The organism is Hymenobacter cellulosivorans, assembly GCF_022919135.1.
In the GTDB taxonomy this organism is placed as follows: domain Bacteria; phylum Bacteroidota; class Bacteroidia; order Cytophagales; family Hymenobacteraceae; genus Hymenobacter; species Hymenobacter cellulosivorans.
In genome coordinates this window covers 1435457-1492304 of the sequence record NZ_CP095049.1, presented here as the reverse complement: position 1 = coordinate 1492304, position 56848 = coordinate 1435457, and the positions used below count along the sequence as shown (strand labels likewise).

At 59.6% G+C, this 56848-nt stretch carries 51 protein-coding genes and 1 pseudogene (2 of these 52 cut by a window edge); 32 read left to right on the top strand and 20 right to left on the bottom strand.

Annotation, left to right across the window (positions count from 1 at the left end):
* Both MUN80_RS06425 and MUN80_RS06420 read right to left on the bottom strand, forming a co-directional pair.
* A protein-coding gene (locus MUN80_RS06425; protein WP_244721189.1) for a T9SS type A sorting domain-containing protein crosses the window boundary here: on the bottom strand, positions 1 to 395 show its 5' end (the start). The gene continues 1714 nt to the left of window position 1, outside the view; only the first 395 of its 2109 coding nucleotides appear in the window; it begins with the start codon at positions 393 to 395; its stop codon lies beyond the left edge, outside the window.
* Positions 396 to 507: 112 nt separating this feature from the next.
* Complete coding sequence (locus MUN80_RS06420; RefSeq protein ID WP_244721169.1) at positions 508 to 1422, bottom strand: DUF72 domain-containing protein; 915 nt, start codon at positions 1420 to 1422, stop codon at positions 508 to 510.
* A gap of 386 nt (positions 1423 to 1808) precedes the next feature.
* Between MUN80_RS06420 and MUN80_RS06415 the strand changes: the two genes are divergently transcribed.
* The 4 genes from MUN80_RS06415 (at position 1809) to MUN80_RS06400 (ending at position 6247) form a co-directional block, all read left to right on the top strand.
* Positions 1809 to 2591 carry a septal ring lytic transglycosylase RlpA family protein gene (locus MUN80_RS06415; RefSeq protein ID WP_244721167.1) on the top strand — a complete coding sequence of 261 codons (783 nt, stop codon included), beginning with the start codon at positions 1809 to 1811 and terminating at the stop codon, positions 2589 to 2591.
* A gap of 121 nt (positions 2592 to 2712) precedes the next feature.
* Complete coding sequence (locus tag MUN80_RS06410; protein WP_244721165.1) at positions 2713 to 3315, top strand: outer membrane beta-barrel protein; 603 nt, start codon at positions 2713 to 2715, stop codon at positions 3313 to 3315.
* A gap of 86 nt (positions 3316 to 3401) precedes the next feature.
* A complete protein-coding gene (locus MUN80_RS06405) occupies positions 3402 to 5840 on the top strand; it encodes a penicillin acylase family protein (RefSeq protein ID WP_244721163.1) in 2439 nt (812 codons plus the stop codon).
* A gap of 53 nt (positions 5841 to 5893) precedes the next feature.
* Positions 5894 to 6247 carry a hypothetical protein gene (locus MUN80_RS06400; protein WP_244721161.1) on the top strand — a complete coding sequence of 118 codons (354 nt, stop codon included), beginning with the start codon at positions 5894 to 5896 and terminating at the stop codon, positions 6245 to 6247.
* Positions 6248 to 6351: 104 nt separating this feature from the next.
* On the opposite strand, the gene MUN80_RS06395 is transcribed toward MUN80_RS06400, so the two are convergent.
* The gene (locus tag MUN80_RS06395) at positions 6352 to 7575 is read right to left on the bottom strand and encodes an alpha/beta hydrolase family protein (RefSeq protein ID WP_244721159.1); all 1224 of its coding nucleotides are present in this window, start codon (positions 7573 to 7575) and stop codon (positions 6352 to 6354) included.
* 290 nt (positions 7576 to 7865) lie between these two features.
* Here MUN80_RS06395 and MUN80_RS06390 point away from each other — a divergent pair, with 290 nt between their 5' ends.
* Positions 7866 to 8900, top strand: coding sequence for a hypothetical protein (locus tag MUN80_RS06390; protein WP_375373977.1), 1035 nt, complete (start codon positions 7866 to 7868; stop codon positions 8898 to 8900).
* Between the two features lie 425 nt (positions 8901 to 9325).
* Here the strand turns inward: MUN80_RS06390 and MUN80_RS06385 are convergent, their stop codons facing one another.
* On the bottom strand, positions 9326 to 10897 hold the full coding sequence (locus MUN80_RS06385) for a DHA2 family efflux MFS transporter permease subunit (protein ID WP_244721153.1): 1572 nt from the start codon (positions 10895 to 10897) through the stop codon (positions 9326 to 9328).
* A 118-nt stretch (positions 10898 to 11015) separates the two neighbouring features.
* Here MUN80_RS06385 and MUN80_RS06380 point away from each other — a divergent pair, with 118 nt between their 5' ends.
* Positions 11016 to 11399, top strand: coding sequence for a four helix bundle protein (locus MUN80_RS06380; RefSeq protein ID WP_244721151.1), 384 nt, complete (start codon positions 11016 to 11018; stop codon positions 11397 to 11399).
* A gap of 65 nt (positions 11400 to 11464) precedes the next feature.
* Here the strand turns inward: MUN80_RS06380 and MUN80_RS06375 are convergent, their stop codons facing one another.
* The 3 genes from MUN80_RS06375 to MUN80_RS06365 all read right to left on the bottom strand — a co-directional run bounded on the left by MUN80_RS06375 (position 11465) and on the right by MUN80_RS06365 (position 14512).
* Entirely contained in the window at positions 11465 to 12577 is a 1113-nt protein-coding gene (locus tag MUN80_RS06375; protein ID WP_244721149.1) for an HlyD family secretion protein, read from the bottom strand.
* Between the two features lie 72 nt (positions 12578 to 12649).
* Positions 12650 to 13081 (bottom strand): universal stress protein, encoded by a 432-nt coding sequence (locus MUN80_RS06370; protein ID WP_244721147.1) that lies wholly within the window; start codon positions 13079 to 13081, stop codon positions 12650 to 12652.
* Positions 13082 to 13186: 105 nt separating this feature from the next.
* Complete coding sequence (locus tag MUN80_RS06365) at positions 13187 to 14512, bottom strand: TolC family protein (RefSeq protein ID WP_244721146.1); 1326 nt, start codon at positions 14510 to 14512, stop codon at positions 13187 to 13189.
* A gap of 215 nt (positions 14513 to 14727) precedes the next feature.
* Here MUN80_RS06365 and MUN80_RS06360 point away from each other — a divergent pair, with 215 nt between their 5' ends.
* The 8 genes and pseudogenes from MUN80_RS06360 to MUN80_RS06330 all read left to right on the top strand — a co-directional run bounded on the left by MUN80_RS06360 (position 14728) and on the right by MUN80_RS06330 (position 23967).
* On the top strand, positions 14728 to 16818 hold the full coding sequence (locus tag MUN80_RS06360; protein WP_244721144.1) for a sigma-54-dependent Fis family transcriptional regulator: 2091 nt from the start codon (positions 14728 to 14730) through the stop codon (positions 16816 to 16818).
* A gap of 127 nt (positions 16819 to 16945) precedes the next feature.
* A pseudogene (locus tag MUN80_RS06355) lies at positions 16946 to 17929 on the top strand (McrB family protein); the annotation flags it as partial.
* Positions 17930 to 18058: 129 nt separating this feature from the next.
* A complete protein-coding gene (locus tag MUN80_RS26280; protein WP_511181485.1) occupies positions 18059 to 18256 on the top strand; it encodes a hypothetical protein in 198 nt (65 codons plus the stop codon).
* A gap of 15 nt (positions 18257 to 18271) precedes the next feature.
* Complete coding sequence (locus MUN80_RS06350) at positions 18272 to 19303, top strand: 5-methylcytosine restriction system specificity protein McrC (protein WP_244721140.1); 1032 nt, start codon at positions 18272 to 18274, stop codon at positions 19301 to 19303.
* 357 nt (positions 19304 to 19660) lie between these two features.
* Positions 19661 to 21310, top strand: a complete 1650-nt coding sequence (locus tag MUN80_RS06345; protein ID WP_244721137.1) for a TldD/PmbA family protein — start codon at positions 19661 to 19663, stop codon at positions 21308 to 21310.
* An 18-nt stretch (positions 21311 to 21328) separates the two neighbouring features.
* On the top strand, positions 21329 to 22663 hold the full coding sequence (locus MUN80_RS06340; RefSeq protein ID WP_244721134.1) for a TldD/PmbA family protein: 1335 nt from the start codon (positions 21329 to 21331) through the stop codon (positions 22661 to 22663).
* A gap of 81 nt (positions 22664 to 22744) precedes the next feature.
* Positions 22745 to 23437, top strand: a complete 693-nt coding sequence (locus MUN80_RS06335) for a hypothetical protein (protein WP_244721131.1) — start codon at positions 22745 to 22747, stop codon at positions 23435 to 23437.
* A 143-nt stretch (positions 23438 to 23580) separates the two neighbouring features.
* Positions 23581 to 23967 carry a hypothetical protein gene (locus MUN80_RS06330; protein ID WP_244721129.1) on the top strand — a complete coding sequence of 129 codons (387 nt, stop codon included), beginning with the start codon at positions 23581 to 23583 and terminating at the stop codon, positions 23965 to 23967.
* A 78-nt stretch (positions 23968 to 24045) separates the two neighbouring features.
* On the opposite strand, the gene MUN80_RS06325 is transcribed toward MUN80_RS06330, so the two are convergent.
* On the bottom strand, positions 24046 to 24648 hold the full coding sequence (locus MUN80_RS06325; protein ID WP_244721126.1) for a porin family protein: 603 nt from the start codon (positions 24646 to 24648) through the stop codon (positions 24046 to 24048).
* Between the two features lie 66 nt (positions 24649 to 24714).
* Positions 24715 to 25347, bottom strand: a complete 633-nt coding sequence (locus tag MUN80_RS06320) for a porin family protein (RefSeq protein WP_244721123.1) — start codon at positions 25345 to 25347, stop codon at positions 24715 to 24717.
* Between the two features lie 336 nt (positions 25348 to 25683).
* Between MUN80_RS06320 and MUN80_RS06315 the strand changes: the two genes are divergently transcribed.
* The 7 genes from MUN80_RS06315 (at position 25684) to MUN80_RS06285 (ending at position 34809) form a co-directional block, all read left to right on the top strand.
* Complete coding sequence (locus tag MUN80_RS06315) at positions 25684 to 26307, top strand: DUF4159 domain-containing protein (RefSeq protein WP_244721115.1); 624 nt, start codon at positions 25684 to 25686, stop codon at positions 26305 to 26307.
* Between the two features lie 19 nt (positions 26308 to 26326).
* Entirely contained in the window at positions 26327 to 27118 is a 792-nt protein-coding gene (locus MUN80_RS06310) for a hypothetical protein (protein WP_244721112.1), read from the top strand.
* Between the two features lie 64 nt (positions 27119 to 27182).
* Positions 27183 to 28160: an AAA family ATPase gene (locus MUN80_RS06305; RefSeq protein WP_244721106.1), complete on the top strand. Its 978-nt coding sequence runs from the start codon at positions 27183 to 27185 to the stop codon at positions 28158 to 28160.
* A 90-nt stretch (positions 28161 to 28250) separates the two neighbouring features.
* Positions 28251 to 29132 (top strand): DUF58 domain-containing protein, encoded by an 882-nt coding sequence (locus MUN80_RS06300; RefSeq protein ID WP_244721103.1) that lies wholly within the window; start codon positions 28251 to 28253, stop codon positions 29130 to 29132.
* A 69-nt stretch (positions 29133 to 29201) separates the two neighbouring features.
* Positions 29202 to 30752: a BatA domain-containing protein gene (locus tag MUN80_RS06295; protein ID WP_244721100.1), complete on the top strand. Its 1551-nt coding sequence runs from the start codon at positions 29202 to 29204 to the stop codon at positions 30750 to 30752.
* Entirely contained in the window at positions 30749 to 32983 is a 2235-nt protein-coding gene (locus MUN80_RS06290; protein WP_244721098.1) for a DUF4175 domain-containing protein, read from the top strand. The genes MUN80_RS06295 and MUN80_RS06290 overlap by 4 nt, the downstream gene beginning before the upstream one ends.
* Positions 32984 to 33003: 20 nt before the next feature.
* Positions 33004 to 34809, top strand: coding sequence for a hypothetical protein (locus MUN80_RS06285; RefSeq protein WP_244721096.1), 1806 nt, complete (start codon positions 33004 to 33006; stop codon positions 34807 to 34809).
* A gap of 6 nt (positions 34810 to 34815) precedes the next feature.
* Here the strand turns inward: MUN80_RS06285 and MUN80_RS06280 are convergent, their stop codons facing one another.
* Both MUN80_RS06280 and MUN80_RS06275 read right to left on the bottom strand, forming a co-directional pair.
* Positions 34816 to 35067, bottom strand: coding sequence for a hypothetical protein (locus tag MUN80_RS06280; RefSeq protein WP_244721093.1), 252 nt, complete (start codon positions 35065 to 35067; stop codon positions 34816 to 34818).
* A 133-nt stretch (positions 35068 to 35200) separates the two neighbouring features.
* On the bottom strand, positions 35201 to 35446 hold the full coding sequence (locus tag MUN80_RS06275; protein ID WP_244721090.1) for a hypothetical protein: 246 nt from the start codon (positions 35444 to 35446) through the stop codon (positions 35201 to 35203).
* Between the two features lie 135 nt (positions 35447 to 35581).
* On the opposite strand from MUN80_RS06275, the gene MUN80_RS06270 reads away from it, so the two are divergent.
* The 4 genes from MUN80_RS06270 to MUN80_RS06255 all read left to right on the top strand — a co-directional run bounded on the left by MUN80_RS06270 (position 35582) and on the right by MUN80_RS06255 (position 38454).
* Entirely contained in the window at positions 35582 to 36169 is a 588-nt protein-coding gene (locus tag MUN80_RS06270) for an RNA polymerase sigma factor (protein ID WP_244676930.1), read from the top strand.
* A gap of 43 nt (positions 36170 to 36212) precedes the next feature.
* Positions 36213 to 37373 carry a S1C family serine protease gene (locus tag MUN80_RS06265; RefSeq protein WP_244721087.1) on the top strand — a complete coding sequence of 387 codons (1161 nt, stop codon included), beginning with the start codon at positions 36213 to 36215 and terminating at the stop codon, positions 37371 to 37373.
* 341 nt (positions 37374 to 37714) lie between these two features.
* Positions 37715 to 38065 (top strand): hypothetical protein, encoded by a 351-nt coding sequence (locus MUN80_RS06260; protein WP_244721084.1) that lies wholly within the window; start codon positions 37715 to 37717, stop codon positions 38063 to 38065.
* Between the two features lie 167 nt (positions 38066 to 38232).
* Positions 38233 to 38454, top strand: a complete 222-nt coding sequence (locus MUN80_RS06255) for a hypothetical protein (RefSeq protein WP_244721081.1) — start codon at positions 38233 to 38235, stop codon at positions 38452 to 38454.
* Positions 38455 to 38850: 396 nt separating this feature from the next.
* Here MUN80_RS06255 and MUN80_RS06250 read toward each other — a convergent pair whose 3' ends face one another.
* Positions 38851 to 39528, bottom strand: coding sequence for an SOS response-associated peptidase (locus tag MUN80_RS06250; protein WP_244721078.1), 678 nt, complete (start codon positions 39526 to 39528; stop codon positions 38851 to 38853).
* Between the two features lie 235 nt (positions 39529 to 39763).
* On the bottom strand, positions 39764 to 41938 hold the full coding sequence (locus tag MUN80_RS06245; protein WP_244721075.1) for a T9SS type A sorting domain-containing protein: 2175 nt from the start codon (positions 41936 to 41938) through the stop codon (positions 39764 to 39766).
* Between the two features lie 432 nt (positions 41939 to 42370).
* Between MUN80_RS06245 and MUN80_RS06240 the strand changes: the two genes are divergently transcribed.
* Positions 42371 to 44182, top strand: coding sequence for a M61 family metallopeptidase (locus MUN80_RS06240; protein ID WP_244721072.1), 1812 nt, complete (start codon positions 42371 to 42373; stop codon positions 44180 to 44182).
* 132 nt (positions 44183 to 44314) lie between these two features.
* Here MUN80_RS06240 and MUN80_RS06235 read toward each other — a convergent pair whose 3' ends face one another.
* Entirely contained in the window at positions 44315 to 46549 is a 2235-nt protein-coding gene (locus tag MUN80_RS06235) for a pectate lyase family protein (RefSeq protein WP_244721070.1), read from the bottom strand.
* A 374-nt stretch (positions 46550 to 46923) separates the two neighbouring features.
* Between MUN80_RS06235 and MUN80_RS06230 the strand changes: the two genes are divergently transcribed.
* Positions 46924 to 47241: a hypothetical protein gene (locus MUN80_RS06230; RefSeq protein WP_244721067.1), complete on the top strand. Its 318-nt coding sequence runs from the start codon at positions 46924 to 46926 to the stop codon at positions 47239 to 47241.
* 63 nt (positions 47242 to 47304) lie between these two features.
* Here MUN80_RS06230 and MUN80_RS06225 read toward each other — a convergent pair whose 3' ends face one another.
* The 3 genes from MUN80_RS06225 to MUN80_RS06215 form a co-directional block, all read right to left on the bottom strand.
* Complete coding sequence (locus MUN80_RS06225) at positions 47305 to 47847, bottom strand: DUF2911 domain-containing protein (protein WP_244721064.1); 543 nt, start codon at positions 47845 to 47847, stop codon at positions 47305 to 47307.
* 134 nt (positions 47848 to 47981) lie between these two features.
* The gene (locus tag MUN80_RS06220) at positions 47982 to 48971 is read right to left on the bottom strand and encodes a glycoside hydrolase family 43 protein (RefSeq protein ID WP_244721062.1); all 990 of its coding nucleotides are present in this window, start codon (positions 48969 to 48971) and stop codon (positions 47982 to 47984) included.
* A 95-nt stretch (positions 48972 to 49066) separates the two neighbouring features.
* Positions 49067 to 49474, bottom strand: a complete 408-nt coding sequence (locus MUN80_RS06215) for a hypothetical protein (RefSeq protein WP_244721059.1) — start codon at positions 49472 to 49474, stop codon at positions 49067 to 49069.
* Positions 49475 to 49733: 259 nt separating this feature from the next.
* Here MUN80_RS06215 and MUN80_RS06210 point away from each other — a divergent pair, with 259 nt between their 5' ends.
* Complete coding sequence (locus MUN80_RS06210) at positions 49734 to 50171, top strand: DUF2141 domain-containing protein (RefSeq protein ID WP_244721056.1); 438 nt, start codon at positions 49734 to 49736, stop codon at positions 50169 to 50171.
* Between the two features lie 18 nt (positions 50172 to 50189).
* On the opposite strand, the gene MUN80_RS06205 is transcribed toward MUN80_RS06210, so the two are convergent.
* Entirely contained in the window at positions 50190 to 51194 is a 1005-nt protein-coding gene (locus MUN80_RS06205; protein WP_244721053.1) for a cation diffusion facilitator family transporter, read from the bottom strand.
* 145 nt (positions 51195 to 51339) lie between these two features.
* On the opposite strand from MUN80_RS06205, the gene MUN80_RS06200 reads away from it, so the two are divergent.
* Both MUN80_RS06200 and MUN80_RS06195 read left to right on the top strand, forming a co-directional pair.
* Positions 51340 to 52251 (top strand): SMP-30/gluconolactonase/LRE family protein, encoded by a 912-nt coding sequence (locus tag MUN80_RS06200; protein WP_244721050.1) that lies wholly within the window; start codon positions 51340 to 51342, stop codon positions 52249 to 52251.
* A gap of 278 nt (positions 52252 to 52529) precedes the next feature.
* Positions 52530 to 53159: a helix-turn-helix transcriptional regulator gene (locus MUN80_RS06195; protein WP_244721048.1), complete on the top strand. Its 630-nt coding sequence runs from the start codon at positions 52530 to 52532 to the stop codon at positions 53157 to 53159.
* 168 nt (positions 53160 to 53327) lie between these two features.
* On the opposite strand, the gene MUN80_RS06190 is transcribed toward MUN80_RS06195, so the two are convergent.
* The gene (locus tag MUN80_RS06190; protein ID WP_244721045.1) at positions 53328 to 53738 is read right to left on the bottom strand and encodes a carboxypeptidase-like regulatory domain-containing protein; all 411 of its coding nucleotides are present in this window, start codon (positions 53736 to 53738) and stop codon (positions 53328 to 53330) included.
* A 282-nt stretch (positions 53739 to 54020) separates the two neighbouring features.
* Positions 54021 to 54734 (bottom strand): head GIN domain-containing protein, encoded by a 714-nt coding sequence (locus MUN80_RS06185; protein ID WP_244721042.1) that lies wholly within the window; start codon positions 54732 to 54734, stop codon positions 54021 to 54023.
* 319 nt (positions 54735 to 55053) lie between these two features.
* Here MUN80_RS06185 and MUN80_RS06180 point away from each other — a divergent pair, with 319 nt between their 5' ends.
* Both MUN80_RS06180 and MUN80_RS06175 read left to right on the top strand, forming a co-directional pair.
* Entirely contained in the window at positions 55054 to 56418 is a 1365-nt protein-coding gene (locus tag MUN80_RS06180) for a hypothetical protein (protein ID WP_244721040.1), read from the top strand.
* A 23-nt stretch (positions 56419 to 56441) separates the two neighbouring features.
* Positions 56442 to 56848: the start of an amidohydrolase family protein gene (locus MUN80_RS06175; RefSeq protein WP_244721037.1), read on the top strand. Its footprint extends 1051 nt past the window's final position; only the first 407 of its 1458 coding nucleotides appear in the window; the start codon lies at positions 56442 to 56444; its stop codon lies beyond the right edge, outside the window.

Below are 56848 nucleotides of genomic sequence, written 5' to 3'. Positions count from 1 at the left end.
GTACCGGCGAAAGTGGCGGGGCGCAGAAAAAACACACCCTGCTCGCCGGGCTGCAGTTGGAGCGTATTGGTTAGGCGCTGCTCGTCTAGTTCTACCTGGCCTCCTTCGGTCAGGAGGGTAAGCGTGGTAGGGGCCGTTCCTTTGAGCACACTATACACCCGAATCTGGTGGGCGGTGAAGATGCGCCGGTGACTGGCATCCCAGAAGCTGCGGGCATCCAACACCTCGCCCTCCACCACCAGCCTCGACTGCCGGGCCCGCTCGGCGGGCTCCACGGGCAGCATCAGGCAGTGCCCTTCTGATTCCTCTACTTGCGCCCGCGCCGGGACGGCGGGCAGACACGACAATACCAGCAGGCCGGCAGCCCACCGGCGAAGAGTACTCCAAAGCTTCATAAACCAGCGTAAAGGCAGCAGAACAGACGTCTTATGCCAAGGTACGTTAATTCACGAAGTCCGGACGGCGGCCTCTCCCAGGAATTCTAGCGCGACTCCGGCCAACGGCGGCTCAGAATAAGCTGCCCTGCACAGGCTGCGGAATAATGCGGGGTGGTGCCACCTCCAGGCCGGTCAGGGCATGCAGCTTCTCAATGAAAAACTGCGCCCAGAGCGGGGAGTGCATGATGTCTTTCTGGTGAATAAAGAAATACACCGTATGCAGCCCGGCCTGCAGCCAGCCCGCAATCCGCTCGGCCCAGGCCGTGGCCCGCTCGTAGTCGCTGCCAATCAGGCCATGGCCGTTGAAGCGAATAAACGCCGTGGGCGTCGTCAGGCGCTGGTGCAGCACGTCGCGGCGGCCGGCCACGTCGGTCAGCACCAGGGTTTTGCCCAGCGCTTCAAGCATGGCAAACACGGAGTCGCGCACGGTGGCATTGGTGTACCAGGCCGGATGGCGCAGCTCTACGGCCAGAGGTACGTAGTCGGGGAAATCGAGCAGGTAACGCTCCAGCCGCGGCAGGTGCTCGGGGCCAAACGTGGGCGGCAGCTGCAAAAACGCCATACCCAGGCGTTCATCCAGCCCGCTGATAGAGCGGCAGAAAGTGGTCGTTAGCTCGTCGGCGTTGTATAGTTCCCGGTCGTGACTAATGCTCTGGGGCAGCTTGGGGCAGAAGCGGAAGCTACTAGGCACCGCGTCGCGCCACTTGCGCACGGTGGGCGCGTCCGGAATCCGGTAGTGAGTCGTGTTCAACTCAATACTGTTGAACTGCCGGGCGTAGTGGTGCAGGTAGTCCGAGTCCTTGATACCAGCCGGAAAATAGGAGCCTAGCCAGGCCTTATTCGTCCAGATAGGACACCCTATATATATACGAGGCGAAACCGGGCCGGCGGCCTGGGCCCGGGCAAGCACGGCGGCCGTTTCGGGGTGGTCGGGCGGGAGGCGAAAATCAACGTAGCGCAGGTCGGAAAGACGGCCAAAATCCATAGGGCAAAGTACGGCAAAACCGGCCAGCCGGGCGGGTTATAGCCTTAGTAAAATTCCACGACATCTGCAACCTGGCTCCGAAGATAGCTCGGCAGTGAATGCCAAAATTTTTTTACCGGCGCATAGTCTTATTTCCAACGGTATTCGCCAAGCCTCCATTAATAGTGCAAAATCCAGCTTAATGAAACACAATCGGCTATTTTCACTCTTTCACAACAATTAATTAAATGCAAATTTTGTAGAAAAAAGACAATTTACTAGCTTACAGCTTGGCTAATACCATTGGAATCAGCTAGGCAGTTTGGAAACCTCTTCTAGATTTGTTCTGCTCACCAACCAGTAAACGAATGAAGTTGATACCGACACGACTGCATGTTTCCGGCTTGATGATGGCCCTGCTTTTTGCATTGTTCACGGCCCTCCCTCAAGCAGCTCGGGCTACGCGCTTTGAAGAAGAAAAACCGGCTTCGGCCTCGGCTTCCCGCTCCGTAGTGATGCGCGGCCGGGCCTCGTGGTACGGACGCGAGCATCAGGGTCACCGGACCAGCAACGGCGAACGGTTTGACCGCTTTAAGTATACCTGCGCACACAAGACTTTGCCTTTCGGCACCAAGCTCCGCGTAACCAACCCTACCAACGGTAAATCGGTAGTAGTACGCGTATCGGACCGGGGCCCCTTCCGCCACGAGCGGATTCTGGACTTGTCGGAGGTAGCAGCCCGCCCGCTCGACATCGTGCGCCGCGGCGCCGTATCGGTCGTGGCTGAGGTAGTACCCAGCGACACGCCCCTGGGGCCGACGGACGCTCCCGAAAACCTGGCTGCCCTGGCTACCGACTCCGTTGCCACCATGGAAGCTTCCACCCTGACCGACATCATTGCCGGTGCCACTGAAGCGGCCGACGTAGTCGTAGTGCCCGCTCCGGCTCCCACCTTCGTGGTACAGGCCGGTACCTTCGGCGACCCACGCAACGCCCAGAACGTGCAGGCCAAGATTCAGGCCCTGGACGAGAAACTGACCGTGACTATTGCTGAAAGCACCCAGAATGGTAAGCCCTACAACCGGGTTATCGTGGGCCAGTTTGCCGACAAGGCCGAGGCGGAAGCTGTGAAGCTGCGCCTCAAAGAGCTAGGCATTGCGGGCTTAGTTCGGCAGGCCGAAAACCTCTAGTACCGGCTCGGCTATTCGTCGGGCAGTACGATTCTCTTGGAACACACAAAAGGGCCACAATATGTGGCCCTTTTGTGTGTTGTTTGTATCGAACTTTATCTGTTTCACTCTACTTTTTTTCATGAAAACCCTATTTGCTACTGGTTTCATAGTACTAGCCGCAGCAGCCGGAGCCTCTGCTCAAACTGAGAAAGGCAGCCTGATGGTGGGAACTAGCCTTTCCCAACTTTCCTACAGCACCTCCCGAGGCGGATACTCCAAGCAATTTTCCATTGGCATTACTCCCACCGTCGGCTTTTTCGTCGTGGACCGCTTAGCCTTAGGAGCGGAGGTGAATCTGGCGTATTCTACGTTCCGCTACGGTGGCTTCCCCAGTTCGAAAGCCAGAGCATTTGAGTACCGGGTTGCGCCTTTTGCCCGCTACTACGTCGTGGAGGCTGATAAGCACAAATTTTTTGGCCAGGCTTCGTACGGCATTACTGGTTTTTCGACGCGCACAACTGATGAATTACAGAACAGCTTTGAGCGAAAAAGCAAAGGCAGTTACAGTACCCTGGCCGTGAGCGTGGGCTACGACTATTTCATCTCGCCCATGGTGGCCTTGGAAGTACAGCCCTATTACCTCCGCAACAGCACGCAGTTGCAAGGTGCCCGCACCAATAACTGGGGAGTATCCGTCGGCTTGCAGATTTTCTTCCCGAAAACGGCAGCTGCCGCGCAATAATCAGTTTTAACTAGTAATTATACTGGCCGCCCGGATGCTTCCGGCGGCCAGTTTTCATTTTCACCGACGCTCTGCCCACCCGGCTTATGAAGTGGACTAAAGCCTTCTTAGCTACTGCTCTTTCCCTGGCCCTGACCTGGGTGCTCAATACCAAGCACGGCGACATTCCGCCCTTCGGCAAGTTTCTGAGCCCATTTCAGGGTTTCTGGCGCAACGCCGAGCCTGCTGCCGGCTTTCCCACGGCCCAGACCTTGACGCTGCCCGGCCTGCAGCAGCCGGTGCAGGTGCGCTTCGACGACAAGCGCGTGCCTCATATTTTCGCCCAGAACGACCACGACCTGTACTTTGCCCAGGGCTACCTCACGGCCCAGGACCGGCTCTGGCAGATGGATTTCGTGACCCATGTAGCGGCCGGGCGGCTGTCGGAAATAGTGGGCCCGGCCCGGCTCGAAACCGACCGATTTTTTCGCCGCATGGGCCTCAAGTTCGGGGCCGAGAAGTCGACGGCGGCCATGCTGGCCAACCCCACTACCCGCACGGTGCTGACCTCCTACTCCGACGGTATCAATGCCTACATCCAGAGCTTGAGCCCGCGCGACTACCCGTTTGAGTACAAGCTGCTGGATTACGCGCCTGAGCCCTGGGAGCCGATAAAAAGCTCGTTGCTACTCAAGTACATGGCCTTCGACCTCAGTGGCCGCTCCGACGATATGCGCCTGTCGAATGTATTGAACAAGTACGGCCCGGCGGTGGTCAAGGACCTGTTTCCCGATTATCCGCAGCGCGAAGACCCGATCGTGCCCGTTGGTACGCCGCTGGATTTTAAGCCCCTGTCTGCCCCGGCCACTCCGCCTTCGTTTACGGCGGCCATGTCGGACAAGGTACAGCGCAACGAACCCGACCCGGAGTTGGGCTCCAACAACTTCGCCGTGGACGGCAAGAAGTCAGCTTCGGGCTTCCCGATTCTGGCCAACGACCCGCACTTGCAACTGAACCTGCCTAGCATCTGGTACCAGGTGCAGCTCTCGGCGCCGGGCGTCAACGTGTACGGCGTCACCATTCCGGGTGCGCCAACGGTGATTATCGGCTTCAACAATGAGGTGGCCTGGGGCGTGACCAACGTGGCCGCCGACGTGCTGGACTTTTACCAGCTCAAGTTCAAAGACGCCACGCAGCGCGAGTACTGGCACGATGGACGCTGGAAACCGGTGCGCCGGGTGGTGGAGCACATTGTGGTGCGCGGCCAGCCCGACCGCTACGACACGGTGCTCTACACCCACCACGGCCCCATCGTGTACGACAAGGACGAGAAGACCTTTCTGACCGAAACGCCCACCCGGCACGCCATGCGCTGGACGGCCCACGACGCCGACAACGAAGTCCTGGCCTTTTATAAGCTGAACCGGGCCCACAACTACCAGGACTACACCGCCGCCTTGACGAGCTACGGCTCCCCGGCCCAGAACTTCATCTTTGCCAGCAGCCAGAACGATATTGCCATCTGGCCCAACGGCCGGTTCCCGCTGAAGTGGCGCAACCAGGGCAAGTTCATTCTCGACGGCACCGACCCGGCCTACGACTGGCAGGGTTGGATTCCGCAGGCTCAGAACCCGCACGTGAAAAACCCCGCTCGGGGCTTCGTGAGCTCCGCCAACCAGTTTTCAGCCGGCCCCGACTATCCCTACTACCTCAACTGGCAATACGGCAGCTACGAGCGAGGCCACCGCATCAATGAGCGGCTGGCCAGCATGACCCGCGTAACGCCCGACAGCCTGCGCTTGCTCCAAAACGACAACCTCAACCTGAACGCCCAGCTCATGCTGCCCCGAATGCTGGGCTTGCTCAATGCCGGGCAGCTGCCGGCGGTTGAGCGGCGGGTGTATGACGAGCTCAGCCGTTGGAATTACTTCTACGAGGCCGATGCCATTGGGCCCAGCATTTTCGAGCTGTGGTACGCCAATCTGGTCAAGCGGCTCTGGGACGATGATTTCGGGTTGAAAGCTACTGGCTTGGAAATGCGCAACCCCAGCCGGGACCGAACCAACACCTTGATTCTGCAGGAGCCCACGTCCCGCTGGATTGACGACCGGCGCACCCCGGCCAAGGAAACTTTGGAAACCCTGGCGCTCCAGTCCCTGCAGTTTGCCACCGACTCGCTCACTCGCAAGTTTGGCGCCCTGGGCAACGACTGGCGCTGGGCCAACCAGAAAAGCACCGACATCTTGCACCTAGCTCAGCTGCCCGGCTTCGGCCGTATGGATTTGAACGTGGGTGGCGGGGCTGGCATCGTCAATGCTACTTCCCAGCGCAACGGCCCGTCGTGGCGGATGGTGGTAGCCCTGGGGCCGCAGGTGAAGGCCTACGGCGTGTACCCCGGCGGACAGTCGGGCAACCCCGGCTCGGCTTACTACGAAAACCTGATTGACACCTGGAGCGCCGGACAGCTCACCGAACTGGTCTTTCTGCGCACTCCCGACGAAAAGCACCCCCGGGTGCAGGCCAGCTGGACCCTGCAGCAGAAATAGTCCATATCTTCTATCTTACCCGCATTATTTAACCTTTTTAACCCTTACCTATTATGCGTTTATTTCTAGTAATCTTCGTTGTGTGCGCCGTAGCGCAGTATTTTCTTCCCTGGTGGATTGTCACGCCGCTGGCCTTTGCCGCGGCCTTCGTGCTGCCGGCTCCCGGCGGCCGGGCTTTTATGGCGGGCTTCAACGGGGTGGGCATGGGCTGGTTTATGCTGGCCGTGTGGTTCAACGTCAAAAATGAGGGCATCCTGGCCGACCGGGTTGGGCAGCTGCTCCCGCTCGGCGGCAACGGCTGGGCCGTGGTCATCCTGGCGGCCGTGCTCAGCGGCTTGGTCGGTGGGCTGGCAGCCCTGGCTGGCTCCTGGACGCGCCAGGCCCTAGTTCGCACGCCGGCCGTGTAATCAGGGTAAACAACCGGTTTACTCATAACAAACAGCGCCACTCCCCAGTCGGGAAGTGGCGCTGTTTCGTTGGAGTCCGTAGTGCTTAGCAGCGCACAATACTCCTAGTAGTACTGCGAGATGAAGGCAAAGGCCTGCAGAGTGTAGTTGGCAGCCGAGGAAAAGTGGTTGCCGCCTTGAATGGGCCGCAGCGTGACCTGTGTGGCACCCCGGGCCTTCATGGCGTTATAGGCATCCTGGGAGTTGAAGAACGGCACGTAGTCGTCGGCGGTGCCGTGAAACAGGGCCAGCGGGGCTTTGGGCTGCCAGTCGTAGATGTCGTTGTCGCGGAAGGCGGCCAGCATGGGCTGGTCCGTTTTTTCCAGAATGCCCTGGCGGAACTTGGCCGTAAACAGCTCCTTGGCCTGGCTGGGAACCTCCCCGTAGAGGTTGGTTTGCAGCTGGGTGGCCCAGGGCTCATTCACGTAGTAGTTGATGGGCCGGTTCAGGCTGTATGTGCGGTTATAAGTATCCAAGACCCACACGTAGGTGCTCAGGAAGTTCAGTGGCTGGTCCGACTTCAGGATGTAGTCCGCAAAGGCCGTCTTGTGGTAGGCTCCCGCCCCAGGCGCGCTGGCCGTGACGGTAAACTCGGTGGCCGCTTTTTCCTCCATCATCTTGTGCAGGGCCAGCGTGGCGTAGCCGCCTTCGGAATACCCCAGCAGGAAGTTCTTTTTGTTGAGCGCCAGCTTTTCCTTGGCGGCAAATTCACGAGCGGCCCGCAGCATGTCCAACGAAGCCGAGGCCAACGACGCAGCGTGCTCGTACGGGTGGGGCAGGTTTTTAGAAGCTCCATAACCGATGTAGTCAGGAGCCGACACGATGTAGCCCGTAGAGGCCAGCACCGACACGGCCGAATACACCTCACTGCTCGGGTTGTAGTACGACGGGGCGCGGTCCTCATCGTCGGGGCGGATGGTGCCGTGCTGGTAGCTGAGCAGCGGCAGGGCCTCCGTCGTTACGGGCACGAGCAGGGCCCCGGAAGCCGTGACGTTCTGGCCGCTGTTGTCGCGGGTGGTATAGGTGAGGCGGTACACCCGAATCGGGTAGCGCACCAGGGCGCCCACCAGCGGTATCTCTTTCACGCGGCCAGCCAGCACGGTGGGCGAGTATTCCCCGATCAGGGTGCTGCTGACCAAGTGGGTGGCAGCGACCGGGGTTGTTTCGGGAGCTTCGGTTTGCGGCGCAGCAGTGTCTTTGGTGCAGCTCAGGCCGGAAGCAGTGCTTACACCGGCCCAGAGCAGAAAGGCCAGGCGGGCTAAGCGAAAGTTAACTTTCTTAAGAATCACGCGGAGATGGATCAGTTGATTGACCCTTGCATAACACCGTGGTAAGCAAAAGATTTCCTTCTACCATCGGGAAAATAAGGCTAGTGGCAACTTCATACGCCTCCATCGAAAAATAGTGTTATGCCCGACTCCGGAAGCTTTTCTTTTGGGTTAATGCATTGTTTGTTCCGGCATTTTCCGGCTCTTCTACTTCTACTTTAGACGGGGCCAACCGTTTTTTAGAATCTGGTTCCCTGCAAAAAGCTGTAACTTGCTGACCAGTCTTGCCTTCAACATCACCTGCTTCAGTGTTGCCCATTTCTTCTGTTACCCGCTTTTCCCGCCCGTTTCTGCCAGCTTTGGGCCTCGTGTTTTCCCTTGCCTTTGCCAGCTGTGGCACCCGCTCCGACGGCGAAACAGCCGATACCAAGGCCACTGCGGAAGTACCCACCAAACCCGTCGTAATCGACAGCGCGGCCCTGAAAAAGCAGGTAATGCTGCGCGACTCGCTCAAGGCTGACTCCATTGCCAAGAAAAGCGGGCAGCTGCCGGGCGCCATTCTGCCGGGTCACCGCATTATCGCCTTTTATGGCAACATCCGTTCAAAGGGCATGGGCATTCTGGGCCGGGAGCCTAAGGAGCAGATGTTCCGCAAGTTTGAGGGCGTGCTCAAAGAGTGGCAAGCCGCCGACCCCAGCATTCCGGTGCAGCCCGCCCTGCACAACGTGACCATCACGGCCCAGGGTACCGCCGGCAAGGACGGCAAATGGCGCCTGATGAACTCCAAAGCCACCATTGAGGAAGTTATTTCCTGGGCCCGGGAGCATAAGTGCATCCTGTTCCTGGACGTGCAGCCTGGTCACAGCACCCTGGAAGCCGAACTACCCAAGCTGACTGAGTACCTCAAGCAGCCCGATATCCACCTCGGCATCGACCCCGAGTTTTCGCTGTCGACCATGCCCGGCATCCGGCCCAACCAGCGCATCGGCACCCTCGACGCCAAAGACATCAACTTCACCATCAACTTCCTGGCGCGCATCGTGAGCGAAAACAACCTGCCGCCCAAGGTGCTGACCGTGCACCGCTTCACGCGGAAGATGGTGACCAACTACAAGAACATCAAGCTCGACCCGCGCGTGCAGGTAGTCATGCACATGGACGGCCACGGCGAGCCGACCCTGAAAAAGGACTCCTACCACGACTACATCCAGACCGAGCCGGTGCAGTACACGGGTTTCAAGCTCTTCTACGAGTACGACCCCAAGCCCAAGCCTCACCACCTGATGACGCCCACCGAGGTGCTGACCCAGCTCACGCCCAAGCCCCTCTACATCCAGTATCAGTAAGTGGTGAGATGGTAAATTGGTGAGATAGTGAGTTGTCGTTTGACTGCTTGCTTCCAACAAAAAAGCCCCGTTGTGCTGCACGACGGGGCTTTTTGTTGGATGGGGCCGGCTGGTCAGAGGGCACTTCCGGGAGTGTGCGAAGCCTTCCTGACTGGTCGGAAAGCAGGACATCAAGTACAAAAACGCCTCCCGAGTAGACAGGAAAGACTTCCTTGTTTCCAAAGGCTTCCACCTCGTGTCCTTGCGAGCAACGCGAAGCCATCCGTCCTCTGAAATGGGCTGAGGCCTTTAAAATGAAAAGCCCTAACGCCTGAGCAGACGTTAGGGCTTTCTGGTAAAAGAGTGTGACTACCTGTGCAGAGGACGGATGGCTTCGCGCCTCGCAAGGACATAACTCACTATTTCACCATCTCACCATTTCACCGCTAGTGCGCGGCATTCAGGTCAATGGCTTCTCCGGTCTTGGCGCGCTTGATGAAGAATATCAGCGGCAAACACACCACGAAAAAGAGGCCAATCATGGAAAACACCTGGGAGTAGGTGATAATGGAAACCTGCTTCATCAGAATGCCTTCCAGCGCGGCGTAAGCCTGTTTCTGGGCTTGCTCAAAGGAGAAGCCGCGCGACATGAAGTTGGCCGTGAAAGCCTGAATCCGCTGCACCGTATTGGTGTCGTAGAGCGAGATGTGCGCCAGCGGGCTAACGCGGTTTTGGGCAATGCTCCGCTCCAGATACGTGCCCACAATGGCCACCCCAAACGAGCCGCCGAGCTGGCGAATCATACCGGTGAGGCCGGCAGCCTGGCCGGCGTCTTTGCCTTTCAGGCCCGCCAGACTCATGGTAGTAATAGGCAGGAAGATCAGGCCCATGCCCAGGCCGCGTACCATCAGGGGCCAGAAGAAATCATCTTCGCCGGCGGTGGGCGAAATGATTTTGGCCATCCAGAACGTGAAGACAAAGAAGATCAGGAAGCCGGCCGGAATCATGTATTTCTGCGGCACGCCGGCTTGCAGCATCTTGCCGATGACGGGCATCATAAAGCCGGAAGCCAAAGCCCCGGGCAACAGAATCAGACCGGTTTGGGCGGCGGTAAAGCCCAGGATGCGCTGGGTGAAAATCGGGAAGATGAACACCGAAGCAAACATGCCGAAGCCCAGCACAAAGGAGAGCACCGCCCCTACGGCCAAGTTGCGGCTCTTGCCCAGCACCCGCAGGTCCACAATGGGCTGCTTGGCAGTAAGCTCACGCCACACGAAGCCCACTAGGCCAATAACAGCCAGGGCCGTAAAGCTGTTGATGTAGGCACTTTCAAACCAGTCTTCGGTTTCACCCTGCTCCAGTACCAGCTGCAACGAGCCTACGCCCAGAATCAGCAGGAAAATTCCGGCCCAGTCGATTTCGCCCAGGGGCCGCGGAATGGCATTTTTGATTCGCTCGGGGTCCCGAATAAACAGGATAGTGAAAATAGAAGCCATGATGCCCACGGGCACGTTGACGTAGAAAATCCAGGGCCAGTCGTAGTTATCCACGATGTAACCGCCGAGCGTCGGGCCAATAGTCGGACCGATGATAACGCCCATGCCGAACAAAGCCTGACCTAGCGGAAGCTGCTTGGGCGGGAAGGTGTCGATGAGAATAGCCTGGGAAGTAGCCATCAAAGCGCCACCACCAATGCCCTGCACGAAGCGGAAGGCCACCAGCTCCCAGATGTTGGTGCTCTGGCCGCAGGCGATGGAAGCCAGCGTGAAGAGCACCACCGAGACGAAGTAGTAGTTGCGGCGGCCAAACTGCTCGGCCAAGAAGCCCGTCATGGGAATCACAATAACGTTGGCAATGCCATAGGAGGCAATTACCCAGGTTACTTCCTGCTGGGTTGCCGAGAGGTTACCCATCATCTGGGTCAGGGCCACGTTCACGATGCTAGTATCAATGAGCTCCAGCAAACAGCAGAGTACCACCGTAATAACGATGATCCACTTGGTAAATCCGGTTTCCATTAGGTGAATGAGTGAATGAGTAAATGAGTGAAGTGATTTGTAAGTAGCAAGCACTGAAGTACATCGTACTTAGGGCCTGCGTACTTTACACTTCTAGCTCAATCCTCTATTTTAAAATATGGTAGATACCAGCAACAAGGCCGATTTTAATCAACAAATGCGGGGTCGCACCAAAGAGGCGGCACTACGCATCATTCGCCTGTATCAGCAGCTGCCCCGAACCGGCGAAGCAGAAGTTATTGGCAAGCAACTCCTACGCTCTGCAACGTCTGTAGCCGCCAACTATCGGGCCGCCTGCCGGGGTCGTTCAGCAGCTGAGTGGTATGCTAAACTGTGTATCTGCGTGGAAGAGGCCGATGAAACACAGCTCTGGCTAGAACTGCTCGGCGACGCCCACATTATCCCCAAAGTCCGTTTACAGGAATTAGAGAAAGAGTATCTCGAAATTCTTTCAGTGCTGGCCACTGCCCAAAAATCTTACGATAAGCGAGGTAGTGAATGAGCAAAGTTTTCAGCTGGCGCGGTATTGCGCAATAAGTTACTTCACTCATTCGCCCATTCACTCATTCACTTCACCGCGACAGTCGCGGTGACGCTCATACCGGCGCGCAATGGGTGCTCAGGGTCTACTTTGTCGAGCACGATTTTCACGGGTACGCGCTGGGTTACTTTCACGAAGTTACCCGAGGCATTGTCGGGGGGCAGCAGGGCGAAGCGGGCCCCGGTAGCGGCCGACAACGACTCGATGTGGCCCTGGAACTCCTCGTTGGGATAGGCATCTACTTCGACATTCACCGGCTGACCCACTTTCATGTTTTCCAACTGGGTTTCCTTGAAGTTAGCAACAACCCAGGTCCGCTCCGAAGCTACCAGGCCTATCAGTTGCTGGCCGGGCTGTACTACCTGGCCGGGCTGCACGTTTTTGCGACTCACGACGCCGTTGGCAGGGGCCGTAATGGTAGTATAGCTCAGCTGAAGCTTGGCATTATCGAGGTCGGCCTGACGCTGCTTTACTACGGCCTGCGCTACGGCTACCTGCTGCTGGGCGGCGGCTACTTGCTGGCGAGCTACGCCTACCTGCTGCTGGGCCGTGGCGCGCTGGGCGCTGGTCGACTTCAGGTTGGCCTGCACCGCGTCGTACTCACTTTGCGGGATGATGTCTTCTTTGCGCAGGAAGGCGCTGCGCTTCAGGTCTTTTTCGAGGCGGGCGCGGTTGGCGTCGCTCACCCCGATGGTAGCCGAAGCGGCGCTAACGTTAGCCGAGGCCGTACCTACAGCGGCGCGGGCGGCTACTACGTTGGCCTGAGCGGCAGCCAAAGCCGCTTCGGCCGCATTGATGCGCTGCTGGTAATCGGCCGCATCGAGTACGACCAGGACGTCACCTTTTTTCACGGGCTGGTTGTCCTCTACTTTTACTTCCAGCACGGGGCCGCCTACGCGGGGCAGTACGGAGTAGATGTCACCTTCTACCTGGGCGTCGTCGGTTTCTTCGTGGGTTTGCCCAAACTGATAGCGCTGGTAGCCGAAGTAGCCACCCACGAGCAATACTAGGGCGAGAATAATGAAAATAATAGGGCGCTTGGAGCGGCCCTCCTGCTCTTCCACTTCCGGCTCGTAAGCGGCGGGAGCCGAAGTTTGGTGAGGTGCCGTGGCCTGATCTTGGTGAACGGGAGTTGCCATGGAAATGGGTCGGTAAGTAGTTGTTCGTTGAGTTGAGTTTGATGCGGAACGCCGGACTATAGCGGCAATTCCTTAGGCCGATTTCCGGTATTCGCCGGAGCTCTGCGTGTTGACGAGCAGCGTGGCGCACGGAGCGGTGCGCACTACGGCCTCTGCCGTGCCCCCCATCAGAAAGCGGGTCAGGCCGGTTTGGCCGTGTGCTCCTATTACGATTAAATCGGCGGCGTGGCGACGGGCAGCCGCCACGATTTCCGTGGCGGCATCGCCCCGCAACACACTGGTAGTCACCTGGGCGCCGAGCTGTTCGGCCGCCGCCCGGTGATGGGCCATTTGGGTAGCCAGGGCCAGATCAGTGTCGTTAGTGGCCAGGGCCGGCTGCGGCAGCAACACGTGCAGGAGCCGCAATTCAGCCTTCGCTCCCGCCGCCAAAGTAGCCGCGTACGCCACCAACGACGCCGTAGCCACCGAGAAGTCAATTGGGCAAAAAATGAGCGAAAGAGTCATAGGAGGTGAAATTGTGAGATAGTGAAATGGCGAGTTCGAGGTTTTGTTGGTGTGAAGGCGAGTTTGAACGACAACTCACCAGTTCACCAGTTCACCATCTCACCACTACCAAATCTGCTCGCCGGTGGCGCGCTTGAGTTGATATTGGCCGAGGGTATAATTGTAGATGGCCTGCAGGCGGGCCAGGCGGGCCTGGGCCAGGGAAGTTTCGGCGTCCAGCACATCGAGGTTAGAGCCGACCCCGTAGCGGTAGCGGGCCCGGGCCCGGGTCAGGGCGTCGGAGGCCTGCGAAATCTGGAGCTGGGAGTTTTCGTAGCGGGCAGTGCTGGCCTGCATATTGTTGGCGGCTTGCCGCACGTCGGCCCGGATCTGCTCCTGCGTGTCCTGAATGCGCGACTGAGCCCCACGAATGTTGGCCAAGGCTTCAATGCGCTGGTTTTTGTTTTTGTTGCCGTCGTAGATGGGTACGTTCAGCTGCACGACCCCCACTGTGTTGGGCCGGATTCGGTTCAGTTCGGGCTGATAACCGTTCTTGGCCCCGACCTGACCGCCAATGCCCAGCACAGGCATGTTGCTGCGCTCAATGAGCTTCAGGTTGAGGTTGGCACTTTGCTCAGCGTCGCGGGCCAGCTTCACTTCGGGGCGGTTTTCTACGGCCTGGTTCAGGGCCGCATTCACGTCCACGGCTTGGGGAGTGTAGGTAAAGGCGCCACGGACGGGTACACTCACATATTCGGGCTTGTGAAGCAGGCGGGCCAGCTGCACCTGCTGGTTCTGGAGCTGGTTTTCCAGGTCGATGCGGGTGTTCTGGGCCTGAGTGATGCGCACCTGCGTGGTCGTCACGTCAAACTTGGTACTCACGCCGCCTTCCACGCGCTTTTCCATTTCGCGCTGGTGCTGGCGCAGGGAGGCAATTTGGGCGTCCTGCACCTTAATACTCTCGCGCACGAACAGGATATTGTAGTATACCTGCGCGGCGGAATAAGCCAGGTCGCGCCGCGTCACGTTGATGTTGTCGACGGCCGTGATGCGGCGGCTTTCGGCCAGATTGTAGGTAGCATCCTTCTTGCCGAAGTCCAGCAGCCCATACTGCACCGTAATGTGAGCATCATAGTTGTTGTTGGGCTGAAACTGGAAGGCCGGCGCGTCGGGCGCGATTTGCAGCTTCACCACCGGGTCGATACGGGTGTAAGTAGCCGTACCCGTTACCTGGGGCAAAAAGCCGCCCCGGCTCTGGGTTACCCGACTGGTCGCCGCGTTTACCTCTTCTTCGAGGGTTGTAATGGCAGGGTTGGCATCCAGCACCGCGCGGATAGTACCATCTAAGGCTAGGGAATCAGAAATAATCGGCCCCTGTGCGTGGGCCGTGCCGGCCACCGAGGCTAGCCCAAGAGCTAAGAGTGGAGCGGCAAATGTTGGTCGGGAAAGCATCGGAATACAGCTTGTTGTTGCTCGCCCTTTACGAAACCTTGTGCCAACTGATTAAAAGCAAATTAATTTTCTATAGAAACGGCCTACCGAGCTTAAAAACGCAGATTATTTTTTTGGTCTACTAACGGCAAAACTATTGAAACCCAAGGCTGTTATCCTCATATATCAGGAAATCCTGAAATTAAATCCTGATATTTCAGGAAAATCACAGTGTTATGCCGAACCAGGATGAATCCTTATTGCTGTATCTGAACGAGGCTATTGCCACTACTCGGAGCAAGGAAAAGCTGTTTCAGATTGTCACGGAGAAGCTGCGGCTGATTTTTCCGTTCGACATGATTGCCGTAGTGACCTTTGATGCTGCCCACCAGTTCAAGCGTCTGTTTATGCGCAACTATCTCGGCGATGCCCCTTACGCAAAGCAAATGGAGCAAGCCTCGCCGGTAGCCGGTTCGCCAGCCGAGTTGTTTATCCGGGACCCGCGGGTGCAGGTAATAGATATCCGGGCCTTGACGCCTGACTACCCGGAATTTATGCCCTTTTTACTAATGCAGCAGCGCGGCATTCACTACACTACGTTTGTGCCTCTGCGCACCGGCGGGCAACTCATTGGCCTGCTTTCGATGGCAGCCCGGCGCCGGCCCGAGTTTACTCCGGACGACCTCACGCTGCTCGAAAAAATCGGCAGCCTGGTAGCCGTGGCCGTCAGCAATACCATGGCTTACGAGGAAGTGGCCCGGCGGGAACGGGAAAAGTCGTTGCAGCTGACGGTAAACAATGCCCTGCTCAGCCGCAAAGACCGCGCGGCGCTGTTTCTGACCGTCGCCGAGGAAATTGACCGGATTGTGGCCATTGACTACTTCGGCGTCCGGATTCGGCGGCCGGCCACGGGCACCCAGGGGTTTGTAGAGTTCTCCAAGCAGCCCGATGGCGCGTTTCTGCTCCTAGATGAAAGCCGCTGGGAAGGGGTGCCCGAGCGGGAGCAGATGCAGGCCGAAATCATCGGGGCCTTTTCTGAGCCGGTTATGTTTACCGGGCCCGAGTTTGAGCTGGCTGCCCGGCGCTACCGCATGCTACAGTACGCCATGGAAAAGAACGGCACCCGTTCGATGCTGGGCGTGCCGCTCTGGAATAAGGCTGAGCATGCCGCGGCCCTGGTGCTGGCGGCCCGCCGCCCCGATGCCTTTACCGCCGACGACTTAGCCCTGGTGATGAGCCTGGCCCCACAAATTACCCTGGCCATGCAAAACCTGTACGCCTTTGAGCAGATCGAGGCGCTGCGGGCCCAATTGGAGCGGGAGAAAACCTACCTCATCGACGAAATCAACACCACGGCCAAGTTTGAGGATTTCGTGGGCCAGAGCGCCATCATGCAGCAGGTCCAGACCCGCATCAGCCAGGTGGCGCCCACCGACACGACAGTACTGATTACGGGCGAAACTGGAACTGGCAAAGAGCTGGTAGCCCGGGCCTTGCACAACCTTTCGCCGCGCAAGGAACGGGCGCTGATTAAGCTTAACTGCGCCGCCCTGCCCGCCCAGCTAATTGAATCCGAACTCTTTGGGCACGAGAAAGGCGCCTTTACCGGGGCCCACGACCGGCGCATCGGCAAGTTTGAGCTGGCCGACGGTGGCACCATTTTCCTCGACGAAGTGGGCGAGTTGCCGCTCGATTTGCAGGCCAAGCTGCTGCGCGTGCTCCAGGAAAAAGAGTTTGAGCGGATTGGCGGACGGCGCGTCATTCATACCGACGTGCGCGTAATTGCCGCCACCAACCGGGTGCTGGAAGACGAAGTAGCCGCCGGCCGCTTCCGCGCCGACCTCTACTACCGCCTCAACGTGTTTCCCATTCGGCTGCCGGCCCTGCGGGAGCGGCCCGAGGACATTGAGCCGCTGATGCGCCATTTTCTGGAGCGGTTCACCAAGCAGATGGGCAAGCCCGTGCGCGGCCTGCGCGAGCGGGACCTGAGAGCCATGCAGCAATACGGCTGGCCGGGCAACGTGCGGGAGCTGGAACACGTGCTGGAACAGTCCGTTATTGTGAGCCAAGGGCCGTTTCTAGAGTTTGCGGGCTTCTCGGCGGCTGCGGCGCAGGCGGGGCCTTCCTTGTCGTTCTTGGAACAGAACCAGCCGCTCAAAACCCTTAAGGAACAAGAGCGGGACCATATATTGGCCGCCCTGAAGCGCACCGGCGGGCGGGTCAGCGGGCCCAACGGAGCGGCTGCTATTCTGGACATCAACGCCAAGACGCTGGAGGCCCGGATGAAGAAGCTCGGCATCCGCCGTGAGCATCAGGTGGCGGAATAGCGGCCTGTAAAAGGGAGTAACGCCAAGCCCCGACTGCGCGCCACTAGACCTCCTTGCACCGCTAATAAGCCTGCTACGGCCGAACCCGGCGTGCTTTGTTGGCGTTTTGCGTGTACTTTCCGACCTGATGCCCGACTCCGCCGCCCCGTTTACGCCTGCCCAGCTTACCCGTGACCATGTCTTGCGGGCTTTGCGCCAGATTGACCGGGAAAGCCAGCCGCTGCCGCCGAGCACCGTGTATGACTTGGTGTACAAAGGCCGGCGCTACCCGCCGCGGCCGGTGTTGCAGCTGGCTTTCCGCTTGGCCAGCGGGCAACCCGACGCTCTGCTGCCACTGTTGGCCGGCAACCCGACCAATACCCTGCTGGAGCGCCTCGACTTCACGGTCACGACCAAGCGGCCCATCCTGGCCAACTCGCCCCACGACGGCGACGTAGCCGCCCAGGAAGCCATGCAGGAGCTCTATATCGGTCCGGGGCGGGAAACGGTAACGCCGAAGCCGGCTCTGGAAACAGCTGCCACGGCCGCCGAGCCATTGGTGCCCTACGAGCTGCCGCCCGCCACGCCCTACGACCGGGACCAGGCGTTGCGGGAGCTGTTTATTTCGGCTGAAACCCTGGACCAGGCCCAGGCGGCACTGCAGCGGCGGCGCAACCTGATTCTGCAGGGCCCGCCCGGCACGGGCAAGACGTTTCTGGCCCGCCGCCTGGCTTGGCTAAGCCTGGGCAGTACCGATGTGGGCCGAATAGAGCTGGTGCAGTTTCACCCCAGCTACAGCTACGAAGACTTTATCCAGGGCTTCCGGCCCGACGCTACCGGCACGTTTCGGCTGGCTCCGGGCGTGTTGCTCGACATCTGCCGCCGGGCCGCTGCCAACCTCGCCAAGCCCTATTTTCTGCTGATTGATGAAATAAATCGGGGCAACGTGAGCCGGATTTTTGGCGAGCTGCTGCTCTTGCTCGAAGCCGATAAGCGTGGACCCGAGCACGCCGTACGCCTGCCCTACGCCCCGGCCGAAGCTGCCCGATTTTTTGTACCCGACAACCTCTTCGTCATCGGCACGATGAACACGGCCGACCGGTCGTTGGCCCCGCTGGATTATGCGTTGCGTCGCCGCTTCGCATTTTTGTCGTTGCAACCCGAGTTCGGGGCCCCGCTCCAGGAGTTTCTGACGAGCCAGCAGGTGCCACCTGCCGTTATCCGCCGCCTGGTGGCCCGGCTCACTGAGCTCAACCAAGCCATAACCGACGACCCCGAGCTAGGGCCCGATTTTCAGCTGGGCCACAGTTACTTTTGCCAGCCCCCGACGGACTCAGCTGCCGCTCCAGCCTGGCTCGACGCTATTCTAACCCAGGAAATTGCGCCCTTGCTGGATGAGTATTGGCTCGACCAGCCCGCTAAGGCAGCGGCTCACCGCAAAAAGCTGCTGCGGCCCTAGGGCTACCCGTTGGCCATGATTCCGATTCACAACCTGTATTACCTGCTGTGCTACGCCTGGAACCGCCTACCGGAGCAAGACGAGCTGCAGACCATCACCGCGGCTCCGTTTCATAAGCCGCTGGAACTGCTCACCCAGGTGCTGCTCACCGGCACGCGCCGCCTACTACGCCAGGGCCTGGAGCTAGCCTACACGGAGCAGGAAGAGGAATTGCCGGAGCTGCGGGGTCGTCTGCTGCTGGCCCCCAGCCTAAGCCGCGACTTGCTGCGGCGGGGCTGGGCTGTATGCGCCTACGACGAGCTGAGCGCCAATACCCCCTTCAACCAGCTCTTGCTCGGCGTGCTCGAACAGCTCGGCCGCACGCGTAGTCTGCCCGCCAGCCTGCGCCACGAGGTGGGGGCCGTACGGCGGCGGTTTCCGGCGGCCGTTACCCCCCTGGCCTGCACTACCCACACCCTGCGCCAGGTGCGGCGCCTACGCCTGAGTGGCCGGGAGGCTTTTTTGCTCAACATCTGCACCCTGCTTCACCACAGTGCCCTGCCTACGGCCGATGCCGCCGGAAGTGCCCGCTTCCGGGATTTCCGGCGCGACGAGCGGCTCATGGCCCAGTTGTTCGAAGCCTTCGTGCGCAACTTCTACCGCCACGAGCAGCGCCGCTTTCGGGTGTTGTCCGAAACCATTGCCTGGCAAGCCGAGGCCGAGCAAGCCACCGACATGGCCCTGCTGCCGGTGATGATAACCGACACCACGCTCGAAGCCCCGGACCGCAAAATCATCCTCGACACGAAGTACTACACGGCTGCCCTACGCCCGCGCTACGACCAGCAGAAGCTGATTTCACCTCACCTCTATCAGCTCTACGCCTACCTGCAAAACCAGCCCGCCGCGCCCGGCCAGCACCTGGAAGGCGTCCTGCTCTACCCCGCCGCCAAGCACGCGCTGGCGGCCCGCTATACCCTGGGCGGCCACCCGGTCCGCGTCGTCACCATCGACCTGAACCAGCCCTGGCCCGGCATTGCCGCCGATTTGCTGGCGCTGATTCGGTGAATGAGTGAGTTGAAAAGCGTGTCCTTTCGAGGCTGAAGGCCGAAGCTATCCGTCCTCTGAAATGTGCTGAGCCTCCTAATACGACAAGCCCTTTACTCCGGCCAGAATAAAGGGCTTGATGGTAAAGAGAGAAACTACCTTCGCCGAGGACGGATGGCTTCGGCCTTCAGCCTCGAAAGGACACATCTTGTGTATTAGCACATCAGCCGATTCTTACGCATTACACATTACCTTCCCCTGCTTCACCTTTTCTTCATTTCATGCAGCCCCGCCGCGTTGGTTTGGTCTATTGCAATTGAAATTCCCCGCTTTTCTGCTTAAACTGCCTTTCCCTTCTTCTATTTAAAACTCTACCCCTTGAAACGACGCGAATTTGTCGGGCTGACCAGCTTAGCGGCCGGCGCCCTGTTCCTGCCCAGTTTCCCCGGTTTCGGTGGCTCTCCGGTTGACCCGGAGCGGCTGCTGGAAGGCGTGGACCCCGCCCTAAAAAAGCGTCTGGCCGACGCGGCCCTGAACGCGGCCAAATCGGCGGGGGCCTCCTACGCCGACGTGCGCATCGGGCGCTACCTGAACCAGAGCATCTTCACCCGCGAAAAGCAGGTGCAGAACATTGCCAGCGGCGAGAGTTTCGGGGCCGGCGTGCGGGTGCTGGCCAACGGTACCTGGGGCTTCGCGGCCACCAATACCGTGACGGAAGCCGGCTTGGCCAAAGCCGCGCAGCTGGCCGTTTCTATTGCCAAGGCCAACTCCAAAGTACAGAAGGACAAGGTGAACCTGGCCCCGCAGAAAGGCTACGGCGAGGTAAGCTGGAAAACCCCGATTGTGCAAAACGCCTTCGAGGTGCCCATTGCCCAGAAAGTGGAGCTGATGCTGGCGGCCAACGCCAAAGCCCTCGACAATGGTGCTAGCTTCGTCAACTCGGCCCTGTTCCAGATTAACGAGCAGAAATACTTTGCCAGCACCGACGGCTCCTACATCGACCAGGACGTGCACCGCATCTGGCCCACGATTGGCGTAACGGCCGTGGACCGCAGCACCGGCAAATTCCGCACCCGGGAGGGCCTGAGCGCCCCCATGGGCCTGGGCTACGAGTACATGACGCCCAAGGCGGCTGATAAGATTGCTGGCCCCTCGGGCACGGGCCTGATTGGCTACAAAAACAGCTACGACATTCTGGAAGACGCCGCCCTGGCCGCTCAGCAGGCCAAAGGCAAGCTCACGGCCAAGTCGGTGACGCCGGGCAAATACGACATCGTACTCGACCCTAACCACCTGGGCCTGACCATCCACGAAAGCATCGGCCACGCCACCGAGCTGGACCGCGTGCTGGGCTACGAGGCCAACTACGCCGGTACCTCGTTTGCGACCCTGGAGTGGAAAAAGCAGAACAAGCCCTACGGCTCGAAGCTGGTCAACATCATTGCCGACAAAACCCAGCCCGGCTCCCTGGGCGCGGTGGGCTACGACGATGAAGGCGTAAAAACCAAGCAGTGGGACATCATCAAGGACGGCATGCTGGTAGACTACCAGAAAATCCGGGACCAGGCGGCCATTGTGGGCCAGAATGAGTCGGATGGCTGCTGCTACGCCCAGTCGTGGCAGGATGTGCAGTTCCAGCGCATGGCCAATATCAGCCTCAAGCCCGGCACCCAGAAGATGAGCGTCGACGACATGATTAAGAACGTGGACAAGGGCATCTACATTGCCGGCCGCGGCTCCTTCTCCATCGACCAGCAGCGCTACAACTTCCAGTTTGGCGGCACAGTGTACTACGCCATTGAGAAAGGCAAAATTGCCGGCATGCTCGAAGACGTGGCTTACCAGGCCAACACCCAGGAATTCTGGAACAGCTGCGCAGCCATCTGCGACGAGTCGGACTACCGCCTATTTGGCTCCTTCTTCGACGGCAAGGGCCAGCCGCCCCAGGTGTCGGCCGTGAGCCACGGCTCGGCTACCACCCGCTTCAACGGCGTCAACATCATCAACACGGCCCGCAAAATCGGCTAATCCACTGTCTATCATCTAATGGCAATACTATCCAAAGACGAAGCCCAGGCCATCCTGAAAAAGGTACTGAGCTTTAGCACGGCCAATGAGTGCGAGGCCACGCTGACGGGCGAGATAGGCGGCAACGTCCGCTCGGCCCGCAACGCCATCAGCACCGCCGGCGCCGTTGAAAACGTCCAGCTCATTGTTGAATCCCGGTTTGGCAAGCGCAGCGGTACGGCTACCTGCAACGAGTTCGACGACGCGACCCTGCGCCGTTGCGTGCAGCGGGCCGAGGAAATTGCGAAGCTGGCTCCCGAAAGCCCCGAGTACATGCCCCTGCTCGGGGCCCAGCAATACCTCGACGGCTCCAAGGCGTTTGCGCAGAACACGGCCAATATCACCCCCGACTACCGCGCCCAGCAAACGGCCGCCAGCCTGCAGCTTTGCGAGAAGCGCAAGCTTTCCTCGGCGGGCTTTCTGGTCGACAGCACCAACTTCGTAGCCAAGCGCAACAGCAAAGGCCTGGAAGCCTATCAGGCCGGCACCAACCTGGAGTACTCCGTGACGGTGCGCACCCCCGACGGCACCGGCTCGGGTTACGCCACGGCCGATTACAACGACATCAGCAAGTTCGACGCGGGCCGCCTGACCCAGATTGCGGCCGACAAAGCCTCGGGCTCGATGAACGCCAAGGCCATTGAGCCCGGCAAATACACCGTGATTCTGGAGCCCGCTGCGCTGGTAGCCAACACCGACGCCTCCCTGCTGCAGGCCCTGATGAGCGCCATGGATGCCCGTTCGGCCGACGAAGGCCGCAGCTTCCTGAGCAAGAAGGGCGGCGGCAACAAGAAAGGCGAAAAGCTGTTCGACGAGCGGGTAACCATCTACTCCGACCCCACCAACGCCGACATTCCCGACCGGATATTCGCCAACGACGGCCGGCCGCAGAAGAAGGTGACCTGGATTGAGAAAGGCGTGGTGAAGAATCTTTACACCTCCCGCTTCTGGGCTCAGAAAGCGGGTATTCCCGACATCCCACCGCCCGGCGGCTGGATTATGGAAGGGGGTACTCAGAGCGTACAGGACATGATTAAGGGCACCGCCAAGGGCATCCTGGTAACCCGCCTGTGGTACATCCGCCCCGTCGATCCGCAGACGCTGCTTTACACCGGCCTGACCCGCGACGGAACCTTCTACATCGAGAACGGCAAAATCAAGCACCCGGTGAAGAACTTCCGCTTCAACGAAAGCCCCATCATCATGCTCAACAACCTGGAAGCCATTGGCAAACCCCAGCGCGTAGGCGGCAATATGGTGCCCCCGCTGAAAATCCGGGACTTCACCTTCACCAGCCTCTCCGACGCGGTATAAGCCTAGGTTTATCTTCCGTACTTGCCGGCTTCCTCCAACTCGGGGGAAGCCGTTTTTTGTGTCTTTTCCACTTGTGCCCGCATGAAGCATTTTTTCTACGCTGCTACTTTTCTTCTGCCTTTTGGCGCTGCTGCCCAGCAGGCGCCCCCACCCGCCTCAGCCCCGACCGTTACGGCGGCCGATACGGCGGTGTACCGCTACAACCGCTATATATCCTTTATGCCTGGCACCCTGCGCCTAATGGATGGCAGCACCGTACCAGCCTACGTGCCCGTTCCCACCGTGTACCCTGGCATCGATTACACCTTTATCTACTACCTGGGATATCCCAAAAGCAAGCCTAAGCCGGCTAAAAAGGAAATGCAGGTAGCTCAATTACAAAGCATGACTGCTGGCAGCCACTACTTTGAACCTATGCGGGTGCCCGGCGAGAAGAAAATAAAGATTCTAGCTGAGCGTTTCGTCAATGGGCCGGTGGAGGTCTTTCTACAGGCCGAAGCACAGCGCGTACCGGTGCCCATTCCAGTAGCAGGAGCTATACTGCACACGGCCGTGCCTTATACTAACAGCCACTTTTTTGTCCGTCGCAACGGTCTATTAATGCAAGTAGATCGGAGTTCCTTCAAGGACGTGATGAGCCAGTATCTGCAGGATTATCCGGCACTAGCAACCAAGGTGCGGGCAGGCGAAAAAGACTATCATTACCGCAATCTGATAGCCATCATTACGGAGTTCAACGCCCACCTTAGCAGCACGCCGACGCAAGGCCAGTAAGTGCAGAGATGCGGATCCGGCGAGCCTATCCTGGTTTTGGAGCTGGGAATGCAACCATTGCGGGGGCAGCCAGCTCTTCTTTTTGCTCTGGCAGGTTGCCGGCGGGCCTATACGCCTACTTTTCTACGTGTTCCTTCTTTACCATGCGCTTAACTATTACTCAAAACTGGTTGGTTGTAAGCTTGGCAGCAAGCCTCGGTCTGCTGAGCAGCTGTACAGAAAAAAGCACAATTGCCCCCGAAGCTCAGTGCGGCACGCAAGCCACGGTGCGCCTCTGCCCTGGCAATACCCTGATCTGCCCCACCGAGCACACCACCCTGGAGCTGGCCGATGGTACCCGGCTGCGCCCTAGCGGTTCGCTCTGGACAGCTTACCTACCCAAGCAGGTGGAGGGACAGGTAATATGCATTGGGTATAAGCTCGGGGCTGCCACGCAGAAGTATGAAGTAGGAAATTTTTACGCTGAAATTACGTGCCTGCAGGATGCATCTCAATGTGGCACTACTGCGCCGGCCAACGGTGGCCGGTAGCAAAAAGAGCCTGTATGCAACCAAAAAGCCCCGTATTCCGGCCGGAATACGGGGCTTTTTTGAGCTTAGTGATTATGCTTATTTCTTGCCGAACAAGTAGCCTACCGAGCCCTGAATAACCCGGTTGTGCAGGCCACCAAAGCCGAAACGCTTCCGGAAGGAACGTTCCGCCTCATCGTTGTTGATGTCGGACAGGCCGTAGTTTAGGCGCAGGTCTACCACGAAGCCGCTGGGCGTTTCGACCCCGATACCCCCAACGACGCCGGCCTCCACCGATTTGTAAGTGCCTTTGCTGGAACCCAGCAGCAAGCCCAGCTGCGGGCCCACATTCACGTAGAACCTGCCACCGATGTACTGACGCAGCAGCACGGGCACGTTCAGATAATAGATTTTGTACGCCTCGGTAGTACCGTTGGAGCGCTCCAAGTCGGCACCCTGCCCGCTGATGAGGGCTTCGAGCTGCACGGTGAAGTGCTGCTTGGTGGGCGCTAGGCGCAGCATAGGCCCGGCCACCAAGTCGGTGCGGAATTTCGAGGTGGCGTTGAGGGCCCCGTCGAGGGTGGCTACCGATACGCCGGCTTTCAAGCCTAGCTTGGTGCCTTCCCCGGCTTGGGCAGCGGCAGGCAGAACCCTGGCGAAACTCAGCGCGCATACACTTAAAAAGAGTACGTTTTTGGTCATATAGCGAGGAATATAAACGCGGCAAAGCACGATTATTCCCCACTCTAAACCTAGCCCGCTAGAACTTTAGTTACCGTCGGGTAGCTGGAAGCTGGCGTACACCTGGAACACGCGGTTCTTGAGCTCCGGGTCGTTCACGCCCTGCACCGACTTGACATTGTTGATATCACTGAGGCCGGCGTTAAAGCGGGCACCCACGGCAAAGCCCAAGGGCAATTTCACGCCTGCCCCCACGGCAAAGCCCAGGTCAAACTTCTTGTAGTCGTTCCAGGAGCTACGGTCGTCGGTAGCAATGACAGCTCCGTTGTTACCATCCTGGCTGATGACCATCACGCCGTTTTCCCGGGCCTTGAGCAGAAAGCCCACCTGCGGGCCGGCCTCGGCGTACACCGGGCCGATTTCTACTTTGGCTAGCACCGGCAAATTGAGGTAGTGCAGCTTGGAGCGGTAGTTTACCAGGTCCGACTTGCGCTCCGTGCCCTGCAAAGAATACAGCAGCTCGGGCTGAATAGACAGAATCGGGTCCAGCACCTGCATTTCGTAAAAAATACCAGCGTGGTACGAGGTCTGGTAGGTAGCGTTGGTGCCCACTGAGCCCTGGAGCACGGCCGCGTTGATACCGCCCTTCACGCCGAGCTGGGCGTGGGCCGGAACCCAGAAAACAATGCTAAAAAGGAGTAAAGCGGCAATTCGTTTCATAGCAGTAGGAGCGAAAAAAAGTGAGTTGATAGCAGTAAGAGCCCTAACGGCTGGCTTACCCCTATTCGTACGCACATTTTTTCCGGAAAGCTGCGGCCGAGTCCGTTTTTAGAGGCTTTGTGCCGGAGCCCCGACACCTGAAGCAGCAGGCTGGCGGGCAAGCCAGCGGAAGTTGCTCGTGCGTATTTGCGTAAGGACAACTTCCACTGGGAAGCGGCGACAGATAGGTTTGGACCGGACTGCCTCGTACTTTCGGTCGGACTCCGAGCCACCTTGGGACGGAGCTGGTGTCTTTGCTCCGTTGTTCTTTCGCCGCCTCGCCTTTCTTACCGCCGCATGCCCGTTCCGTTTACCTTCGTGCGCCTCCAGTACCGCTCCGGCGACTGGGACGGCGTCGACGAAAGAATGCCCGCCAACCTGCTCCATTCCCTGATTCAGTACACCACGGTGCCCGTCAATCAGAAGGAAAAGGCCGTGGCATTGGATAGCCCCGACATATTTAACTACCCGTTTTGCTACCTCTCGGGGCACCGGCTGGTGCAGTTTTCGGCGGCCGAGAAAAAAAACTTCATTCAGTACGTGCGCAATGGCGGCTTCGTGTTCGTCGACGACTGCAACCACGACATCGATGGGCTGTTTGCGCGCTCCTTCGAGGAGCAGATGCGGCAGTGTTTCGGGGCCGGGGCCCTGAAGAAGATTGCCAAGAACCACCCCATCTACTCGCAGTTCTTCAAGTTTCCGGAAGGCCCGCCGCCCACTTCCTTCGAGCTCAATGGCTGGGGCGACGACCTGGTGCACGACTACCTCAAGGGCATCGAAATCGGGGGCAAGCTGCGGGTGCTTTACTCCAACAAAGACTACGGCTGCGAGTGGGACTACGACTTTCGCAACAAGCGTTTCCTGGCCGAAGACAATACCAAGTTCGGGGTCAATATCCTGCTCTACGCCCTGACGGCGTAACCCCTAATAGTAGCGAGTTATGCAGCCATTTCTGTTGGCGTTTGTCGATACTCCAGCCTTTGAATTCATCATGTGGCTGCTGCTGATTGGGGCAGTCATTGGGGCAATAGCGGCGCTTGTGGTCTTTTTCCTGGGTGCGCGCTTCGCCCTTCAGCGCGGGCGGCAACTACGGGCGGCCGAAACCTGGCCGCAACGCTTCCGCGCCGCCACCCCGTTGCTAGTGCTGGTTTTTGTCGTTGGTAGTTGGCTGTTATATAGCCGCATTGCCACCCATTATCAAGCCAGGCGGCTAGCCGAGCAGCGAGTTATAGCGCAGCAAAGAGTCGATTCCTTGCGCTCTGCCGTAATCGGAACCTACAGGCTGGCCGATTCTACGCACACAACCAGATTGGCAGCAACCTCCCGGCGTGGGCCGGCCCAACCGAGCGGGCATACCGTAGCCGACACTGCTGTTATTGCTGCTGAAGCAGTATTGCCTTTCGTTGAGCTGGTGGTGCGGGCCGACAGCACCTTTCACTATACCAGCAACATAGTTGGGGATGCCACTGGCGCAACCCAACAGGGCCGCTGGAAAGTAGAATGCAGCCTTTGCTATGGAACACCGGATGGTTTTACCACCCGCATCAACTTTTATGAGCCGAATTTCTACACGATAAATCCGTATATCGGCCGCTATGAAACCAGCAACACACTAGTTTCATTTTATGAAAAAAGGGACCTCCGCTTCATGGGCAGCTGCAAGCAGCGGGGGCGTTCCGCCTGGCTTCAGTTAAAAAAAGTTAGCCCTAAAGCTGCTTCTGCCGCCCTTTGAAGCAACCATTGCCCCACAACCTTTTCTTTCAGGCACACTATCTCCCTTCTCTATTCTGCTTTCCGTGACCGAACAAGACGTACGAACCCTACTGGCCAAGCTGCCGCCGCTGCGCGAGGAAATCGGCAAAATCATCGTGGGTCAGCAGCAGGTGCTGGATGAAGTGCTGGTGGCGCTGCTGGCCGGCGGCCACGCCCTGCTGGAAGGCGTGCCGGGCCTGGCCAAAACCTTGCTCGTGCGCACCCTGGCCTCGGCCACCGACCTGCCCTTCCGCCGCATCCAGTTCACGCCGGATTTGATGCCGACCGACATTTTGGGCACCGAGGTGCTGGAGGAAGACCACGGCACTGGGCACCGGTCCTTCAAGTTCAACCAGGGCCCCATCTTCGCCAGTCTGGTCTTGGCCGACGAAATCAACCGGACGCCGCCCAAAACCCAGGCCGCCCTGCTCGAAGCCATGCAAGAGGGCCACGTGACCTACGCCGGCCAGGAACATGCGCTGCCCAAGCCGTTTTTCCTGCTGGCCACCCAGAACCCTATCGAGCAAAGCGGCACCTACCCGTTGCCCGAAGCCCAACTCGACCGGTTTTTGCTTTACATCCGCATTGGTTACCCCACCGAGCAGGAAGAGTTAGCTGTGCTCAGCGGCACCACCGGCTCAGCCCGGGCCGAGGTAAAGGCCGTGCTGGGCGGTGAGGATATCCGCCAGCTCCAGCAGCTGGTGCGGCAGGTAAGCCTGAGCCCCGAGTTGCTCGACTTCGTGAACCGCCTAGTGCGCGCTACCCGGCCGGCTACCTCCACGGTGAAGTTTATTCAGGAATATGGCCGCTGGGGCGCGGGCCCAAGAGCCGGCCAAGCCCTGATTTTGTGCGCCAAAGCCCGGGCCTTGCTTCAAGGCCGCTTTGCCGCCACCCTGGACGACATCCGGACCTTGGCCCCGCCGGTACTGCGCCACCGCGTGCTGCTCAACTTCAACGCCGAAGCCGAAAACCTCACCCCCGATGATGCCGTGGCGGCTTTGCTGAAGGATGTGGCGGTTTAGTTGTCAGTAAGTAGTTGTCCGTTGTTAGGTCGTGCTGAGGCCTTTCGAACCCACAACTAACAACTGACAACTAACAACGAATAACTAAAAATGCTGACTCCCGAACTCCTCCATGCGCTGCGTAACCTGCCGCTGGCTGCCAAACAGGCAGCCGAGGGCTTTTTGGCGGGCCAGCACCTGAGTCGGCGGCGCGGGGCGGGCATGGAATTCAGCCAGTACCGCCCCTACCAGCCCGGCGACGACCTGCGCCGCCTCGACTGGCGTCTGGCAGCCCGCTCCGACCGGTACTACATCCGCGAATCGGAAGTGGATACCAGCCTGACCGTGCACCTGCTGCTCGATGCCAGCGCCTCGATGAATCACCGCGACGACAACGGCCTGACCAAGCTAGATTATGGCCGGCTGTTGCTGGCAGCGCTGGCTTATCTGGCCCAAAACCAGGGCGACGCGGTGAGTTTGAGCATTCTGCACCCCGAGGGGCTGGTGCACCTGCCGGCCCGGGCCGACGCCCGCCAGTTGCCCCGCCTCTACCAGGCCCTGCAGAATACGACCGGTGCCGGCCGCTTCCCTGAGGCGGGCCAGCTGGCCCCGTTGCTGGCCCGGCGGCAGCGTGCCCTGACCGTGTGCGTGAGTGACTTGTACGAGGAGCAAAGCGAAATAAACGCCCTCCTGACCCGCCTGCGCACGGTGGCCGGCGAAGTACTGCTACTGCACTTGATGGCCGGCAACGAGCTGGCTTTCAGCTACCGGGGCGCCGTAACGTTTGAAGACCTGGAAACCGGCCAAACCCTGCAGCTCAACGCCGAAGACCAGCGCCGTCACTACCAGGAGCAGTTGCAGCAGTGGCTGCGCACCACCGCCCACACCGCCCGCCGCCAGGGCTTCGACTACTTCCAGCTTAGCACCGCCGAGCCGCTGGATGGGGCCCTGCGGGAATTTTTGCGTCGCCGCCAAGCCACTTCCGGGCATTAAGCCGTGTCTTTGTGCCGCCGGTCTGCCCCGGGCTCTACTCTGACTTTCGATTTTTAACTATTCGCCGCGTTGCTCACCTTTCTTGCTCCTTCCGGTTTGCTGGCGTTGCTGGGCGTAGCGGTTCCCATAGCCATTCACCTGTGGAACCGTCGGCCGGGGCGCACGGTGCAGGTAGGCAGTATCCGGTGGCTCGATGCGGCTGCCAACCGCCGCCTGCGTAACCTTAGGCTAGAGCAAGTGGCCCTGCTGTTGCTGCGGCTGTTGGTAGTTGTGGTCTTGGCTTTGGCCCTGACCAACCCCGTGTGGCGGCAGCCGCCCCCACCCCGCCGCGGCCAGGTGTTTGTCAGCCCCGATCTGCTGGCGTCGGAGTCAATGGCAGCCGTGCGCCCCACGATTGACTCGCTGCGCCGCCGGGGGTTTGTGCTGCGGCAGCTTGGCCCGCGCTTCCCCCGGGTTTCGGATACGGTTTGGCAACAGCTGGCCACCCAGCCCGCGGCTGCTCCGGCCGCGGCCCGCTACTCGTTCTGGCCCCGCGTGCAGCAGGCCGCCGACTCCTTTCCCGGCCAGCCTCTCTACGTGTATACTTCCGCCGCGCTGCGGCATTTCCAGGGCCACCGTCCGGCTTTGCCCGCGGCCGTGCGTTGGCAAACCGTGCCCCTGCCTACTCCCGAAACGGCGTGGCTGCGCGGAGCCAGCTTGGCCGCTCCCGACAGTTTGCGCCTGCTCGTGAGCCGGAGTACAGAAGATGCCGTGTATACTACATCCGTTACCGTACCCCGCCCGACCCAGGCCGACGCGCCCCTGCCCCGCGTACCGGGGTTGCCGCCGCTGCGCTACACGTCGGCCGCTGGGCAGAGCTTTATCCAGCCTGAAGGACCGGACTCGGCGCGAATTCCAGTAGTCACGGAGCCGCTGCGCGTGTGGCTGTACCACGATGCCAGCCACGCCCTGGATGCCCGCTACCTGGCGGCGGCGCTGCGAGCAGCATCTTTGGGCCTCATGCCCCGGCTGGAGCTGACCGTAGCCGCCCGTCCACCCCAGACCGGCACTTCGTTGAGCTGGCTTTTTTGGCTGACCGATGCGCCGGTGCCCGAGGCCTGGCAGCAACAGATTCCGCGGGGGCTCCAGCTGTGGCAGGACGCCCGGCCGGCTAGTGTCACCCAACCGACCACCTTTACCGTAGTACCGTACCCGGCCAGCTATGTTGTAACTCGCCTCGATACTGTGGCCGGAGCGCAGGGCACGACTATGCTCTGGCAAGCTGCCAACGGCCGACCGGTGCTGAGTCGCCAGGCCTCGGGGCAGGGCGCCGCGTATCGGCTGCACACGCGCCTGCACCCTGCTTGGAGCCAGCTAGCCGACAGCCCTGAGTTACCCTTGCTCTTCCTCGACCTGCTACAGCCCACCTCCCCTACTACCCCCGCCCCGCTCGACCAACGCCAGTTGGCTGCCAGCCAGATTGCCGGCACGGTAGCAGCAATAAACAATACCAGCAACCACGCCAGCGCACCCACTGACACGGATTTACGCATCTGGCTGGTTGTGGCGGCGGCACTATTCTGGGGGCTGGAACGCATGGTGGCCGGCCGTACTTTCGCTGCTAAAGAGCCGACTGCATGAGCACCGTCACGAACCAGACTACTTCCAGCCCGGGCCTGCTCCGTCAGATTCAGCGGGCCTACCACGGGCGCCGCACGGCTACGGTAGTGCTGCCGACAGTAGCTTTTATTGGTTTGCTGGGCGGGCTGGCGGAGCGCTTCCCGAGCAGCCGGCTGCTGCTGAGTGGCCTTGGCTTAGCCATTCTAGCTTTCAGCGCTTGGCGGCTGTGGCTGATTTGGCGCCAACCCCTAGGGGCCACCGCTCAGCGGCTTGACCGGCAGTTTGCGGAGTTGGAAGACAGCACTGGCTTACTGTTGCGCCCCGATGGGGAGCTAAACCTGCTTGAGCAACTGCAGCGGCAGCATATAACTACCCGGCTAAAGCAATTGCAACAGCAGAAGCAGGCGCTGCTGCCCGTTTCCTATACGCCGGCGCTGGCAGTTACCGCTGCGGCGCTGATGGCCTTGCTGGGCCTAAAGTTCTGGCCGCAGCCGGCCGCGTCCGTAGCCAGTCCAGGCCCGAATGTGGCGTTGCATTTCCCGGCAAATCCCGGCAAAGCGGCTGCGTCTGTGCCGGCCCGCCTTACCGAAACGCACATTCAGATTGCGCCGCCGGCCTACACCCGCCGCCCCGGCTTTACTGCCGCTGAGCCCTCCTTCCGCTGCCCCCAGGGCTCCCGGGTGCAATGGACGGTGCGCGTATCGCGCGCGGCGGGCGGGGCACCGCAGCTCGAAGTTGGGGGCCAGCGCCTGCGGTTTCAGCCGGTAGTGGGTCAGCCGCTTGAGTTTACGGTGGCGCACGTCTTTACCACCTCTACGCTGTACCGCATCCGTTTTGCCGGCCAGGTCTCCGATGATTATGCCGTGGAAGTACAGCCTGACCGGGGCCCCGCTATTCAGATCCGCACGCCGAAACCCTACACGCTGGTTGAGTTTGGGCAAAAGCCGCAGGTAAATGTGCAGGTGGCGCTCAGCGACGATTATGGCCTGACCCGCGCCCGCCTGGTGGCCACCGTAGCTCAGGGTCAGGGCGAGGCAGTGAAGTTTAAGGAAGTAGCCACCGACCTAAGCAGCGGCCTGCGTAAACAGCCCAACCAGGCCAGCCTGAGCCACCTGCTCGGCCTGCCCGCCTTGGGCCTAACTTACGGCGACGAGGTGTATTTCTACGTGCAGGCCTGGGACAACAACCGCCACAGCACCCGCTCCGACACGTACCTGGTGCAGTGGGAAGATACCACCGTGGACGACTCCGGCTCCGACATGGCCATGGGCGTCAACGTGGTGCCGGCCTATTTTCGCAGCCAGCGTCAGGTTATTATTGATACTGAAAAGCTACTGGCTGAACGGAAACAGCTCGATGCCAGCTCCTTCACCACCCGCTCCAACGACCTGGGCCACGACCAGAAAGTGCTTCGCCTGCGCTACGGCAAGTTTCTGGGCGAAGAGTTTGAAGAAAGCTTCGGGCAAAGCGCCACCCGCCCGCCCGTAGCCGAACCTGACGATGACCATGCCGGTGAAGCGCCCCACGCCGAAGGCGAAGAAGTCGGTCATGAGCATGAGCACGGCACCGCCCCGGCTGCCGACGCCTCTCCCACGGCCGAGTCGGCAGCCCTGCTCGACCCCTACGTACACCACCACGACGACTCCGAAACCGCCGACTTTCTGGAACCCGCTGTAAAAGCCAAGCTCCGTGGCGTACTCAGCCAAATGTGGGAAGCCGAGCTGCGCCTGCGCACTGCCCGTCCCGCCGAAGCCCTGCCCTACGAGTACCGCGCGCTGCGTCTGCTCAAGCAAGTACAGCAGCAAACCCGCCTCTACGTGCGCAAATCTGGCTTCGAGCCACCCGTCATTCCCGAATCGACCACCCGGCTCAGCGGGGAGCTGCAGGGCGCATCTACTCCCAAGCTGCAAGCCCAGCTGCCCGCCCCCGCTACGCAGCCTACCATTCAGGCGGCACTACGGCTGCTCTCGACCCTGCGCCAAGGGACGGCCGTGAAGCCGGCCGAGGCTGTAATTCTGGAGCAAGCTAGCCCAGCCGCAGCCCAGGCAGCCCTGCGCAACCCCGGCCGCTACTTATCGGCCGTGCGCCACTTGCGGCGGCTGGCCACCGAAATTCGGGGGGAGCTGCCCCGTGCCAACCCTGCATTGCCACCGTCGAATCGGCCCTTACGGACCTGCTTTCGCCGCCGCCCGCGGCTCCCGGCCGCCCGCTCGGGCCCGACCGGCTGGCCCGGCGCTATTTCCAGGAGCTAAGCCGGTAGTTTGTCCTTCCTATGTCGCAATCCGCCCCATACTATCTGTTGTTGCTTTTCTGTCTGCTGCTGGCCTTGGGTCTGACCGTTGCCGCGCTGCGCCGGCCCAACCGTCAGCGGCTGTTTCTGCGTCTGGGCGCGGGCTGGCTGGCCGTACTAGGCTTGTGGGCTACTGCCTATCCGCCCCGGCATAGTGTGCCGGCGGCTCGCCAGGAAGCGGTGCTGCTCACACCCGGCTACCAGCCCGATAGTCTGCAGCAAGTAGTGCGCCTCCTGGGCCCGGCTACCAAAGTGTGGCGCCTGGGCTTCGTTACGGCTTCGGATACGCCCACGCTGCCCAGCTTGCAGCTCCTGCAGGAACAACATCCTGGCCTGCGTCGCCTTCACGTGCTGGGCCGAGGTATTCCGCCGGAGGAACTGTCGAATCTGGGCCCGCTGAAGCTGGTGTTGCACGGTAGCCAGCCCTTCACAGGCTTTCAGCAGGCTGTATGGAACCGCTACCTGGCGCTTGGCCAACCGCTGCGGGTAGCCGGTACATTTGCGGCCCACTTACCTGCCGCTTCGCCCGTGTGGGTTAGCCTGCACGGTGCCGGCCGCCCCACCGATTCGGTACTGCTCAAAACGGGGCAAGGTCCTTTCCAACTGCGGGTATTGCCCAAAGTCGCCGGCCCTGTGGTATACCAGCTTCGGGCTCGCCGCGCCGGCAAGCTAGTAGCTACTGAGCCCGTACCCCTGACAATAACCACTCCCCAGCCCTTGCACCTGCTGCTTCTGAGCAGCACCGCGTCGTTTGAGTTTAAGTTTTTGAAAAACTACCTCGGCACCCAGCAACACCGCGTGGCCCTCCGCACGGGTATTAGCAGGGGCCTGCTCCAAACTGAGTTTCTGAACCAGCCCGCCCACGACCTAAGCCGGCTTACCAGTCCCACCCTGGCCCGCTACGATGCCATTGTGGTCGATGCCGCCGTGCTCGGGTCCCTTTCCTCCAGTGAAACTCTATCCTTGGCGGCTGCAGTACGCACGACGGGCCTCGGCCTGCTGGTATTGGCCGATGCGGCAGCCCTTCCCCGGGCCTTGCCTGCCCGCGCCAGCTTTACCGTACTACCCCGCCCCGCCGGTAGCACCGACCGGCCCCAGCCCATCCAGTGGCCGGATGCTGCCGCGCCGGCTACTGCCCTATTGCCGGCTACGCTTCGCCTGAGTGCCACTGCCCGGACTTTAGTGACCGACCAGCAACAACGACCGGTGGTAGCTGCCCAGCGCCTGGGCTTGGGCTCGGTTACGGTATCGGTGTTGGCCCAAACGTTTCCTTGGGCCTTGCAAGGCTCTACGGCTACATACGCCAGCTTCTGGAGCGAATTGCTGCAGGCGACAACCCGCCCCCGGCCACCGCAGGCCCAGTGGCAGTTGCTAACCACCTGGCCCCGCCCCGATCAACCAACGCAGCTACGACTAACGTCCTCTTCCTTCCCGGTTACGTTCCCTGAGGTTTCTGGCCCGCCTCCAACTGCTACAACGGTATTGTCCCTAGAGCAGCAGGCAGCACTACCCGAGTGGAAAATCGGACAATTTTGGCCCCGCACGGCGGGTTGGCATGCATTGCGCCTGCCAACCCAACCAGTCTTTTCTTTCTACGTGTTTGGCCCACACGATTGGTTAGGACCAGAAATAGCATTGCGTCAGCAAGCGGCAGCCCGTTTCCGCACGACTCTACCCGTCGCGGTTGCCGACACAGGAGTCGTGGTTTGGGAGTCATACCCGGCCTTGTGGTTTTTCGTAGTGTTTGCGTTGGGCGCGGGCTTCCTATGGCTTGAAGAAAAGCTCTAACAGACTTTAGTAGCGGATATCTGGGTGCCCGTTTAGCAAGGTGTCTTCTGCATCACCTACCAAATATTCGCCCACGGCCAACACCCGGGCTGGGGAGGACGAAAGCTCAGCTTCCTGTGAGGCCAAAGCCGAAGCAGGTGCACCACTTACCTTCATTTCTTCCGGGTCGGAGAAAGAGGAGGGCGAAGGATTGGGAAGGATAGACTTGGGCAAAGCGGATAACAATAGCTTGAGAAAATGCAGCCACAAATATTGCATTAAAATAATTAAATATTTAATCTATTAAGTATTATAATTTGCGCTAACTCCCTGACAAACAGAAACGGCCCGACTCTCCAGCTGGAGAATCGGGCCGTTTGCAGAATACAAGCCAGCCAAAGCTGGCGCGTAATTACTTCTGCTCGGTCGTGGTCGTGGTGGTCGAAGCCTCGGTGGTGGTAGCAGCAGGAGCAGCAGCAGCCGTGGTGTCAGCCGACATAGTCGTGCTCGAAGCCGAATCCGTAGTAGTGGTGGTAGCTTCCGTAGCAGGAGCTTCAACAGTCGTGGTCTCGGTGGTTTCAGCAGTCTTCGACTCGCACGAAGCAAGCGTGGTAGCGAATACGAGAGCCAGGGCAGAAACCTTCAGGAGATTCTTCATTTTGGTGTTACGTTTGGAAAATTTTAGTCTGAAAAACGCCCTTCATACCGTCTTTTTAAGAAGGTAACCCGACTGTAGAAAAAATATTTTTCGCGGGTTACCAAAGGGCCCGCACTGTATTAACCGACAAAGCGAATGGGTAAGGGAATTCCTTCCTACACCGATGAAGAGTTCGTGGCGGCTATCCGCCAGGGCGACGACCGGGCGCTGGCACAGCTCTACCGTCTGCACCTGCCGATGGTCTTGCACTACGTTCTGCAAAACAGTGGAACCGAAGACGAGGCCAAGGATGTGTACCAGGAGGGCGTGATGGTATTCTATGAAAAAGTCCGCGAAGGCTCCCTGGAGCTGAGCTGCCAGATCAAGACCTACCTCTACGCCGTGTGCCGCCGCCTCTGGCTAAAGCGCCTCGCCGAGAAAACCCGCTTCGGCGGCCGCCTCGACGACCATGAGCCCTACCTCGAAACCGGTGCCGAGGCCGATTTGGTCCTGGCCGAGGAGCGTGACAAGCGCTTCGCGACGATGAGCGAGGCCCTGGAACGCGTGGGAGAGCCCTGTCGTTCGCTTTTAGAAGGCTTTTACCTGCTGGATAAGTCTATGCAGCAGCTTACGGCGGAGTTTGGCTATACCAATGCCGACAATGCCAAGAATCAAAAATACAAGTGCCTGGTACGCCTGAAAAAGTTGTTTTTCGCCCACTACAAGGAAGAAGAATCGTTTTAGCCGGCCCCGGGAAGCAAGCAGGGCACCCACTCTGCGCCAGACTATGAAAACGGAAGCTGACTATTACGCTTTATTCGAGGCCTACCAGACCGGTGGGTTATCGGCTGGGGAGCGCACCGACTTGGAGCGCCGCTTGGCCGCGGATCCAAACTTTGCCCAAAATTTCGCCGACTTCACCCAGCTAACCGGTACGCTGCACAGCTACGGTGAGCGGCTGGCTACGCGCAGGAAGCTTCACGCCATCCAGGCCGATATAGATGCGGAAGCAGCCGTTCGGCTGGAAGGGGAAACGGTGGAAACCGGCAACCCCGTTATGCCGCAGGTGTATATCTCGCCTATGGAGCGGAAACTGCGCGCATTTTGGGGAGCACACCGCGCCACAGCCATGGTAGCTGCTTCGGTAGCAGTACTGGCTGTATTCGCCACCTTGCTCGGCCTCGAGTGGTGGCGCACGGCCCAGCGCCCCTCGCTGTACGGCTACACCGTGCTGCGCCGCGAAGTGGAGCGCATCAAGCAGACCCAGAAAGCCATGAACCGGGCCATCAACCAGATTGACGGCGCGAAGCCCGAGGCCGAAGCCAACCCCGGCAAGTTCAGCGGCACGGGCTTTGCCCTCACCGCCGACGGTTATCTGGTAACCAGCTACCACGTCATTCAGGGTGCCGACTCGCTATTGATTGAAAGTCGGGACCGGCAGCGCTACCGCGCCGAGCCGGTATTTACCGATGTGGCCCACGACTTGGCTATTCTGCGTATTAAGGATCAGAAATTCAATGGCTTTGGCCGCTTGCCATATTCTTTCAAGCGTGGCACCGCCGATTTGGGTGAGAAGGTGTTCACTTTGGGCTACCCGCGCGAAGACGTAGTATTTGGCGAAGGCTCCCTGAGCGCCCGCTCGGGCTTCGAAGGTGACACAGCCTTCTACCAGATTTCGATTCCGGTGAACCCAGGCAACAGTGGTGGCCCGCTACTCGATGACCGCGGCAACCTGATTGGCATCATCAGTGGGCGGCAGGCCGATATGCAGAGCGCCGCGTTTGCCACCAAATCGTCGTATCTGATGCGGTTGGTGGATTCGCTGTCGAATGCCGGTACGGCCCAGCCATATAATGTGCCCCGCTCCAACCAGCTAGCGGGCACTTCACGCCGTCAGCAGATACGTAAGCTGCAGGATTATGTGTTCGTGGTGAAAGTGTACGAATAGGCCCTTTATCCTGCCTTCTCAACAAAAAGCTCCACTCCTGCGGTGGGGCTTTTTTTGTGCCTTCTTGCAGTCTGTACGGCATCTCGACTACTGCTAGATAGGTGGGCTAGGCAGTTCGCCTTTTTCGGCTAATGAGCAGTGCCCTAAGCAGGATATTGAAGTTGGAAGAACTGTCCGTTAATAGTCGGGCTGATGGTTGAGCTGCTACTTGGTAAATATTAATTGCTAAATGAAAAGTGTAGCCTGCCCTGGACTTTTTGCGTACAGGCTTCTCAGTGGCTTTCACGCTACTCTGTACCGACTTTTCCACCAACACCTACACCTCCGCTATGGAATCCCAAATGGAACAACAATTGGAGAAAATTATGCCCGAAGATCTGGCTCGCACCTTCGAAAGCGCCTACCACGTGCTTATTCAGGGCGACCATGACCATATTGACGACCTGCTGCGTCACGGGGGCACGCTGCTCAAAAAGGCGGCTCAACGCTTTACGCCCACTCAGCTTATCCTAGGTATTGCCGCCATTGCTGCGGTTGGGGTAGTTGTAGTCAACCGCTCCCTAAACCAGGGTGATGATGCGGCCGATGATGCAGGTACTTCTGCTGAGCCAGTAAAAGAACCTAAAGCCAAGGCTACGGCCAATAAAGGCAACCAGGAAAACAAAGGCAGCCAGGAGCACCAGGGCCACTAATCTCTTACTTCCTTCTTAAGAGCCCCGTTGGTTTGGATTCGTCCTGACCAACGGGGCTTTTTGCTTTCACATTATTATGTGATACATATTTATTGCATCTATCCCATATCATTGTCTAATATTGCATCACAAAAAGACAAAAACATCAAATCATAATACAAACCAACATGAAAACTTTTTTCGCCCTCCTTCTCACTTTGGTCGTCATTTCCTCTCCAGCTGAAGCTAGCTCGCCTACTACTAATCTACTCTCTACCAGCACTGTTGTTAACGATGACGCTACCACGGTTTCTGATTGGGGTCTGTTTAAGCGCAAAAAGTACAAGTACAAGAAGCGGCGCAAAGGTAACCGCACGCGCTACCACCGGGGTGGGCTGTTTGGCCGCTAGGCTTTCAGTTTTCACATTTTATACTCTGCCGCAGAATTTCCGCCACAACAGGAGGGATTTATTTAAACTAACCTCTTTTAATTTGTGCTTATCCATTATTATCGATATTATTACCCTCGAATACTGCTACTAATTGTTTACGCACTCCTACTCAGCTACTATGAAAACACTTTCTCTACTCTTGCTCTTCGCTTTAAGCAGTGTTGAAGCAGCGGACGCAATGACAATGGCTGCTACTTCCAACGCGGCTGCTTCAACGACAACCGTAACAGAGGGCTTAACCGATTCCAAGATTTTTAACCGCGACGCGGCCAAGCGACGGAAGCGGCGCAAGTCGCGGCCAGCGTACAAGCGGTTAGGCATTTTGCCCATGCCGGCCCCGCCTACCGCCGTAGCCTAAGCTGCCGGAGCCAGTACACTCGGGTCGTTGTTGGCGGGCGAGTTGACCAACGTGCTTACCACGTACTCCTGCATCAAATTCGCCGCATAAGGCTGCAGCAGCGTTTGGTGCTCCGTCACGGAAGAGCCATCGTCGAGCCAAGCCAACTCTGCCCGCCGGTCAGGCAAGATGACGGGCATGCGGTTGTGCAGCGAGGCCATCAGTTCGTTGGGCTCGGTGGTAATGATGGTAAACGTAGGCACCACTTCCCCCGACGAACGGTCAACCCACTCATCCCAGAGGCCGGCGAAGGCAAAGGGCTGCTCGTTGCGCAATAAAATGCGGTGGGGCGTTTTGGGTCCTTTCTTAGCCGGGGTAGTTTGCTGCCACTCGTAGAAACTATCGGCCAGCACTAGGCAGCGCCGCCGCTGTAGTAGTTGCCGAAAGGAAGGCTTTTCAGCCAGCGTTTCGGCGCGGGCGTTGATAGGCTTGGGCGCGGCTTTTACATCCTTTACCCAACCCGGCAGCAACCCCCACTGCACCAGCTGAATCCGGCCAGGCTCGGAGTTGGTAATGATGGGCAATTGCTGGGACGGGGCCGCGTTATAAGTTGGCGACATGGGCTCCAGAAAGCTGGCGTCGAAACGCTCCTCAATCACGGGAACGGGAGTGGTAAAAGTATAACGACCGCACATAGGTTAAAACTGGCTAACGCGGGCATCGGCTCCGCGGGTGATGAACGTTTGTAGGGTACGCCGCCTAGTTGACGTGAGTTTTGGCAACGCCGTCGCATACCGGCTTCGTTGCGGACCACGAGTCACTGAAAAAGCCGGTTCCACTACCCACTGTCGGCCAAGGCTGCCCCTACTTCTTAAACGCAACAAAGCCGCTGGCAGTGCCAGCGGCTTTGTTCTTTTCTAACGGGTTATTCTATTCCCGCACGAACGGAAACACCAGTTGCTTTGTCGCGCTCTGCACTTGCAGCAGGTAAGCACCCGGTGCCAGATTAGCCACTTCCAGCGGCTGCTCCTGAGCTCCGGCAGCCACGTAGCGGCGCAGTACCCGGCCGGTCAGGTCGGTGAGCTGCACCTGGCACTCCCCGGCGGGCAGGCCGGTTAGGTCGAGGGTGGCGGTGCCGGTGCTGGGGTTAGGATACACGGCAATGGCCAGCGGGCGGGCAGTAGTAAACTGCACAGTGCGTACGGGGCTAAACGAAACCTCGCCGTCGGTATCTACCTGCCGCAGCCGATAGTACACCAGCCGTCCGGAGCGGCCCACCTGGGCATCCCGATGCTGATACACCGATTCCCGCGTGGGAGTACCATGCCCGGTTACGGACGCGACACGCTGGAAATCCGTAGCGTTGAAGGAACGCTCTACCTCGAAGCGGGCATTATTTTTTTCCGAAGCGGTTTTCCAGTCGAGCACGGCATCCACTTTATCGGCAGCAGCGGTAAAGGAGGTAAGTTCCACGGGCAGCGGGGCTCCTATACTGGTCAGCATTGAGTTGGTGTTGTTACTCAGGTCTGGGTCGGGTACGGAGGAGGTGGCCGCGGCCTGGTTGGTCATGGAGGCAGGCTGGGAGTTGGTCACCCGGAAAACCGCCGTGTTGACCACTGCTGCTCCCCCATTGGTCAGAGAGCCAATGGTGTTGTAGGTTACCCAACCAGTTGCCGGGTCGTAGTTACCGTTGGGCGCCGTCACGGCCGACGTGGCCAAGCCTGCGGGCAATTGCAGACGGGGCACTACGTTGAGGGCCGTCGTGGCACCGCGGTTGGAGGTCGTTACCGAGTAAGTTACTGCGGCGCCCCGGGCAGCCGAGGACGGACCGCCGATGGCCGCTACCACGTCGGCACCCTGTACCGTAACGCGGATGTTGGCCGGGCTGGACGTATAGTTTTCTCCCAGGATGGAGCGCATGGTATAAGGCACTATCACCGTACCGGCAAACGTACCCGAGGGCGTAAAGGTCACAACACCAGCATCATCCACGGTGAAGCGGCCTTTACCCGGCACGTTCAACGTAGGCTGGATTCCGGCAGTGCTGGGGTCCAGATCAACGGAAGTAACATCGATGCTGCTGCCGGGGGCCACGTCGTTACTGAGTACGTTTAGTGTTACGGGAGCATTATAGAGCGTGGTAGCCAGGTCGGTATTGGCAAAAGGCACCTGCACGATATTCAGATTGCGAATCTCGTGGATGTTGGTGCTGCCGCCTGTGGAGCCGGCAAAGCCTAGCCGCAGGTTTGGGGGCGGCGTGGGCACCACGAAATTGTCGATGGCCGTCCGAATGGAGTTGCCATGCTGGATGCGCACCGAAATCCGGTAGGTCGTGACTGTACCGACGGTGGTAGGCACCACGTCGATGAAGGCGCGGCGGTAATCGTCGGAGCCGGCCTGAGCCCGTACGGAAGGCACGTCCAGGGAGAAGTCGAGGGCCCCGGGCGCGGTACCGGTCAGGTAAGGATAGTCGGTAGCAGCCGAGCCATCACCGGCCCCGCGAATGGCAATGGCATTGGGCACCCGGCCGTTGGCATCCAGCGTAGCGTTGCCGCCCGAGCGACCCTCAGAGCCGTTGGAATAGTTACCGAACTCGTCGAGGCCAATGCCGATGTACCCCTTGGACACCCCATCGGCCAGAGGGTTCACGGTTTTCTGGGCATACCCGAGGGAGCCGCCCGTGGCACCGATGCGGAAACCGGAGCTAGGCTGATCGGCGTCGACCAAGAAAACACTGAAGCCGTCGGCGCCGGGCGTGGTGCCACCGTAGGAAAAGAACTCGAAGGAGATGGTGAAGCCCGCCGACGAAGGAAAGCCCACGTTGTCAATGGTGTAGCCGGCCTGGTTCTCCACGGCGTCGGTCAGGCGCAGGTAGCCACTGCCCACCGGGTCGTTGGTGCCGCCGGTGCCGGTGAGGCGGGCTACGCCCCCGAAGCTGAAGTTGGAGGCAGAGTTGCCCTTGAAGGTTTCGTTACGTGGAAAAGCCGGGGGCGTAACCTGAGCCTGCAAAGATGAGGACAGCAGCAAGCCGCCAGCCACGGCCCACAAAGTTTTCTGCCAGCGCTTCGCAGCGCGGGTGAGAGAAATAGTACAAATTGCTTGCATAGCACATGGGTTGAAGGATTGGAAATGGAGCGGCGTATGCAATAGGTATACAATGAAACGAAACAAACTTTTGCCAGACAATAACCGGTGCAACAGCTATATTTTATTAGTACAAAAAAACCCGCAATCAATTAGCTTATTACTGTTATTTACAGATTAAATCCTGTTATCAAATCATCATTTTGCCTCCATCTTGCAGCCTAGAGCAACCATTCACACCTAGAGCTCATCCACAGCGCCCGGCCCAAAGCCCATAAGGGCTCCAAGCGGGTTTAGTTCAATTAGACTTTTACTCTATCACCGACGAGCTAGCAAACCTGCCCGGTGGTAGCGTGGCCCGAGCCGGCACGTGGTGCGGCGCAGCGCTGGGGTAGAAGCAACACTTGCGTACTTTTCCGCATCCCTTAGGCTATTATCCTTTTCGCTTTTCGAATGATTGCTTCGCGCATCGCAGCCCTTGCTGGCGGCCTCCTGCTGGCCACTGCTCCCCTGGTTCAGGCCCAGAAAGTCCTGACCTACACCGTCGACATTGACCCCAAAACTGACGCCAACCTGTTTCAGGTGCAGCTGGAAGTGCCTAAGTTGCGCAAGGAACAGAGCATTTACCAGTTTGCCGCCACCGCGCCAGGTACCTACCAGGTCATGGATATTGGCCGCTTCGTGCGCAAGTTCGAAGCTTTCGACGCCCAGAATAAGCCCCTGGAAGTAAAGCAGGCCTCAGTAAACCAGTGGCAGCTGCTGCAGCCCGAGAAAACCCGTTTTATCCGCTACACCATTGCCGAAACCTGGGATACGCCTGTGACCGAACACCGCGTGTACCGTATGTGCGGCACCTCGCTCGAAACTGACCACGCCTTGCTCAACGGCCAGGGTGTTTTTGGTTATCTGCAGGGCTGGCAGGCCCGGCCCCTGCGCATCAAGCTCAACTACCCCGCCGACTGGAAGGTAGGAACCCCGCTGACCACCGATAAGCAGGGCTACTACACGGCCAAGAGCTATGACCACGCCGTAGATTCGCCCTTCCTGCTGGGCCGGCTCACGGAGGCCCGCACCAAGCTCGGCGACGCGGAAGTAGCCTTGTACTGCTTTTCCAAAACCGACCAGGTCAAGGCCGAGCCCCTGCTGGGCTACATGCAGCAGATGCTGCAGGCGGCCCAGGCGTTTCTGGTGCAGTTGCCGGTGAAACGCTATACCTTCCTCTACCACTTCGACGACCAGAGCGCCGGGGCCTGGGAGCATTCCTACAGCTCGGAGTACGTGCTGCGCGAAACTCCGCTCACGCCCGAGTCGGCCAGCCAGATTACCAGTATTGCTGCCCACGAGTTTTTTCACGTCGTGACGCCGCTCAACATTCACTCCGAAATTATCGAGCAGTTCAACTTTGTGCAGCCCACCGGCTCGGAGCACCTGTGGCTGTATGAAGGCACTACTGAGTGGGCTTCGGGCATGATGAAGCTGCGCGGCGGCCTGGTCACGCTGGAGGAATACCTGCAGGAAATGTCGGGCAAAGTGGCCTACGCCCAAACCCGGACCGACACCACTTACTCGCTGAGCAAGCTGGGGCTAAACTCCTTCTCCGACGAAGGCCAGCAGCAGTACGGCAATATCTACCAGCGCGGCGCCCTCACCGCGGCCCTGCTCGACCTGCGCCTGCTGGAGCTCAGCGGCGGCAAGCGCGGGTTGCGCGAGGTGATGAACGAGCTGACCAAACGTTACGGTCCCGACAAGCCCTTCAGTGAGCAAAACTTCTTCGAGGAATTTACCAAGCTGACCTATCCCGAAATCGGGGACTTTTTTACTCGCTACGTGAAGCAGGCCGAGCCCTTGCCCCTGCAGGAGTACTACGCCAAAGTAGGCATCCGCTACACGCCGGTGCTGCATACAGGCCAGCAAGTAGTAGCCTTGGGAGCTAATAATCCGTCGTACCGCTTTGTCGGCAACACCGTGCAGCTCACTGAAGTACCCGGCACCTGGCAGAGCTGCGGGGTGGCCGTGGGCGACGAGTTGGTGGCCGCAAACGGCACCGCCATTACGCCCGCCTCTCTCAAACCCACGCTAACCGAGCTGCAAACCCGCAAGGCCGGCGACGAGTACGAGTTGACCCTGCGCCGGGCCGGTACCGAAAAGAAAGTACGCTGCCGCCTGATCCAGCGGGAGCAAATCAAGCGCTACGACTTGGCCGTGCTACCCGACGCCACCCCGGCCCAGTTAGCCCTGCGTCAAGCTTGGCTCAAGAATTTGTAAGCGGTGGCTGACTTGGGCTGAGCGGTCTGTTTGGCCCGACGTTAGTATGATTAGTCCGCTAAAAGACGCAGCCCCTACCTGGAAAGCCGGTTTCCAGGTAGGGGCTGCGTCTTTTCAACAGCTGCTTATTGGCTATTGCTTGAACAAACGGCTCGTCCGCAGGAAGCCTTCTTCGTCTCGAATCAGAATCAGATACAAGCCTGCTTTAACGTCTTTCACGTTCAAAGGCTGATTCGTGATTCCGGTTTTCACCAGACGGCCCGTGATGGTGTAGAGCGAAAATTCCCGCGTGCCCTTCCAGCCCACCAGCACTTCATCGGCCGCCGGATTTGGGTAAATCGTAATGGCCTGCAGCTGCTGCTTGCGGGTGACCAAGGGCGTCGCGTAGGCCGTACTCATGTAGTACAGGTTGGCGGTAGTGCCTTTGGCAATCTGATGGGCGCCAGCCGGCAATGTCATTGTCAGCCGGCCTGCACTTACTGTCTGGTTTACGCCGTCTACTTTTACCGTTCCGCTGAAGGCATCATTAAATACCAGCGTCAAGGTGGCGGCAGCGGTGGTCGTGAAGGCAATAGCCGTTGACGACTCCAGCTTCAGGCACTGGGTCAAGGTCAGGCCGTTATATTGTACCGTGCCCTGGGAAGTAGAAAGGTTGCCGGTGATGGTGTAAAAAGTACTGGTAGTGCCGGCCGTGGTAAAATTGTGGACCATATCGGCCGCCGTAGTACCGCCACCGCCAGTACCGCCCCCACCTCCGCCAGTTGCCGGACCGTCGCCCTGCACCGAAACCAGCCCAGTAGTATAGTTTACCAGCGCCGTTTGCAGAGGCACATTCACGGCAGAAGAGGCATCGTCGACAGCATTGTTGAAGGTCCACTGAAAATCGCCGCCTTTGACGCGCCCCGCGTACTGCATCACCTTGCCTTTGGCCGCCTCGGGGGCGTCGGGCGTATGGGTATACATGACGGCCGGGTTGGTATCGAAGTTGTTGTAGGCCGTTTTGCCGTACGCCGCAACGACGGTGCTTCCCACTACTTCGCCCCGGGTTGCTGCCACGTACGCATCGAAGTCAACCGTAGAATTTGGATAGCCGGCCGCGCCGTAGGGCACAAAGCGCTGCTGCCCTACCATGTAGTTGTCGAATGCCTTGATAGTCCCGCCGTTCTCGTTCGAGAAAATAGGCATGTTCGTGTAGTCGTTCCGCTGCGTAGCCGGATTATACACGTCCGTGCCCTGCATCGAGGTCAGCATCGGGTACTTGCAATTGCGGAAGTAATTGCCTTCCATAAATACGGAGGAGCCCAGGGTAGAGCCAGCGCCGTACTTGGCATTGCCGTCGTAGTAATTATTATAGACGTGGGCCGAATAGTAGCGCACCCGCGGATGCCGGGAGTCCGAATGGTCGTACCAGTTGTGGTGGTAAGTAATATAGAGCCCCTGGGTGGTGGCTTCGCTCAGGCCCAGCAGGTTCGACTTACCCGAATCCCAGAAATGGTTGTAGGAGAAGGTCACGTAGGTTGACTTTTTGCAATCCAGCGACCCGTCGCCCTTGGCCTGGTCGGCATCGCTGCCCGCGCGGCCGTAGAAAAAATCGACGTTGTGCACCCAGATGTAGTCGTTGTCCTGCTGCAGGCCAATGTTGTCGCCCTCGTCACTGTCGTTATTCATCGTGCCGATGTTGCGGATTTCGACGTTGGACGCATTTTTCACCCGGATTCCCCAGCCATTGGCCACGGCATCGTTGCCGACGCCTTCGAGGGTGATGTAGCTGGAAGCAAAGTTGTTGTTCTCGATAACCAAGTCGCCGCTCAATAGGTAGCTCGGGTCGGTAATGGCTCCTACCATGCGCACGAGCAGCGGCCGGGTGTCCTTGCCTTTCTTGAAACCGTCGAGGATGGTTTGCAGCCCCACGCACGGGTTAGCACTGGCCCCGTTCACGTTGAGTGAAACCGTATTCTTGGTGTTTTGGGTGATGTAGAGAATCACCGCATTACTTTTCACGGTCCCGTCGGCGTTGTAGGCTCCCGGAATCCGGCCATTGCTGAAGGCAAACCCAGTGCGGTCCTGAGCCTGCACCGATAGGGCGCTGGTCACGGTGGCAGAGCCTTCTACCCCGGAGGTGACGGGCACAATCTTAAGCGTATACGCCCCTGGGCTAAGCCCCAGCACATCGGCCCGGTAATAGGAGCCGTAGCTCCGAATCAGCTGGTTGTCTATCTTCAGGTTTACAACGCCGTTACCGCTGTAGTACACATTGTAGCTTTGCGCATTGGCCACAGGCTGCCACTTTACATACGCCGACTCCAGCCAACCGGATGATTCCAAGATGGTCAGCGCCTGAGCGCGCAGAGCAACAGGCAACAACATCAAACACAGAGTAAACAACTGCTTCATACTCGGGAACTTTGGGTGGGGGAATAGCCGACGGCAACCGGATTATCGGTCTTGCACAAACCTACCCTTAAGTTCCAGTAAATGAGAATTTAACAAGACCAAGCCCTGCCTAAAGTTATGCAAACGATGCCGGCAACGATGCCGGCATCGTTGCCGAAGAAAACAGCCTGAAAGACAGCTACCCACCACAGGCTAACCAACCCGGCTGGCAGCGCAGAAGCACCCTCGGGCAAGGGTGGGCTTTTCGCGCCGTTATAAGTCCGCCACGGGCTTGCTGCACAACAGGCGCTGGCCCATGAGATGCTCCGCGCCGTATGCCGCTTTGAGAAGTTCTAGCCACTATGCCCTTGAAAAAGCTCCTGACCATTGATTCCGGCTTTGTACTAACTGGCCTAGGCGTGCTCGTTCGCAGTCCGGCGGAGCAGGCCGCTGAACCCTTGCGCCGCTTCGCTTTGTACACGACGCTGCCTGTCGAGCTGGTTTTTGCTGATGGCCGGCACTACTCTACCACGGCCAGCGTGGAGGAAGTGGCCCGCTCCCACGCCGACGGCTCCCCGGCCCGGCCCGAACCCGCGCTGCTGCTGCACCTTACCGAGCCCCTGGACGTGCCGCCCGGCACCGAAGTATGGCTCAGCGCCGAGCCGGCTCCTACCGACTGGCTCTAAATCAAAAAAGCCCCCACCGGATACTCCGGTGGGGGCTTTTTAATAGCTCAGAAAAGTAGGGCGTTACTTGATGGCGACGGGAAGCTCCAGGTTTTCCCAGCGCAGCACGATGCCATCCTTGGTTACGTCGTAGGCCAGGCTTTCGGCCATGGTAGCGGCTTTGCGCGGGGTGGCAGTTACGCGCAGGGCATCCTGCTTTTCATCGTACTTGTAGGCGCCCCACTGCTTGGCGGTTTTGTTGAAAATAACGGTCCAGTCTTTTTCCGTCGGAATCACGAAAAAGGCGTAGGTACCGGCGGGCAGCTTTTTACCCTGCACCGTTACGTCTTTGCTGAACTCCACGGTGGTAGCCTCATTGGCCCCGGCCCGCCACACCTGGCCGTAGGGCACCAGACCGCCGTAGATTTGCCGCCCCTTCACGCTGGGGCTGCTGTACTTGATGGTCACGTTGGCCCCACCAACTTTGCCGGTGGCCGTAGCGGCCGGGCTAGCGGGAGCGGGTTTGGCGGCGGGAGCTGCGGGCGTGGTCTGGGCCTGGCTCAGGGAGGCAGACAGCAGGCTCACCAGCAACAACGTCAGGGTGAGCAGCGGGCGGAAATTTTTCATGAACGCGAAATAAGGTTGGGTGAAAAAAGGAAACCAAAGCCCGGCCGAAACCGGCATGTGCAAAGTCACCAGTTGCACTAGGCGAGTTGCGCGGCAAACATACTTACTTCGCTATAAGAAATAGCCCAGCGCGCCTATTCTGTGGCTGGGGCAAGCTGCGGCGTGCGCGACGGGGCCTCGGCAGTTGCCATGCGGGGCCAGCCGTCGTGGTACTCTATTCGGTCGAGCAGCATGACGCGGCGGGAGTAGCCCTGCGCATCGTCGATGGCATCGAAAGTAGGCTGTTGGGGGTCAATGGCGTGGTAGGCTAGCCAGTCCTGCCCGGCCGCGTCGGTCACGATGGAGTTGTGGCCGGGCGCGCGCCAGTGGCGGTTGGTTTCGAGAATGATGCTGTGCCCCTTGCCCGTAGCCTGGGCCAGGGTTTCGAAAGGGCCGGTGGCGTGGCGCGAGCGGGCCACCATCACGCCGTAGTGGGCATCATCGCCGCAGCAGTTGTTGCCCGAGTAGAAAAGAAAGTACCACCCGTCGCGCAGCACCACCCAGCTGCCTTCCAGCAGACGTTGGTAGTTGTCGGGGTCGTCATCGGGCACGGGCTGCACCAGTTCTTGGGTTTGGCTGCCTTCGGCAAACGAAATCCGGTCGGGGGCCAGCTCGTGCACCAGCAGTGGCCCGAAGCCCGAGCCCCAGTAGAGCAGGCACTTGCCAGTGGCCGGGTCGTCGAACACCATCGGGTCGATGTTCACAAAGCCCGGACCGCACTGCAGGGGCTGACCAATATCGGTGAAGGGCCCGGCGGGCTGGTCGGCGGTAGCCACGGCTAAGCAGTAGGTATCGGTGCCGTTGGGCAACGCCGAATAATACAGGTAGTAGCGGCCGGCGTGCTCAGTGACGTGGGGCGCCCAGATTTTTTGCGTGGCCGAGGCCCACTGCGGTTTCTGCGGCAAGGCATCGGGCAGCAGCTCCCACTGCACCAAGTCGCGGGAGCGGGCCACTTGTAGGTTGATGATCTGGCCTTGGTACTTGGTCTGGGTGCCGTAGGCGTAGTAGTAGCCATCGGCGGCCCGAATGATGGTCGGGTCCGGAAAATCCTCGTCGAGAATGGGGTTTTGGTAGGTGGCAGGCATGGTAGCACGGTCAGTAGATACAACGCAGGGGCGGCGCGCAACCGCCCAATGGTCTTTCTACGGCGTAGCTGCCGGCAAAGCTTAATCTCGCCGCCTCAACTGGGCCGCACGGGCTGTTGCTGGAGCCACACGTAGGCTGAGGCCACGTCGTCGAAGCCGCTGACCACGGGTTGGGTAATATGGCTCAATACCTGCTCGGTAGCCTGGCGGGCGGCAAAATTGCGCGGGAACACCCAGGCCACGTACTGCAGACCGGCGCTCCGCATTTCCTGCAGCCACCAGGCTCCCCACTCGGTGAGCTCCACCGTGGTGCGGGTGATGCTGGAATTATCGTTCAGCACCTTGGCGCAGGGCCAGGCCCGCAGGCAATCTAGCAGCAGCAGGCAGCATTCCTGGGACGAATCCTGGGTATGCTCCCCCTTCCAGTCGGTGTACAGCCACTGGTTTTGGGCATCGTGGCCAATGTAGATTCGGGGCTCGTCAATCAGGGTTTGCAGCTGCATAGAAAAAGGCCATAGCCGCGGCGGAGCCCGCAGCTACGGCTATCCAAAGATACGGGCCGCTGGAAAAGCACCATTGCCCGGTGTCGGCTTTGGGCCGGGCCGCCGGGCCGGCGAAACTTATTCCGGTAGGGGCGTGTCTAGAAAGGCACCACCGGGCCACCCGGCAGTTGACAGATTGCGGCCATTTGACGATCTTGCTAATCAGGCTTCTGCCTGGCCGTTCTGTTTCTCGCTCTTTTCACCTCGTCTACTTGCAACCATGAAAATTCACCAAGTAGCTCTTCTGGCCGCGGGCACTGTCCTGCTCGGCGCCGGCACGCCGCCTACCAACACGGCGCTGGTCCAGGTCGTCGTCACCGATTTGCCTTCCACCAAGGCCACGGTGAAGCTTTACTTCTACAATGTGAAGGAGAATTTTCTCAAGCGTGGTAGCTATACCCTGCTTAAGTACGTGAAGCCGGCCGGCAGCAAGCAGATTTCCCTGCCCATCGATTTGCCCCACGGCGAGTGGGCTGTGGCTCTTACGCAAGACATGAACGACAACGACCTAGTCGACAAGAACTTCATGGGTATCCCGACCGAGCCCTACGCCTTCTCCAACAACGTGCGCCCCAAGCTGGCCGCGCCCGGGTTCGACGAGTGCAAATTCGTGGTCAACGGCACGGCCAAGGTCGTGACCATCTCCATGAAGAAGTAGCGCCCGGGGTGCACTACTTTAGGGCTTTGGCAAAAAGGCGGGCTGAATAAAGACGTGGCGAATGTCGGGGTGGCACTCCTGAATGCTGGCCCGCAGCCGGTCTACGGCCTGGGTTAGCTCGGCTGCCGCCAGCTGGGGCGCAAACTCGACGCGCAGCACCAGCAGAATTTCGTGCGGGCTCAGATACGACGACAGCGGCGGGGCCACGGCTACTACCGCCGCATCGGCCTGGGTTGTGGCCGTTATCTGGCCCAGCAGGCCGGCATCGGCGGGCTCGCCGAGCAGCAGGCTACGGTTTTCGCGCAGGAGCAGGCCGGCCACCACCAGCAGAATGACGCCGATAAGCAGCGAAGCAGCCCCGTCGAGGCGGGGATTATTGAGCTGATGGCTCAGAAACACGCCCAGAAACGCCACCGCTAAGCCCAGCAGGTCGGCCGCATCTTCGAAGAGCACCACGAAGATGGATGGGTCCTTGCTTTCCCGAAACGTGGTCCAGAAAGGCCGGCCAGCGCGCTGCTCATTGAATGTGCGCCGGGCTACCAGGAACGAGGCTCCGTCGAAGAGAAAGGCCAGGCCCAGCACCACGTAGTTCCAGGTTGGGTCGCCGAGGGGCGTGGGGTGGCGCAGGTGCTCGACGCCCTCGTAGATGGAAATGCCCCCGCCGATGGCAAAAATGCAGATGGCCACCACAAACGACCAGAAATACAGCTCCCGGCCGTAGCCAAAGGGCCGGCCCGGGTGGGCCGGCCGCTGACTTTTGCGCAGGCCCAGCAGCAGCAGCCACTCGTTGGCGGTATCGACCAGGGAATGAATGCCTTCGGCCAGCATAGCCGAGCTGCCGGTGAAGCCCGCAGCCACGAATTTGATAACGGCAATAGCCAGGTTAGCCGTCAGGGCGGCCATAATAGCGAATTTGGAAGATGGCGCGGCCTGGGGCTCGGCGGGGGTAGTAGGCACGGGGCGGGTAGGATAGCAAGTGAGGAAGCCGGGAAGTCGGCCCACCGGCTCCCACTGCTTACCCATACGTGCACCGGGATGCAGCGTAGCTCGGCCTTGGATATTTTGCGCATTGCTACGCCATAATTGTACCTTCAGGCGGCGCTTACGGCCGAGGCCGTTTGGCGCTATTTCTGCCGTGGAATTACCTGATTGTACTTAGCCTTACTTTATGTCCAACCCCTTTTTCTCCGGCCTGTTGGCCGCCACGTTTACCGCCTTGGTTTTGCCGGCCGCCGCGCAGCAAGCCACTCCCATCATTGCCGGGCAGGCCCAGCCCAAATTGGTCAGCAAGCAATTTAAATTTACTGAAGGCCCCGCCGTGGACCGGGCCGGCAACGTGTTCTTTACCGACCAGCCCAACAACAAGATCTGGAAGTACGGCACCGACGGTAAGCTGAGCGTTTTCCTGGATAAGGCTGGGCGCTCCAATGGTTTGTACTTCGACAAGAAGGGTAGCCTGCTGGCCTGCGCCGACGAAAACAACCAGCTCTGGTCCATTGGGCCCGACGGCAAGGCACGGGTAGTACTCGACAACTTTCAGGGCCACCGCTTCAACGGGCCGAACGACCTGTGGGTAAACCCGTCCTCGGAAGGCATCTACTTCACCGACCCCTACTACCAGCGCGAGTACTGGACGCGCCAGGCCCCGGACCCAGCTATTGGGGGCCAGAAAGTATATTTCCTAGCCAAGGGCCGCAAGGAGCCCGTGGTGGTCGACGATAAGCTGGAGCAGCCCAACGGCATCATCGGCACACCCGACGGCCGGCAGCTGTACGTGGCCGACATCAAGGCTAACAAAACTTACCGCTACCAGATTGGCGCCGACGGCCAGCTCAGCGGCCGGCAGCTGTTCGTGGAGCAGGGCTCCGACGGCATGACCATCGACAACCAAGGCAACGTGTACCTGACCGGTAAGGGCGTGACGGTGTACAACCCGGCCGGCCAGCAGATTGCCCACATCGACGTCCCGGCCGAGTGGACGGCCAATGTCTGCTTCGGCGGCAAGGACCGCAAAACCTTGTTCATCACCGCTTCCGAGGCTCTATATACCTTGCCCATGCAGGTAAAAGGCGTGCAGTAACCCCTTCATCCTTTGCCTGATCAGCCCTGGCCGCAGTAGTGGCCGGGGCTTTTTGTTGGCTACAAATTCTTGAAAATTTGAATAAACCCAGATAAAACTGAATAAAGCAACTAATTATACCTACAAGTAGGTATTGCGGAAGCTGTATATACTCCTGACTTTAGCTGCCCCGCCGAGCCCTATGGTTCGGCGGCCATTGCTCCGCTTCTACTACGCTTCCTACCGCCTATTGCTTCATCCGCTTATCCCGTTTGCATGATTATAAAACTACTCCTGCTATGTCGCCCAACTTTGGAGCCGCTTTGGTGGCAGCTCCTCCCACTCTGCACCGCCAAGGCCTGCTAGCTCTGCTGCGCGAGGCCTGCCCGGGCCTGACTATCTGCCTGGTTTCGGATGCCGACCTGCTGCTGACGTTTCTGCAGCAGCGCGCCTATGCCCTTCTGATTCTGGATGAGGCGGTAGCCACTATGCCCCTGCTTTTGCTGCTGGAGCGCCTGTATGCAGTGCGCAGCCAGCAACAGGTGCTCTGTTTCAGCAGCAATGCAAGTCAGAGCCTACCTTCCCTGCTCTACCCCCGTCCCTGGACCATTGTGGACCACAACGCGTCACCGCCGGAAGTCAGCCACACCATTCAGCACCTGCTTACCAAGACTCTGCACGGCCCCTGGACCTTAAAACCCCACGCGGATACGCCCCCATTGGGCCCGCCCACGCCCTTCAGCCGCCGCGAGCTGGACGTGCTGCGCTTAGTCGTGGCCGACTACTGCAATCAGGAAATTGCGGATGCCCTGTGCCTGAGCGTGCGCACGGTGGAAAGCCACCGCCGGGCCTTGCTGCAGAAGGCTGGGGCCCGTACCCTGGTGGGCCTGGTAGCGCAGGCCGTACGCCAGGGCTGGGTCACGGCTTAGCAGCCACTTCACAACTGCTAGTTGGAGGTTCCGTCCGAGTTCTTGTGTCACCATAATCAGACCATGGCTTCGCTTTTTGGCTAGAGCTTACGCTCCTTCTAACGGCCAGCTGACTGCCAGGCCCTAGTAGATGCAGTAGAAAACCGGAGCCATACCTAAGAGAAGCTGCTAATACTTGACCTTCCCCGTCGAGGTCGTCTTTTTGATGCGGCCGTCGCGCTTGAAGCGGGTGCCGGGCAGCAGCTTCAGGGACACGGTTGGGAGCTGACAACTGCTGGGCACTAGTTTTTGGGTTTCGTAGCCACCCGCGCTGATTTGCAGCTGAGCGTTCTGGGGTAGAGGCTTGCGGCTGCTCACGATGTACTGCCCTTCCGAATTGGTGCTAAAAGCATCGTTGACGCCAATTATCACCACGGTAGCGCCGGTCAGAGGGCGCTGGTTTTCATCGGTTACCACTCCGGTCAGGACGGAGCACTCCAAGGAAGCCGCGGGAGTTGGGTCGGACTGCTGAGCGCGGCTGATACCAGGAGCAAGGCTCAGAAGGGCCAGACCAGCCAAAAAAGGTAGCGTACGAAGCATGGGCAAGGAGCAAAAGCGGGTTGACGGGTGGGAGAGGAAGGCAGAAGCAGGTTATTCCTACGGAAAGACACTGGCTGGTAGCTGACTTCGCCGACAAAACCGCTCCCGCAGCCCCGCAACACGGGCTTTGAGCCCTTTGTTTCCCAGACTTCGGAAATATAATATTCTGGATACTCTGGTCAGAGTACTCCTTCTGGCCAAGGCCCAATACCACCACGACCCGGCAGTGGTAGCTACCGGGTCGTGGTGGTGTAGGATATGAGGGCTTACAAGCCGCCGGGGCTAACGGGCCGGCCGGGTGCTGCTGCCCCCACTGGCCTGGGAACTGACCAACCGGGCGCTGCCCTTGTAGCGCACGTCGGAACCGCCGCTGGCGCTGGAACGCAGTTCGCCATCCACGGCCACGTTGGCATCGGAACCGCCGCTGGCCGACACCTCGGCGGTGGTGCTGAGCAGGGCAAAGGCGTGGTAATCGGAACCGCCGCTCACGCTGACCTTCTGCTGCTCCACGCGGCCGCTCAGGGTCATGTCGCCACCCCCGCTCACATTACTGGTCAGGTTTTTGGCTGTGATGGTAAGCTGCAGGTCGGAGCCGCCGCTGGCGGCGAGGCGAATATCCTCGGCCGTGAAGGGCGTTTCACCCCGGGCATCGGAGCCCCCGCTGACCGACAGCGCTGTAAGCTGCGGACAGGTTACGTAGACGCGCACGGAACCCAGCTTGCGGTCCGACAACAGGCTGCGCCACGACCGGTCGGTGTCCCAACCAATAACTAGGGCCCCGTTTTTCACGCTGGTCACCACGTGGGGCTGGGCCTCGCTGGCGGCATCCACTACCACGGCTGCTGTGGGTCCCTGGGTTAGAAATACGTCGATGCCGCCTCCAGCCTGCACCGCCTGGAAGCTGGCTACGGGGCGCGTTTGCCGGACCTGGGCCTCAACAATGGTAGTACTCATAACAAAAGCTCCGAGGAGCAGGGCGCGGACAGCTTGTTTCATGGCAAGGATGGATAGTTAAGGTGAATAATGGGTAGATGCAGGCGCTTCGGCAGACGTTGCCTGAAATATTCGTTAATTTTTATCATCTCACGGCCAAGCCCTTATCAGTATCTACCTAATCAGAGCTACCTTCCACCCGGATACTACTCCACCAAGTAAGTCAGGCGGGGCCTGCTGGATGGTTACCAGGACTGGCTAACTATAGTCCGCGGAATATGATCCGAACGGCACGGCGTAAAGTTCAGTGGTAGCACGGAGGTAATGCCGGGCGAAGCGCTGGAAATTCGGCGGCTCCCCTTGGCTCCTCACCTCCCCGAATATGATGCAGCTGCCCCTGATAGAAGTGGCTATTTCGCTGGCCTTGCTCTACCTGTTTTTTAGTCAGGTGGTGCTTTCCGGCTTCGAGCTTATTGCCAGCCGCATCAACCTGCGAGGACGGTTCCTGCGGCATCAGCTAAACAAGGCCCTCAACAGCGGCAACGATAAAAACTGGGCCGAGCTGGTGTATCGGCACCCGAGCGTGGACATGCTGGCCCAAACGGCCCGCCGCAGCCCTACCTACGTGCCGTCGAGCGTGTTCGTCAAGGCCATTGTCGACCTGGTTATTGACGAGGCCCGGACGCATGAGTTTGTGCCTAAGGAGCAGCCAGGACCCGGCGGTACTGCCCAACCGACCGGTGAGTACGAGTACCGCGTTACGGACCCGGTTGTGACGCCGGACACGGCCCTGCGCAAGTTCGAAGCCGGGCTGGCCAACGTGTCGCCCGGCGACTTTAAGTTCCTGCTGCAAAGCCTGCTGCTCAATGCCCGCGGTTGTACGCCAGTCGGCAGCTCGGGCACCGACGAACAGGTTTTTGCCGAGTTTCTGCGGGGCCTGGCCGTGTGGTACGACAACTACATGGAGCGCGTCACGGGCTGGTACAAGCGCGAAATCCGGCCTTACTTGTTCTTGCTGGGCCTGGTGCTGGCCGTGACCTGCAACCTGGACTCGATTTACGTGGCCCGCTACTTCTGGCACCACGCCGAGGAGCGCCGCCAGGTAGCCGATTACGCCGCCCAGGTTGTGGCAAAGGGACTCAAAATTTCCGCCGACTCAGCTGCGCTGGCGAAGACTGACCCCAAGGCCCGGATAGGGCAGCAGGTGCAGACCTTTATTCACAGGGCCGACTCCCTGACTCTGGGCCTGCAGGCGCGGGGCTACCCCATCGGGTGGAGCATAGCGGCCCGGACCGACAGCACCAAGCTGCCCGACACGTTCTACGACTACCACCCGACCGCCTACATCCCGCTTGGCTTCTGGAGTTGGCTGGGCCAGGAACTCGGACTAACCGATCCGCCCCGAACCCTGCACCCCAGCTACTGGGTGAAATATCAGCGCCAGAACCAGACGGTCCGGCCGGGTGGGGCGGTGCCTACCTTCCGGCAAGTGTGGCAGCGCGACACCCTGCGGCAGCAGCCCGAACTGGTGCCGGGTATGGTATTTCGCACCACGCCACCTGCTACTACCGCTCCCAATCTGCAGCAGCCCGCTTGGCTCATTGGTCTGGGCTGGCTGCTCACGGCCGCGGCCCTCAGCTTTGGGGCGCCCTTCTGGTTTGAGCTGCTCAACCGCCTGGTCAATATGCGCAACCAGGGCCTACGGCCGCCCACGGCCACTCCTGCAGCCGCTAAAGAGTCTACCTGATTTGCTTATCCGCCTGCCTTGTTATGGGTAATATATACAACTGCCACGCCCACGTTTTCAATCTGGACTGCGCCCCGCTTCAGTTCATGGACGTGTACACCGGGCGCCGGCTGGGCCGGGTGCTGCGGTTTCTGCTCGAAATACCCGGGGCCACCCGCCTGCTGGTAACCACCGCCGGCCTGCTGGGCAAACGGTTTCGGCTGCCCTTGCTCACGCGCTACGCTGCCTTTCTCGACATTGGCAGCGGGGTGTCGCAGGTTAGCGTGTTCGAAAAGCAGTTGTTGCCCCACTACCCGCCGGGCACCCGCTTCGTGCTGCTGGCCCTGAACATGGACCACATGAGTGCCGGCGCGGCCGCGCTCAACTACGAGAGCCAGCTCTGGCAGCTGCTGGAAGTGCGCAAGCGCCACCCCGATACCTGCCTGCCGTT

What these genes read in the sequence shown, in the direction of transcription:
- MUN80_RS06420 (WP_244721169.1), bottom strand. Translation starts at nt 1,422, where the DNA reads ATGGATTTTGGCCGTCTTTCCGACCTGCGCTACGTTGATTTTCGCCTC.
- MUN80_RS06415 (WP_244721167.1), top strand. Translation starts at nt 1,809, where the DNA reads ATGATGGCCCTGCTTTTTGCATTGTTCACGGCCCTCCCTCAAGCAGCT.
- MUN80_RS06410 (WP_244721165.1), top strand. Translation starts at nt 2,713, where the DNA reads ATGAAAACCCTATTTGCTACTGGTTTCATAGTACTAGCCGCAGCAGCC.
- MUN80_RS06405 (WP_244721163.1), top strand. Translation starts at nt 3,402, where the DNA reads ATGAAGTGGACTAAAGCCTTCTTAGCTACTGCTCTTTCCCTGGCCCTG.
- MUN80_RS06400 (WP_244721161.1), top strand. Translation starts at nt 5,894, where the DNA reads ATGCGTTTATTTCTAGTAATCTTCGTTGTGTGCGCCGTAGCGCAGTAT.
- MUN80_RS06385 (WP_244721153.1), bottom strand. Translation starts at nt 10,897, where the DNA reads ATGGAAACCGGATTTACCAAGTGGATCATCGTTATTACGGTGGTACTC.
- MUN80_RS06380 (WP_244721151.1), top strand. Translation starts at nt 11,016, where the DNA reads ATGGTAGATACCAGCAACAAGGCCGATTTTAATCAACAAATGCGGGGT.
- MUN80_RS06375 (WP_244721149.1), bottom strand. Translation starts at nt 12,577, where the DNA reads ATGGCAACTCCCGTTCACCAAGATCAGGCCACGGCACCTCACCAAACT.
- MUN80_RS06370 (WP_244721147.1), bottom strand. Translation starts at nt 13,081, where the DNA reads ATGACTCTTTCGCTCATTTTTTGCCCAATTGACTTCTCGGTGGCTACG.
- MUN80_RS06365 (WP_244721146.1), bottom strand. Translation starts at nt 14,512, where the DNA reads ATGCTTTCCCGACCAACATTTGCCGCTCCACTCTTAGCTCTTGGGCTA.
- MUN80_RS06360 (WP_244721144.1), top strand. Translation starts at nt 14,728, where the DNA reads ATGCCGAACCAGGATGAATCCTTATTGCTGTATCTGAACGAGGCTATT.
- MUN80_RS06350 (WP_244721140.1), top strand. Translation starts at nt 18,272, where the DNA reads ATGATTCCGATTCACAACCTGTATTACCTGCTGTGCTACGCCTGGAAC.
- MUN80_RS06340 (WP_244721134.1), top strand. Translation starts at nt 21,329, where the DNA reads ATGGCAATACTATCCAAAGACGAAGCCCAGGCCATCCTGAAAAAGGTA.
- MUN80_RS06335 (WP_244721131.1), top strand. Translation starts at nt 22,745, where the DNA reads ATGAAGCATTTTTTCTACGCTGCTACTTTTCTTCTGCCTTTTGGCGCT.
- MUN80_RS06330 (WP_244721129.1), top strand. Translation starts at nt 23,581, where the DNA reads ATGCGCTTAACTATTACTCAAAACTGGTTGGTTGTAAGCTTGGCAGCA.
- MUN80_RS06325 (WP_244721126.1), bottom strand. Translation starts at nt 24,648, where the DNA reads ATGACCAAAAACGTACTCTTTTTAAGTGTATGCGCGCTGAGTTTCGCC.
- MUN80_RS06320 (WP_244721123.1), bottom strand. Translation starts at nt 25,347, where the DNA reads ATGAAACGAATTGCCGCTTTACTCCTTTTTAGCATTGTTTTCTGGGTT.
- MUN80_RS06315 (WP_244721115.1), top strand. Translation starts at nt 25,684, where the DNA reads ATGCCCGTTCCGTTTACCTTCGTGCGCCTCCAGTACCGCTCCGGCGAC.
- MUN80_RS06310 (WP_244721112.1), top strand. Translation starts at nt 26,327, where the DNA reads ATGCAGCCATTTCTGTTGGCGTTTGTCGATACTCCAGCCTTTGAATTC.
- MUN80_RS06300 (WP_244721103.1), top strand. Translation starts at nt 28,251, where the DNA reads ATGCTGACTCCCGAACTCCTCCATGCGCTGCGTAACCTGCCGCTGGCT.
- MUN80_RS06290 (WP_244721098.1), top strand. Translation starts at nt 30,749, where the DNA reads ATGAGCACCGTCACGAACCAGACTACTTCCAGCCCGGGCCTGCTCCGT.
- MUN80_RS06285 (WP_244721096.1), top strand. Translation starts at nt 33,004, where the DNA reads ATGTCGCAATCCGCCCCATACTATCTGTTGTTGCTTTTCTGTCTGCTG.
- MUN80_RS06280 (WP_244721093.1), bottom strand. Translation starts at nt 35,067, where the DNA reads ATGCAATATTTGTGGCTGCATTTTCTCAAGCTATTGTTATCCGCTTTG.
- MUN80_RS06275 (WP_244721090.1), bottom strand. Translation starts at nt 35,446, where the DNA reads ATGAAGAATCTCCTGAAGGTTTCTGCCCTGGCTCTCGTATTCGCTACC.
- MUN80_RS06270 (WP_244676930.1), top strand. Translation starts at nt 35,582, where the DNA reads ATGGGTAAGGGAATTCCTTCCTACACCGATGAAGAGTTCGTGGCGGCT.
- MUN80_RS06265 (WP_244721087.1), top strand. Translation starts at nt 36,213, where the DNA reads ATGAAAACGGAAGCTGACTATTACGCTTTATTCGAGGCCTACCAGACC.
- MUN80_RS06260 (WP_244721084.1), top strand. Translation starts at nt 37,715, where the DNA reads ATGGAACAACAATTGGAGAAAATTATGCCCGAAGATCTGGCTCGCACC.
- MUN80_RS06255 (WP_244721081.1), top strand. Translation starts at nt 38,233, where the DNA reads ATGAAAACTTTTTTCGCCCTCCTTCTCACTTTGGTCGTCATTTCCTCT.
- MUN80_RS06250 (WP_244721078.1), bottom strand. Translation starts at nt 39,528, where the DNA reads ATGTGCGGTCGTTATACTTTTACCACTCCCGTTCCCGTGATTGAGGAG.
- MUN80_RS06245 (WP_244721075.1), bottom strand. Translation starts at nt 41,938, where the DNA reads ATGCAAGCAATTTGTACTATTTCTCTCACCCGCGCTGCGAAGCGCTGG.
- MUN80_RS06240 (WP_244721072.1), top strand. Translation starts at nt 42,371, where the DNA reads ATGATTGCTTCGCGCATCGCAGCCCTTGCTGGCGGCCTCCTGCTGGCC.
- MUN80_RS06235 (WP_244721070.1), bottom strand. Translation starts at nt 46,549, where the DNA reads ATGTTGTTGCCTGTTGCTCTGCGCGCTCAGGCGCTGACCATCTTGGAA.
- MUN80_RS06225 (WP_244721064.1), bottom strand. Translation starts at nt 47,847, where the DNA reads ATGAAAAATTTCCGCCCGCTGCTCACCCTGACGTTGTTGCTGGTGAGC.
- MUN80_RS06220 (WP_244721062.1), bottom strand. Translation starts at nt 48,971, where the DNA reads ATGCCTGCCACCTACCAAAACCCCATTCTCGACGAGGATTTTCCGGAC.
- MUN80_RS06215 (WP_244721059.1), bottom strand. Translation starts at nt 49,474, where the DNA reads ATGCAGCTGCAAACCCTGATTGACGAGCCCCGAATCTACATTGGCCAC.
- MUN80_RS06210 (WP_244721056.1), top strand. Translation starts at nt 49,734, where the DNA reads ATGAAAATTCACCAAGTAGCTCTTCTGGCCGCGGGCACTGTCCTGCTC.
- MUN80_RS06205 (WP_244721053.1), bottom strand. Translation starts at nt 51,194, where the DNA reads ATGGGTAAGCAGTGGGAGCCGGTGGGCCGACTTCCCGGCTTCCTCACT.
- MUN80_RS06200 (WP_244721050.1), top strand. Translation starts at nt 51,340, where the DNA reads ATGTCCAACCCCTTTTTCTCCGGCCTGTTGGCCGCCACGTTTACCGCC.
- MUN80_RS06195 (WP_244721048.1), top strand. Translation starts at nt 52,530, where the DNA reads ATGTCGCCCAACTTTGGAGCCGCTTTGGTGGCAGCTCCTCCCACTCTG.
- MUN80_RS06190 (WP_244721045.1), bottom strand. Translation starts at nt 53,738, where the DNA reads ATGCTTCGTACGCTACCTTTTTTGGCTGGTCTGGCCCTTCTGAGCCTT.
- MUN80_RS06185 (WP_244721042.1), bottom strand. Translation starts at nt 54,734, where the DNA reads ATGAAACAAGCTGTCCGCGCCCTGCTCCTCGGAGCTTTTGTTATGAGT.
- MUN80_RS06180 (WP_244721040.1), top strand. Translation starts at nt 55,054, where the DNA reads ATGATGCAGCTGCCCCTGATAGAAGTGGCTATTTCGCTGGCCTTGCTC.